The organism is Hungatella sp. (assembly GCF_046966825.1).
On sequence record NZ_JBKVCZ010000006.1, the window covers coordinates 1 to 57,671 of the forward strand.

Below are 57,671 nucleotides of genomic sequence, written 5' to 3' on the forward strand. Positions count from 1 at the left end.
GCACAAGACGGTGTCCTGAGGGTATGTCCGTATCATGGGATATTCTTTCAAATGAGTATAAAATAGTGAATAAGGAGCGTGTATTATGATCAGTAAAACATTAACAGTTATTAATCCATCCGGTTTACACTTAAGACCAGCAGGAGTCCTGTCCCAGACAGCCATGAAGTTCAAGAGCGATATTACGATTGAATGTGGGGAGAAGAAAATCATCGCTAAGAGCGTGCTGAATGTCATGGCGGCCGGCATTAAGAGCGGGACTGAGATTAATCTGATCTGCGACGGCGAGGACGAAGAAGAGGCTATGAAGACCCTGACCGAGGCCATTGAGAGCGGACTGGGTGAGATGTAATCTGCCTTTTGCAAAACATAATTAAATGAATTCACAAGAATGACCGCAGGCGGTACCTAGAGACAGGTGCCGCCTTTTTTGTTTTGAAATTAGTTTATCAAATCCCCATTTTTACAAAGAAAGGAAGAAAGACCTATGGAATCCAAACAGAAACAGCCAGGACTGTATGAACCACGTTTTGAGCATGATAACTGCGGCATCGGCGCAGTGGCCAATATAAAGGGGATAAGGAGCCACCGCACGTGGAGCAGGCCCTTCATATCGTCGAGAATCTGGAGCACCGCGCCGGTAAGGACGCGGAGGGAAAGACGGGCGACGGAGTAGGCATCATGCTCCAGATATCACATAAATTTTTTAAGAAGGTGACGAAATCTCTCGGTATCGAGATTGGAGGCGAGAGAGAATATGGAGTCGGCATGTTTTTCTTTCCCCAGGATGAGCTTGCCAGAAACCAGGCAAAGAAGATGTTTGAAATCATCGTAAAGAAGGAGGGCCTGGAATTTTTAGGCTGGAGAGATGTGGAGACGCACCCGGAGCTGATCGGCGAGAGGGCGGTGGACTGTATGCCCTGTATCGCCCAGGGCTTCGTGAAGAAGCCGGCCGACACGGAAAAGGGACTGGATTTTGACCGGAAGCTTTACGTGTCACGCCGCGTATTTGAGCAGAGCAACGACAATACATACGTGGTATCGCTGAGCAGCCGTACGATTGTATACAAGGGAATGTTTCTGGTGAAGGAGCTGCGCAGATTTTTTCCTGACTTACAGGATAAGGACTACGAGTCGGCAATCGCCGTGGTGCACTCCCGGTTCAGCACCAACACGAATCCAAGCTGGATGAGGGCGCATCCCAACCGCCTTATCGTCCACAACGGAGAGATCAACACCATCCGCGGCAATGTGGATAAGATGATGGCACGGGAAGAAACCATGGAATCGAAGTATTTTAAGTACGATATGCACAAGGTGCTCCCGATCATCAATCAGGAGGGCTCCGATTCGGCCATGCTGGACAATGCCCTGGAATTTATGGTGATGAGCGGTATGGAACTCCCTCTGGCCGTCATGGTAACGATCCCGGCTCCATGGGCCCATGATAAATCCATGCCTCAGGAGATCAAGGATTTTTACAGCTACTACGCGACTATGATGGAACCGTGGGACGGTCCGGCCTCTATCGTATTTTCCGACGGCGACCTCGTCGGCGCGGTTTTAGACAGAAATGGGCTGCGGCCTTCCAGATACTACATCACGGATGACGATCAGATGATCCTGGCTTCCGAGGTGGGAGCCATCGACACAGAGCAGAATCATGTGGTGAGAAAGGAGCGCCTCCGTCCCGGGAAAATGCTCCTGATCGACACGGTAAAGGGCTGCCTTGTGTCAGACAGTGAGCTAAAGGAAATGTATGCGTCGAGACAGCCCTACGGCGAATGGCTGGATTCCAACTTAATCGAACTGAAAGATTTACCGATTCCCAACAGGGGAGTCGCGTACATGAGTGCGGAGCAGCGTTCCAGGCTCCAGAAAGCCTACGGCTACACCTATGAGGAATACAAGACGATGATTCTTCCCATGGCCTTAAACGGGGCTGAGACGGTATCCGCTATGGGAGCCGACAGTCCGCTGGCGGTCTTAAGCAGAAAGCATCAGCCATTGTTTAATTACTTTAAGCAGATGTTTGCGCAGGTGACAAATCCGCCGATCGACGCCATCAGAGAGGAGATCGTGACTTCCACCGCCGTGTATGTCGGTGAAGAGGGAAATATTCTGGAGGAAACAGCGGAGAACTGCAAGATTTTAAAGGTCAACAATCCGATTTTAACGTGTACGGACTTGATGAAGATCAAATACATGAAGAGGCCCGGGTTCCAGGTGGAGGTCATTCCGATCACATATTATAAGAATACTTCTCTGGAAAAGGCAATCGACAGGCTGTTTCTGGAGGTGGACCGGGCGCACCGTGACGGGGCGAATATCATCATCCTTTCCGACCGTGACATCGACGAGAACCATGTGCCGATTCCTTCGCTTCTGGCGGTATCCGCCCTGCAGCAGCATCTGGTGAAGACGAAGAAGCGCACCTCAGTGGCTCTGATTCTGGAGAGCGGAGAACCAAGAGAGGTACACCACTTCGCTGCGCTGCTGGGATATGGAGCCTGCGCGGTCAACCCATATCTGGCGCAGGAATCCATCCGGGCGCTGATCGAAAGCGGGATGCTTGATAAGGACTATTACGCAGCGGTGGAAGACTATAACAGCGCGGTGCTCCATGGAATCGTTAAGATTGCCTCTAAGATGGGCATTTCCACGATCCAGTCGTACCAGGGAGCACAGATATTCGAGGCCATCGGCATTTCAAAGAGCGTGGTGGAAAAGTATTTTACCGATACGGTGAGCCGGATCGGAGGCATTACGCTGGACGATATTGCAAATGATGTGGATACGCTTCACTCCATGGCCTTCGATCCCCTCGGTCTCGATGTGGATTTAACCCTGGAGAGCGTCGGAAGCCATAAGGCCAGGGCTGGACAGGAAGAACATCTCTATAATCCGCTGACCATCCACCTGCTTCAGGAGGCGGCCAGAACGGGAAGCTATGAGACGTTTAAGCAGTATACACATGCGCTGAATGAAGAAGGCCAGATGGTGAATTTAAGGAGCCTGATTGACTTCGATTATACGAAGCGGAAGGCGGTTTCCATCGACGAGGTGGAAGGCGTGGAATCCATTGTGAAACGGTTTAAGACCGGGGCCATGTCCTACGGCTCCATCTCCGGGGAAGCTCATGAGACGCTGGCTGTCGCCATGAACCGGATCCATGGCAAATCCAACAGCGGTGAGGGCGGGGAGAGTCTGGAGCGTCTGACTCCCGGAGCCGACGGGCTGAACCGGTGCTCCGCAATCAAGCAGGTGGCCTCCGGGCGGTTCGGCGTTACCTCGCGCTATCTGGTGAGCGCCAAAGAGATACAGATCAAGATGGCCCAGGGAGCGAAGCCCGGAGAGGGCGGCCAGCTTCCCGGAGGCAAGGTATATCCGTGGGTGGCAAAGACGCGGCATTCCACAACGGGTGTTGGCCTGATATCGCCGCCGCCTCACCACGATATCTACTCCATCGAGGACCTGGCACAGCTGATCTACGACTTGAAAAATTCCAACACAGAGGCCAGAATCTCGGTGAAGCTGGTATCTGAGGCTGGAGTCGGCACCGTCGCGGCAGGCGTCGCCAAGGCGGGAGCACAGGTGATCCTGATCTCCTCCTTTGACGGCGGAACGGGGGCGGCACCGAGAAATTCCATTTACAATGCAGGGCTTCCATGGGAGCTGGGAGTGGCGGGCCAGACCCTGATTATGAATGGCCTCCGCGACAAGGTGATCCTGGAGACTGACGGCAAGCTGATGACAGGTCGTGATGTGGCGATTGCCTGTATGCTGGGGGCGGAGGAGTTCGGATTTGCGACGGCTCCCCTTGTAACCATGGGATGCGTGATGATGCGGGTCTGCAATCTGGATACGTGCCCGGTGGGGATTGCGACGCAGAATCCGGAGCTTCGGAAGCGTTTTAAGGGGAAACCGGAATACGTGGTCAATTTCATGTATTTCATTGCGCAGGAGCTGCGGGAGTATATGGCGAAGCTTGGAGTCCGTACGGTAGATGAACTGGTGGGACGTACCGATCTGCTGAAAAAGAAGGAGCATATTTCTTCGAAAAGGGCGGATAAGGTGGATCTCTCTGCCATTCTTGGCAATCCGTATGCCGATAAAAAGCTGGCCGGCTATAACCATAAATCGGTCTACGACTTCGAACTGGGAAAGACCATCGATGAAAAGATCCTGCTGAAGAAATTGAGACCGGCACTGGTGAATGGGCAGAAGAAGAGCATTCAGATCGATGTTTCCAACACGGACCGTGCGCTGGGAACCATATTCGGATCCGAGATCACGAGGCTGTACCCGGAGGGACTTCCGGAGGATACGTATACCGTAAACTGCACGGGAAGCGGCGGCCAGAGCTTTGGCGCATTTATCCCGAAAGGGCTTACGCTGGAGCTGGTGGGAGACAGCAATGATTACTTCGGCAAGGGCTTGTCCGGAGGAAAGCTGGTGGTCTATCCGCCGAAGGGCGTGACCTTTAAAGCCGAAGAAAACATCATTATCGGCAATGTGGCCCTTTACGGGGCGACCAGTGGAAAGGCGTTTATCTGCGGCGTGGCCGGTGAACGGTTCTGTGTGAGAAATTCCGGCGCTACCGCGGTGGTGGAAGGCGTGGGAGACCACGGATGTGAGTATATGACCGGAGGCCGTGTCGTCCTGCTGGGACCGACTGGAAAGAATTTTGCAGCGGGCATGAGCGGCGGAATCGCCTATGTTCTGGATGAGAAACGGGATTTGTATAAGAGACTGAATAAAGAGATGGTTTCCTTTGAGGAAGTGACGAATAAATACGATGTTCTGGAGCTGAAGGAAATGATAAAAGAACATGTGGCTTACACCAATTCGGAAAGAGGAAAAGAGATTCTCGACAACTTTGGTGAGTATCTGCCGAAATTCAAGAAGATCATGCCTCACGATTACCGCCGTATGATGAACACCATCGTCCAGATGGAGGAGAAAGGCTTGAGTAGCGAACAGGCACAGATTGAAGCATTTTATGCGAATACGAAGAAGTGAGCCGAGAGGAGGAAAAGAATGGGAAAGCCAACAGGATTTTTAGAATATGACAGAGAGACAGGAAGGGCGGCAGATCCCAAAAGCCGGATTAAGCATTATGACGAATTCCGCCTTCCGCTCTCGGAAAAGGAACAGAAATGCCAGGGGGCCCGCTGTATGGACTGCGGCGTGCCGTTCTGCCAGTCGGGAATGATGATCAAGGGAATGGTTTCCGGCTGCCCCTTAAACAATCTGATTCCGGAGTGGAACGATCTGGTCTATACGGGAACATGGGATCAGGCCTATAACCGCTTAAAAAAGACCAACAGTTTTCCAGAGTTCACCTCCCGGGTATGCCCCGCGCCATGTGAAGCGGCCTGTACCTGCGGATTAAACGGAACTCCGGTCGCCATCAAGGAAAATGAGGGAGCCATAATACGGCGGGCGTATGAGACGGGGATTGCCGGCCCGAACCCGCCGAAGATCAGAACCGGGAAACGGGTGGCAGTCATCGGCTCCGGCCCGGCCGGTTTAGCGGCCGCGGACCAGTTAAATAAGCGGGGCCACAGCGTGACGGTATTCGAGCGGGAAGACCGCGTCGGAGGCCTGCTGATGTACGGTATCCCCAATATGAAGCTGGAAAAATGGGTGATCGACCGCAAGGTGGATGTAATGAAAGAGGAAGGAATCTCTTTTGTCACGGGAGCCGATGTGGGGAAGAACCACAAGGCAAAGGACATCTTAAAGGATTTTGACCGCGTGATACTGGCCTGCGGCGCATCCAATCCCCGCGACATTCAGGTGCCGGGAAGAGATTCGGAGGGAATTTATTTTGCAGTGGATTTCCTTAAATCCACCACGAAGAGCCTGCTGAATTCCAACTTAAAGGATCAGTCGTACCTGTCGGCCAAAGGAAAGCACGTGATCGTCATCGGAGGCGGCGATACGGGAAATGACTGTGTGGGAACCGCCATCCGCCATGGCTGCGCATCGGTTCTTCAGCTGGAAATGATGCCGAAGCTTCCGGAAAAGAGGACGCCCGACAACAGCTGGCCGGAATGGCCCCGTGTCGCAAAGACGGATTACGGCCAGGAGGAGGCCATCGCCGTGTTTGGCGCCGATCCGAGAATGTATCAGGCGACGGTGAAGGAGTTCGTTAAGGATAAGAACGGCAGAGTGGCAAAAGCCGTGCTCCTGTCACTGGAGCCGAAAAAGGATGAAAAGTCGGGCCGGATCATAATGGAACCGGTAGCCGGAAGCGAGAAGGAGGTAGCTGCCGATCTGGTACTGATTGCCGCCGGATTTTTAGGAAGTCAGAGCTATGTGGCGGATGCCTTCGGCGTGAAGCTGAATGCAGGGACCAATGTGGAGACTGAGGCCGGAACGTATAAGACGAACGCCCGGCACGTGTTTACCGCGGGAGATATGCGGAGAGGCCAGTCGCTGGTGGTCTGGGCCATCCGGGAAGGGAGAGAGGCGGCGAAGGAGGTTGATGAGAGCTTGATGGGGTATACGCTGCTGGAGTAAATGGCGAGGGGGTACGCCGCCTTCCCCTTCCCACCCACAGCTTTTCGGCGGGGCGGTGGGGGAATGTGGGGTTACCAGGTGGCGCGGTGGAGTTTGGCTGGATCCCAGGGAGCGGCTTTTTCGGGTGAGGTGGCTGAGGGCGCAGGGTGACCAAGGGCTATGACAGTGATAGGGGATACCTTGGGTGGGAGGTTTAGGGTCTGTGTCAGCAGCTTTTGCCATGGGGAGTGGGGGAGAACTCCGCACCAGACTGCGCCAAGGGCCAGGCTGTGGGCGCAGAGAAGAATGTTCTGGGTGGCGGCGGCACAGGCTTCACAGAGGAAATCGTTTGTTCCTTCTATATTGCGGTCGCCGCAGACGACGATTCCACAGGCGGCTCCGGCCAGCATGCGGGCGTTGAGATTGGTGGCGGAGAGTTCGGTGAGGAGGTTCCGGTCTTCCAGGAGAAGGAAGTGCCAGGGCCTTTTGTTTTTTGCGCTGGGCGCGCACATTCCGGCGTACAGGAGTGTGTTAAGGGCATCAGGGGTTATGGGAGCATCCGTATAATGACGTACGCTTGTACGGGTTTTAACTGCGGTGATGGTGTCCATGGCGCATGGGGAAAGGGAAGGGCTGGGAGCGGCCGGGCTGCCGGACGGCTGGGCCGGGGCGTCGAGGGACATTGTGACAGAGACAGGCAGGGGAAGGCCGCAAAAACCGAGGGATTTTTGCAGGACTTTGTCGATAAGCATAATGTAACAGCCGCTGCCGCGGGAGAGGAGCCTGCTCCGGTAAGGGATTCCGTTTATGGTTCCCTGTACGTAAATGGTGCCTTTGGGCTGATGGAAAATCTCTCTGGCAGAGAATGGCAGGGGCAGATAAGTGAGTCTGCCGGCGGTGTCTTTGAGGATTTCTGCATGGAAGGTTTGCATAATGTTCTCCTTATTAAAAGTATCCGGCTTTTGCCTGGCAAAAACCGGATAGGTGAAATGGTTATTTTATTGGTTCAGGGCATGGCAGGCGCGGAGCAGGGCTTCAGGACTGCCGCCGCGGATAGCCGGGATGAGCTGCTTAAGCTGGTCGTGAGGTAAATCCCACCAGCGGACCGCCTCCAGCTGGGTGATGATGTCCTGGCTGTAACGCTTCCTGATTGGTTTTGCCGGGAGCCCGCCTACGATGGTATAGGGTTCCACGTCTTTTGTTACGACGGCTCTCGTTCCGATGATCGCTCCGTCACCGATTTTGACGCCGGACATGATGACAGCCTCATAACCAATCCAGACATCATTTCCAATGACGATATCGCCCTTGTTGTCCCATGAGTCTGTGACTTCCGAGATGGGAGTGCCCCATTCTTCAAAGAATAAGGGGAACGGATACGTGGAAAGGGACGTCATCGTGTGGTTTGCACTTGTAAATATAAATCTGGCTCCGCAGGCAATGGAACAGAAGCTGCCGATAACCAGGCGGTCTCTGTTGATCGGGTAGTGGTAGAGTACGTTGTTTTTTTCGAAATCGACCGGGGCGTTCACGAAATCGTTGTACATCGTATAGGCACCGACGGAAATATTGGGATCTTTGACGACCGCGTTTAAATAGACGGTCTGCCGGTCTCCTGTTCTTGGATATATGGTTTGTGCCGGAATAGACATTGTGATTCCTCCTTTATGGATCTGGTGTTTTGGTGTCCCTCTGCTATTCCGGCCGCTGCAATGCATCGTTTCATCTGTGTGGACAGCCTCCTTTTCTTTTGCAGCCTGCTTTGGTGTCAGGCAATGCTTTCCTTTATTTTAAGCGATGAGGGGGGATCTGTCAAATCCATGTTGGGGGAAAATAATAGCGGGAAATCTTTATTTTTAAAGATTTCCCGCTGCTATTTTCCGGCCTTTATGCCGGGAACCGCGGTCTGCGGTATGAAACGAGTGGAACTTATACGTTGAAACGGAACAGGACAACGTCCCCGTCTTTTACGACGTATTCTTTCCCCTCCATTCTGACAAGGCCTTTCTCTTTGGCGGCCGTATAGGTACCGCAATCGAGAAGATCCTGGTAGTTTACAACCTCGGCCTTGATGAAGCCGCGCTCGAAGTCGGAGTGAATCTTGCCGGCGGCCTGAGGCGCCTTGGTTCCTACTTTAATGGTCCAGGCTCTCGTCTCTGTGGGGCCAGCGGTTAAATAGCTGATGAGGCCCAGGAGGTGGTAGCTGGCGGCAATCAGTTTTTCGAGACCGGATTCCGTGAGGCCTAAGTCCTCTAAGAACATCTTGCGCTCGTCTTCCTCCAGTTCGGCGATCTCCTGCTCGATCTGGGCACAGATGACGAAGACTTCGCTGCCGTTTTCTGCGGCGAAGCGGCGGACTTCCTTTACGTATTCATTGGAAGCGCCGTCGTCGGCCAAGTCGTCTTCGCTTACATTGGCGGCGAAGATCACCGGCTTGTAGGTGAGAAGATTTAAGGAGGAAACGAATTCCTGAGCATCGTCATCTTCAAACTCCATGCTGCGGGCCAGCTTGCCATCCTCTAAGTGAGCCTTCACTGCTTTTAAGATCTCCAGCTCTTTGGCGAGAGATTTGTCGTTAAAGGCACTCTTTGCCGTCTTGGAGATTCGTCTCTCCAGAATCTCTAAATCGGAGAAGATAAGCTCTAAATCGATAGTTTCAATATCTCTTAAAGGATTCACGCTGCCATCCACATGGATGACATTGCCGTCCTCAAAGCAGCGGACAACGTGCACGATGGCGTCCACTTCTCTGATGTTGGAAAGGAACTGGTTACCAAGACCTTCACCCTTGGAAGCGCCTTTCACGAGTCCTGCGATGTCTACGAATTCAATGACTGCGGGCGTGATCTTTGCTGAGTCATAGAGCGCAGCCAGCTTTCCGAGACGTACATCCGGCACGGGAACCACGCCTACGTTTGGATCAATCGTACAGAACGGATAGTTGGCCGATTCTGCGCCGGCCTTTGTAAGAGAGTTGAATAATGTGCTTTTACCCACATTCGGCAGTCCGACAATACCTAATTTCATAATTCATTACCTTCCTCTATTTTATTAAACATTTTTAAGGTTGATTTTTTCCTGCAACTAATATAGAATAGCATATTATCCATAAAAATAAAAGAGTCAAACTGAACTCGCGCCTGTTTTTGTCGAATTATGGTCGAATATGTCGGGCGAATATGTTTGATTTTTGGCATATCACGGGGTAAAATAAAGAAAACATGAAAGGAGAAAACAATGGCAAATACGGCAGATATTAGTTTTGTGCATTTGGGTATTACGATTGACCATTTGCAGAACAGTATCTCGATATTTGGATTCCGCATAGCGTTTTACGGGATTATCATAGGAATTGGAATACTGGCTGGTCTCTGGGTTGCGACGAGCGACGCGAAAAGGAGGGGACAGGACCCGGATATTTATCTGGATTTTGCTCTGTATGGAATTATCTTTTCTATTATAGGAGCTCGTATCTATTATGTCATTTTTGACTGGGAGAATTACAGGGACAACCTGATTTCAATTTTAAACTTAAGGGCAGGCGGACTGGCCATATACGGCGGCGTGATTGCTGCGGTCATAACGCTGACTGTTTATACAAGAAAGAAAAAGCTTTCTTTCTTTTCAATGGCTGACAGCGGCTGCCTTGGACTGATAACCGGACAGATTATAGGAAGATGGGGAAACTTCTTTAACTGTGAGGCGTTTGGCGGATACACGGACAGCCTTTTTGCCATGAGAATCAGAAGAGCGCTGGTCAACGAGAGCATGATATCTCAGGACCTATTAAACCACCTGATTGTGAAGGACGGTGTCGAGTATATACAGGTGCATCCGACCTTTCTCTATGAATCAGTCTGGAATTTAGGCGTGTTAATATTCATGCTATGGTATCGCAAACGTAAGAAGTTTAATGGGGAAATGCTTCTTATTTACCTGCTGGGATATGGTCTGGGGAGAGTCTGGATCGAAGGGCTCAGGACGGACCAGCTTATATTCTTTAACACAGGAATTGCAGTATCTCAGGCATTGTCATTGGTATTAGTGGTGATATCAGCTTTGGTGCTCATCTGGAAACACAGACAGATACGATTAAAGAGCAAAGGAGAAGACTGATATGATTTCAAAAGAAGAGTTGATCTATAAGATTGAAGAGGCAAGAGATAAATTAAACAGAAGTATAGACACCGAGCAGGACAGCAGCACTGTTTATAAGAGAAGTGTAGAGCTGGATCAACTGATAGAACAATATATAGTAGCCGGGTATTAGAGACACGGCATATCTGGAGGCGGTAACGAAACCATTCGTTGCCGCCTTATTTTTTTATTCTTTTTTAGAAAAATTCCTTGCTATTTCCTTACAAATGTACTAAAATTAATCTACAAGTGGTGGAAAGTGGTATAAAGTGGTAGAGAATGGAGGAAGAGTGGTGTAAGCTCTCTCTCTGACGTACAAGCAGGTGATTAGTATGTTCATGGGCGAATACAATCATACAGTCGATGCAAAAGGGCGCTTGATCGTCCCATCGAAGTTCAGAGAACAGCTTGGTGAAGAGTTCGTCGTGACGAAGGGCTTGGATGGCTGTTTATTTGTGTATGATAACGAAGAATGGAAAGCCCTCGAAGAAAAATTGAAAAGCCTGCCGCTGACCAACACTAACGCCAGAAAGTTTAACAGATTCTTTCTGGCAGGTGCATCTTCCTGTGAAGTGGACAAACAGGGAAGAATTCTTCTTCCGGCTGTGCTCCGTGAATTTGCAGGCATCGAAAAAGATGCAGTGCTTGTGGGTGTAGGAAGCCGCATTGAAATCTGGAGCAAGGATGCGTGGACAGCAGCCAATACATACGATGATATGGAAGAAATCGCTGAGAATATGGAAGGACTTGGAATATGATGTTTGAACACAAGTCAGTGCTGCTTTACGAAACCATTGACAGCCTGAATGTAAAACCAGATGGAATTTATGTGGATGGAACGCTTGGGGGCGGCGGACATGCTCTGGAAGTATGCAGACGCCTCGGGGAATACGGAAGATTAATCGGAATTGACCAGGATGCAGACGCCATCGCGGCGGCATCGGAACGGCTTCGTGACTATGAAGACAGAGTTACGATCGTGAGAAGCAATTACGAAGAGATACAATCGGTACTAAAGGATTTAGGAATCGAAAAGGCAGACGGTATTTATCTGGACCTTGGAGTATCCTCCTATCAGCTGGACACACCGGAACGGGGATTCACCTACCGGGAGGACGACGCTCCGCTGGATATGAGGATGGATCAGAGAAACACACAGACGGCCGCCGATATTGTGAATACGTACAGCGAGTTTGATTTATACAGAATTATCCGTGACTACGGAGAGGACAAGTTCGCAAAGAATATCGCAAAGCATATCGTGAGGGCCAGAGAGACAAAACGGATTGAGACAACAGGAGAATTGACAGAGATTATTAAGGAAGCGGTTCCTGCGAAAGTTCGTGCAGTGGGCGGCCATCCTTCGAAGAAGACGTTCCAGGCAATTCGGATTGAACTGAATCAGGAGCTGGAGGTCCTAAATAATTCTATTGATACGATGATCGACTTATTGAAACCGGGTGGAAGGCTGGCTGTTATCACCTTTCATTCGCTGGAAGACCGGATCGTAAAGATTCGCTTCCGCAATAATGAGAATCCCTGTACCTGTCCGCCGGATTTTCCAGTCTGTGTCTGCGGCAAAGTCAGCAAAGGCCGGGTAATCACCAGAAAACCGGTTGTACCGTCAGAAGAAGAGATTGAAGGGAACAAGAGATCGAAGAGTTCGAAGCTTCGAGTATTTGAGCGGATTTAAAAAGGGAGGAAAAGAGCATGGCTGCTAGAAAGAATGTGCATTCTTACCGTAGTGCTGCCTACGTACAGGGGAATACTGTCCGTAAGCTGGAACCTGCACGCGTACCGGTAAGACGTTCACCAGATGAAGTACGCCGTCCGGCAGTGAACCATAAAGTCAGACGGAATCGTGAAAAAGCCTTACAGATGGATTTGCCTTATGTTATTATGCTGACCATCGCAGCAGTCTGTACGCTCTGTTTATGTGTAAATTATCTCCATCTTCAGTCTTCCATCACGACGAGAATTCATACGATCGAGAGCCTGGAGTCGGAGCTGGAAACGTTAAAGACTGAAAACGATGCCCTGCAGACGAATATTAATACTTCCGTTGATTTGGATCATGTGTACAAGGTTGCTACAGAGGAACTTGGCATGGTCTACGCTAATAAGAATCAGATTCTTCAGTATGATAAGACGGAAAGTGAGTATGTAAGGCAGAATGAAGACATCCCGAAACACTAACAGGCAGAAAAATAGAAAAACCAAGATATTTCCAAGATACATGCAGGAAAAGCTGGCGATTACCGTCCTGGTAGTTACGCTGGCTTTGTTTGCATTGGTTATGGTCCTGTACGATTTAATGACCAATAAAAAGGACGATTTTAATCAGATTGTGCTGTCACAGCAGGAGTACGACAGCCGTACCATACCATTTCGGCGGGGCGATATTCTGGACCGCAACGGAACGTATCTGGCGACAAGTGAGAAAGTGTATAATCTGATCCTGGATCCCAAGCAGATTATGTCGGATTCCAACGCCTACTTAGAGGCCTCTGTGAACGCTCTGGTAGACTGTTTCGGTTATGACCGGACGGAGATGATGAATCTGATCAACGAGAAAAAGGACAAGTACTATATCCGTTACGCCAAGCAGCTGACTTACGACCAGAAAGAAAACTTCGAGAAATATAAGGAAGAAAAACGGGAAGAGTTTAAGAGAGCTGGAGAGGGAAAGGGCATCCGCGGCATCTGGTTTGAGGATGAGTATAAGAGAATTTATCCGTATAACTCCGTGGGCTGCAATGTAATCGGCTTTGCCAGAGACGACGGCATGGATGGAAGCGGCGGCATTGAGCAGTACTATAACTCCACGCTGATGGGAACCAACGGCAGGGAGTACGGCTATTTAAATGACGACTCTAATCTGGAGCGGGTGATCAAGCCGGCATCCAACGGCAACACGGTCGTTTCCACCATTGATACAAACGTTCAGAAGATCGTTGAGAAATATATCACGGAGTGGGAGCAGGAGGTCGGAAGCAAGCGGGTGGGCGTCATCGTCATGGATCCCAACAACGGCGAGGTCCTGGCCATGGCCAATGATAAGACCTTTGATTTAAACAATCCGAGGCAGCTCCGTCCGGAGTACACCGATGATGTGGTGAAGCAGCTGGGCATTCAGGAAGCCATAGACGACTACCACAGAAAGAATAAGGACGCGGAGCCTCTGACGGAGGCCAACGTTTACGCCCACTATTCCAATGATGAGATCATGTCCTTCGGAAAACAGGTGGCGTGGAATCAGACATGGCGTAATTTCTGCATCAGCGACGGCTTCGAGCCTGGTTCTACCGCCAAGATATTCACTGTGGCGGCGGGCCTGGAGGAAGGCTCCATCACCGGTAATGAGACGTATACGTGTAACGGAAAGCTGGAGATCGGCGGATGGCCGATCAGCTGTGTAAACCGGTACGGTCACGGCGATCTGACGGTGGAGCAGGGCCTTATGAAATCGTGCAACGTCGTTATGATGCACATTGCCCAGAAAGTAGGGAAACAGAAATTCTATAAATACCAGCAGCAGTTTGGCTTCGGTTCCAAAACCGGAATCGATCTTCCTGGCGAGGCGGACAACAAGACGCTTATGTACAATGCGGAGACGGCCGATCCGGCTTCCCTCGCAACCAATGCCTTCGGTCAGAACTTTAACTGTTCCATGATCCAGATGGCAGCTGCGTACTGCTCCGTCATAAACGGCGGCTCCTACTACGAGCCCCATGTGGTAAAACAGATCTTAAACGAGCAGGGATCTATTGTGAAGAAGATGGATCCGGTTCTGGTCCGTGAGACTGTTTCGGAATCCACCACGAAGTTTATCAACGAAGCGCTCTATAAGACGGTAAACGCCCAGGGCGGTACCGGATCTGCCGCTAAGGTAGAGGGTTATAAAATCGCGGGTAAAACAGGAACGGCCGAGAAGGTCGGACGTGACAAGAAAAACTACGTCGTATCCTTCTGTGGCTATGCGCCCGCCGATAATCCACAGGTTCTCGTATATGTGGTAGTGGACGAGCCGCACGTAGAGGAACAGGCTCACAGTACGTATGCAAGCAAAATCTTCCAGAAGATTATGACTGAGATTCTTCCTTATTTAAATATATTCCCGGATACAGATATCACGCCGTCACTTCCGGAAGGCGGACAGGCAGAACTGCCTTCAGAGGAAGGGATCAGCAGCTCCACAGAGGGTTCCACGGAAGAAGGAACAGAAGAGAGCACGGAAGTGGGTACACTGGAAAATGGAGAGACAATTCCGCCGGAGGCTCTCGATCCTTCGGAAGAAGCGGTAATCGGTCCGAGCGAGGAGGAAGGCTACGGTCTGCCGGGCGCGCTGCCTGGACAGACGAATCCGGCGCGGATCCCGACGACCGCCTCCTCGTCCACAGAAGCTTCCGAAACGGAGACAAAGGAAGAATAAAAGCGCAGGAATTTCATATACTGTAACAATGATGACGGTGGAGCAGCGTATGAATTCTAATAAAACACATCACAGAGAGAAGATAGCCATCCTGTTTTTCCTGTTATTTCTTGCCATGACAGGACTAATGGGGCGGCTGTTTTTTCTTATGATTTTCCGATCCGCCCATTACAGTGCCATGGCGGAGGACTTGCATGAAAGAGAGAGAACAATCAAAGCGGCCAGAGGCAATATCGTTGATGCCAATGGAACCGTCATCGCCACCAACAGGACCGTCTGCACCATTTCGGTCATCCACAATCAGATAGAGGAACCGGATCAGGTGGTGGCAGTTTTAAGCAAAGAATTGGGAATCGAGGAAGATTCTGTCAGAAAAAAGGTAGAAAAATACAGTTCCAGGGAGATTATTAAGACCAATGTGGACAAAGCCCTGGGGGACCAGATCAGGACGTACCATCTGGCCGGGGTGAAGGTGGATGAGGACTACAAGCGGTACTATCCCTACGACAGCCTGGCATCCAAGGTGCTGGGATTTACAGGAGGGGATAACCAGGGAATCATAGGTCTGGAGGTCAAGTACGAGGATTACTTAAAGGGGATGAACGGGAAGATTCTGACCATGTCTGACGCGGCGGGTATTGAGATTGAAAATGCGGCGGAGGACCGGATCGAGCCCATCGCCGGGCAGGATCTGCATGTGAGTCTGGACGTAAATATCCAGAAGTACTGTGAGCAGGCTGCGTACCAGGTGATGGAGAAGAAAGGCGCGAAGCGGGTCTCCATCATTGTCATGAACCCGCAGAACGGAGAGATCATGGCTATGGTAAGCGCTCCGGAATTCAACCTAAACGACCCGTTCACGCTTCCGGAGGACCCGGGAGATGTGAGCGCCAAGGAGAAGCAGGAGCTGTTGAACCAGATGTGGCGTAATCCCTGCATCAACGATACTTACGAGCCAGGCTCCACGTTTAAGATCGTGACGGCCGCCGCGGGGCTGGAAGCGGGAGTGGTGAATCTGGAAGACCATTTCTCCTGTCCCGGCTTCCGCATCGTGGAGGACAGAAAGATCCGGTGTCACAAGGTGGGGGGCCATGGTTCCGAGACATTTCTGCAGGGAGTTATGAACTCCTGCAACCCGGTTCTGATCGATGTGGGCCAGCGCCTGGGAGTGGATAATTACTACAAGTATTTTGAACAGTTTGGCCTGAAGGGAAAGACGGGAATCGATCTGCCCGGCGAGGCCGCCACCATCATGCATAAGAAAGAGAATATGGGGCTGGTGGAGCTGGCCACGGTCTCCTTCGGCCAGTCCTTCCAGATTACCCCCATGCAGCTGATTACCACGGCTTCTGCCATCGTAAACGGCGGCAACCGGGTGACGCCCCACTTTGGCGTGGGAGCCGTCAGCGCCGACGGCGAGGTGATTCACAACTTTACCTACCCGGTGAAGGAAGGGATCGTCTCTGCGGAAACGAGCGAAACCATGCGCTATATTCTGGAAAAGGTCGTCTCCGAGGGCAGCGGAAAAAAGGCGTATCTGGAGGGGTACCGCATCGGCGGAAAAACGGCCACTTCGGAAAAACTTCCGAGAAGCTTAAAGAAGTACATTTCGTCTTTTATCGGCTTTGCACCGGCGGATAATCCGTCCGTAATCGCCCTGATTACCATCGATGAACCGCAGGGAATCTACTACGGCGGAACCATCGCGGCGCCTGTCATTGCCGACATTTTTAAGAATATTCTGCCTTATCTGGGAATTGAAGCAACAGAGGAAAAAACTGTTTCCTCGTTTCGATTCTATAGTTGATTATTCAGGAAAAAAGACGTATACTACTAACTGTGTTCCATTCCGCCGAACGAAGTGAGGGGGATTAACCGCTGCTCTGAAAGTACGAATACATAAAATATTGAGGTGTGACATGATTAACGAGACGATACTGGCGATTATCATAGCGTTTGCCATAAGCGCGATACTGTGCCCTATAGTAATACCATTTCTCCACAGATTAAAATTTGGTCAGCAGGTCCGGGAAGAGGGACCGGAAAGCCATTTGAAAAAGCAGGGCACTCCCACTATGGGCGGTCTGATCATATTGACCAGCATTATCATTACTTCTCTGTTCTACGTGAAGGATTATCCGAAGATCATACCGATTCTGTTCATGACCGTTGGTTTTGGTATCGTAGGTTTTCTGGATGATTACATTAAGATCGTCATGAAACGCTCCGAAGGCCTTAAGCCTTTACAGAAGATAATCGGACAGTTTATCATTACGGGCGTCTTTGCATACTACCTTCTCAACTCCAAGGCAGTGGGAACGAGCATGCTGATTCCATTTACCGGAGGCTTCGAAAATGGCCTCTATATCGACCTCGGGATATTCTTCGTGCCGTTTCTGTTCTTTGTTGTGCTGGGAACCGACAACGGTGTGAACTTCACCGACGGTCTCGATGGACTCTGCACCAGCGTGACGATCCTGGTGGCCACCTTCTTAACCGTGGTGGCCCTGGGGGAGAGAGCGGGGATCAGCCCGATCACAGGCGCGGTCGTAGGCAGTCTCCTGGGCTTCCTGCTGTTTAACGTCTATCCGGCCAGAGTGTTTATGGGAGACACCGGTTCCCTGGCGCTTGGCGGTTTCGTGGCGTCCAGCGCCTACATGATGCAGATGCCGATCTTTATCGCGATCATTGGATTTATTTATCTGGTGGAAGTTCTGTCAGATATTATACAAATTACGTATTTTAGAAAAACAGGCGGAAAGAGATTCTTTAAGATGGCGCCGATCCATCACCATTTTGAGATGTGCGGCTGGTCCGAGACCAGGGTTGTTGCCGTTTTCTCTATTGTGACGGCGATTCTCTGCCTGCTGGCATACCTTGGACTGTAAAGAAGGAGAGTAACCTATGAGTCAGAAAATATTAGTTGCAGGGAGCGGAAAGAGTGGAATTGCCGCTTCCAGAATGGCACTCGATACAGAACACGAAGTGATTCTCTACGACAGCAATGAGGCGCTTGACGCGGAGGCGGTCCGGGGACAGTTTAAAGAGGACGAGACAATTGAAGTGCTCCTTGGAGAGCTGACGAAGGAGGCGCTAAAGGACGTGGAGCTCTGCGTTATCAGTCCTGGTATCCCGCTTGATGCCCCGTTTGTCGAGGTGCTGAAGGCCTGCGAGGTCCCGATCTGGAGTGAGATCCAGCTTGCATACCATTATGCCAGGGGAAAGCTGGCAGCCATAACGGGGACAAACGGAAAGACGACGACGACCTCTCTGGTCGGGGAGATCATGAGCGCGTACTATAAAGAGGTGTTTGTAGTAGGAAATATCGGAACACCGTATACGTCCACCGCGCTCCGCACGACAGACCAGTCTTATACGGTCGCGGAGATCAGCAGCTTTCAGCTGGAGACCATTACGGATTTTAAACCCGACGTGAGCGCGATCCTGAATATTACGCCGGACCATTTAAACCGCCATAAGACGATGGACTGCTACATAGATGTTAAGAAAGGGATTGCAAAGAATCAGACGAAGGAGGATGCCTGCATCCTCAATTACGACGATCCGGTTCTGCGGCGATTCGGAGAGACTGTGACCCCGCGCGTCATCTATTTCAGCAGCAGGGAGCTTCTCTCTGAGGGCATCTGCCTGGATGGCGATATGATTGTAAGGAACCACGACGGCGTGCGCATGGAGATCATAAATATCCATGACATGAATCTGCTGGGCCGCCACAACCACGAAAACGTCATGGCGGCGGCTGCCATAACCATGGAGCTGAGAGTGCCGCTTGAGACGATACAGAGCGTGATCAGGGACTTTAAGGCGGTGGAACACCGGATCGAGTTCGTGGCAGAGAAGGCGGGGGTGAAGTACTATAACGATTCCAAGGGAACGAATCCCGACGCGGCGATCCAGGCGGTTAATGCCATGCCTGGCCCTACGATCTTAATCGCGGGAGGCTACGATAAGAATTCCGAGTATGACGAATGGATCAGATCCTTCGGCAAAAAGGTGAGATACATGGTCCTTTTAGGCCAGACGAGAGAGAAAATCGCCGAATGTGCCGCAAGACACGGCTTCACCAATGTCATGTATGCGGAAGACATGCAGGAGGCGGTCAGAGTTTGCGCATCCTATGCGAATGCCGGAGAATACGTGTTGTTGTCACCCGCCTGCGCCAGCTGGGGGATGTTTAACAATTACGAGGAACGGGGTGATGTTTTCAAGGAGTGCGTGCGCAGTCTGTAACAGGATGCGGCTATCGCTCACTAAAGTTTTGGCGAGGAGGAATGAGATGGCGGAAAACAGGCCTAACAAAAAGAAAAACAAACCGCGCCGTTTTTATGATTACAGCCTGCTGTTTACGGTGATATTTTTGACCGTGTTCGGTCTGGTTATGATATACAGTTCCAGCTCCTACGCTGCCCAGATAAAGTATGATGATGCGGCCTATTTTATGATGAGACAGGCGAAGATTGCACTGGCCGGCTTTGTCATTATGCTGATTATCTCCAAGATGGATTACCACTGGTACGCAAGATTTGCCGTTCTGGCCTACGTCCTTTCCTATGTGCTGATGATTGCCACAGCACTGTTCGGTATCGAGAGAAACGGTAAGAAGCGCTGGCTCGGAGTGGGCGGTGCCTCCATTCAGCCAACAGAGTTTGTAAAGATCGCCCTGATCGTCATGCTGGCATCCATGATCGTGCAGATGGGCAAGAATATCAACGAAAAGAGAGGCGTGCTGCTGGTGATTGTCACCACGCTGCCTATCGCCGGAATAGTAGCAGCCAACAACTTAAGTTCCGGTATTATCATTGCAGGAATCGCGTTTGTCATGCTGTTTGTGGCATGTAAGAAAAAATGGCCGTTTTTTGCCTGCGGATTCGCGGGCGTGGGGGTGCTGGCGTTTGCCGGTCCCATTGCAACCGCCCTGGAGAAGATTGGTCTGTTAAGAGTATCAGTTAAGCCGTATCTTCGTCTGGCTGGAGCCGGAGAAATACCCGTCCACCGGCGGCTATCAGGTGCTTCAGGGGTTATACGCCATCGGTTCCGGCGGACTGGTGGGAAGAGGCTTAGGGGAGAGTATCCAGAAGATGGGATTCGTACCCGAGGCGCAGAATGATATGATTTTCTCCATCATCTGTGAGGAACTGGGGCTCTTCGGAGCCGTGTCGGTGATCCTGATTTTTTTGTTCATGATCTACCGTTTTATGCTGATTGCAGACAACGCGCCGGATTTATTCGGTGCCCTGCTGGTCGTAGGTGTCATGGGGCACATTGCGATCCAGGTTATCTTAAATATCGCCGTAGTTACCAACACCATTCCCAACACCGGAATCACGCTTCCCTTTATCAGCTATGGAGGTACGTCGGTTTTGTTCCTGATGATGGAAATGGGCATGGTTTTGAGCGTTTCCAATCAGATACGTCTGGAAAGGTGAAAGTCCCCCTCATTTTATTCGGCGGAATGTGATAACCTTTTTCCCGCTTTTTACATAGGATAGTATATAAGAAGCCACGGGAGGTATCGGATTGTCGGTCATAGAAGTCCAGGGGCTTACGCCCTTAGAAGGTGAGATAAAGATCCAGGGTTCCAAGAATGCCGTTCTGCCTATGATGGCGGCGGCAATTCTTCATAAAGGCACGACAGTGATAGAAAATGTCCCCAGGATACAGGATGTGTTCTGTATGCTGGGGATACTTGACAGTATCGGCTGTAAATGCCGTTTGGAAGGAAACCGGCTGAAGATTGATGCATCCGTAGTTACAGAGACGGAAATACCGAAAGAGTTTGTGAAGAGTATGCGCTCCTCGATCATTGTTTCAGGGCCGCTGTTAGGACGGATGAAGAGAGCCGTTACCAGTTTTCCCGGCGGCTGCTCGATCGGGGAAAGGCCCATTGACCTGCATTTGACGGCGCTTGACGCGCTGGGGGCCCGGGTAGAAGAGGACGGAGAGGAGCTTTTAGTCACTGCCAATGAACTGACGGGAGCCGATATCTACTTCCCGTTTCCCAGCGTGGGAGCGACCGAGAATGCCCTCATGGCCGCCGTTCTGGCGGATGGCGTGACAGTGATTCACGGCGCTGCCAGGGAGCCCGAGATCGAAGAGCTGTGCCTGTTTTTAATCGGCATGGGAGCCAGGATCCACGGGGTGGGAAGTTCAACACTGTTCATTGAAGGGGTACTTAGCCTGCATGATTCCATATTTACCGTAACCGGCGACAGGATTGTGGCCGGCACTTATCTTTGTGCGGCCATGGCCGCGGAGGGCTGTGTGACCATGACGGGAATCCGGCCATCCCATATGGAGGCGGTGCTGCGCTGTGCGGAGGAGATGGGAGCCGCCATACAGAGGTATGACGACCGAATTTCCGTGACCATGACAGGGCGCCCGGCAGAGTATTCGGTTGTGACGGGTCCTTATCCGCAGTTTCCGACGGATTTACAGTCGCCAATGATGGCGGTGATGGCCGCCGCTGAGGGAACCGGCCGTATGGAAGAAACTGTATTTGAGGGAAGATTTGGCACTGTAAAAGAATTGCAGAAACTTGGCGCAGATATTATAATAGAGGATAACAGGGCAGAGATCCGCGGGCTGTACCCTTTAACGGGCGCAGTCGTGAGGGCCAGGGATTTACGCGGCGGCGCCGCACTGGTGGTCGCGGGTCTGGCCTCCCGTGGTGTGACACAGATTACAGACTGCAGCCACATCGAGCGGGGGTATGAAGATATCTGCCGGGACTTAAAGAGCCTTGGCGCTGTGATTAGAGGAATGGAATGATAAGACCAGAAAAAAGCAAACGAAGAATCGTAATCGGAATTGTGGCGGCGGTTATCGTCTTACTGGCGGTAATCTTAATGTCCATCCGGATTACAGAGATTACAGTAACGGGGAATAAACAGTATACCGCCGATGAACTGCGCGGTCTGCTGTTTCAGGATAAGTGGGACCGGAATACGATTTACTGCTTTTACAAGGATCATTTTAAGGAACATGAACAGATTCCGTTTGTAGAAGACTATAAAATCGTATTCCAGAGCCCGACGAGGGTAGAAATCATCGTTTACGAGAAGAGCGTGGTCGGATACGTCTCCTATATGGGAAGTTATATGTATTTCGACAAGGATGGTATCATCGTGGAGAGCTCCAGCAATAAGCTGGAGGGAATTCCATGGGTAACAGGACTGAAGTTCGGCCATATCGCCCTGCATCAGCCCCTTCCCGTGGAAAACACCAGGATCTTCGATGAGATCCTGAATCTGACGCAGCTGCTGTCGACGCATGAGATTACGGTGGACAGGATCCAGTACGATACTCACGGCAACGCCAGTTTAATCCTGGGGGACATCACCGTTTATCTCGGAAGCAACGACCAGATGAGCGGCAAGATTTCCGAGCTGAAGGATCAGCTTCCCGTGCTGACCGGCCTTGCTGGGACTCTGTATCTCGATACATATGACGAGGCTGAGACGGCCACATCGTACCGGTTTGTAAAAAATAAATAAAATTTCCATTCAGAACTTATAATTTTGTTGAAAAAGTGGTTGATATTTTCGGTAAAATCAAATATTATATTAGATAGGTCTATAGAGTAAGCTGTTTATGGTTAAAGGAGGATATAATCTTGTTAGAGATTAAGATAAATGAGGCGGATAATGCTGCAAGAATTCTGGTAATCGGTGTGGGCGGTGCCGGAAACAACGCAGTAAACCGTATGATTGATGAGAGTATCGCCGGTGTAGAATTCATCGGAATTAATACAGACAAGCAGGCACTTCAATTTTGCAAAGCCCCTACGGCTATGCAGATCGGAGAGAAACTGACAAAGGGACTCGGAGCAGGCGCTAAGCCTGAGATCGGTGAGAAGGCTGCCGAGGAGAGCTCTGAGGAACTGGCTCAGGCCATGAAGGGCGCGGACATGGTGTTCGTTACCTGTGGTATGGGCGGCGGAACAGGAACCGGTGCGGCTCCCGTTGTTGCCAAGATTGCAAAAGATATGGGGATTCTGACAGTCGGTGTTGTCACAAAGCCGTTCCGCTTTGAGGCAAAGACACGTATAGCAATGTCTTTGGTATCGAGCGCGAAAACAGTGTCGATACCTTAATTGTGATTCCCAATGACAGGCTGCTTGAGATTGTGGACAGGCGTACCACCATGCCGGATGCGTTAAAGAAGGCGGATGAAGTCCTTCAGCAGGCAGTACAGGGCATTACAGACTTAATCAACGTTCCAGGCCTGATTAACCTGGATTTCGCCGATGTTCAGACCGTTATGACGGACAAGGGCATCGCACATATCGGTATCGGCAAGGCGAAGGGCGACGAGAAGGCTCTCGATGCCGTGAAGCAGGCCGTATCCAGCCCGCTGCTGGAGACCACCATCGAGGGTGCCTCCCACGTTATCATCAATATTTCCGGCGATATCAGCCTGATCGAGGCCAACGAAGCGGCCAGCTACGTTCAGGAGATGGCAGGAGACGAAGCCAACATCATCTTTGGCGCCATGTATGACGAGACGGCTCAGGATGAAGCCAGCATTACCGTTATTGCCACCGGCCTCGATATGGGGAATGAGACTCCTGTCGGCAAGGTCATGACAAGCTTCGGCGGCAGCGCAACCGGCTATACGAGACCGCAGAAACCGGCGGCACAGCAGGCGCAGAACCAGAATCCTAACCCGAATCAGGAAGCTGCGGCAACCGCACCTGCTTACAATCCGAATTATAACCCGAACTACGGCAATCCAAACTATGGAAACCAGGGATACAATCCAAACTACAACAAGCCAAATTATGGCGGACAGGCCGGTGCACCAGGTGCTTCCCAGGGTGCCGGACAGCCTTACAGACCAACCGTAAACAGAGAAGTTCAGATCAATATTCCGGATTTCTTAAAGAACAAGAGATAAGATGCTGTGCTGCGCCGCGTCGTAACACAGGATTGAATAATGGGGGGGGGCTGCAGATGGCCTTAGCAAAGCGCTAGGACTACCTGCAGCACCCCTTGTTTTAAACGGAGGAGATACTTTATGTCGGAAGAAAAGAAAAACCAGGGTGAAGACTGGGAGATGTCGGAAGAGTATTATAAGAGCGGGGAAGGGGAGAAAGAGCTGTCCCTGGAAGATTTTATTACCGAAGAGGATTTACAGACGGATGGGATGAAGCTTCAGTCCAATCACGACGAGCTCTTAAAGAAGACGGCGGAGGATGTGCACCGTGTGATGGAGCTGACTTTGCAGGGAAACAACATCGAGAAGATTTCGGAAATGACAGGGCTGGATAGTCAGTATGTATACAATATCCTGGTCTGCGCGCAGGGCTTCCGCGAGGACGATGAGATCGCGGTGGCTCATCTCGTACTTGGATAAGGTGCTGTGAGCTTTATAATACGACGGAGAAAGAGGGGGAAAGTGCGATGATAAAGAAGATGTGCCCGGTCTGTGACCTTCCTGTAGATGCGGGGAATTACTGTCCGCGCTGCAGAAGGGTGATCAGGAATCCCTATACGCAGAACGTAGATTACTATCTCAATGAGAGACATCCGGAGCATGAGACGGAGTGCGGCTTCCATAATCCATATCTGGAGGCGGATCACCACGGAGAAAGCGGTAATCCTGCCAGCCCGGCTTATGGCAGTTCGGCTGGCCGTCCGGTTCAAGGTGGTCCTGTTCAAGGCGGTACAGCTCCAAATAAGCCTGTTCAGAGTCCTTTTTCGGGCGCAGCTGCTTCCGGTGGAGGACGGACGCCAGGAGCGGCGTCGAAGCAGGGACAGACAAGAGCATCAGAGCAGGCAGGAACGGGCAGTATAAACGGATCATACAGGAATCCTGCAGAAGGTTCCGGGGCGTACCGTACAGCCGCAGGCGGTTATGGAGCGGGAAGCCGTCCGACAGGAAGCGGAAGTATGAAGCCGGAGGGGAAGAAAAGCAACGCAGGAAAAACCGTTCTGATTATGGCTGCTGTCGGCCTTGTCACCATTGCCATGGTTGCCTTTACAAACTTGGAAGGCTACTTAAGCGATTACCTCAAAGGAGCTGCGGAGACGACGGAGGCATATAATTATGATTATGAATCCGACTTTACGATGCTGAATGATGAGGACGTGATAGAAGCGGGCGAACCATGTATGGCTTACTACCATTTTCCGGCGGATGGCGTTTATGTGAGTGAGCAGTTGCTGGCTGCTGTCGAGAGTTCTGACTTTGGCTATAAGCTTGATTCCGACGAACTCTATACGGATAATTACTTATACGACGATACGTCTTATTTTGAAAGCATCAGAAGCCTCTATCTGGAGGATAACCTGAGTGAGACGCGGGACGACGAGTACACAGACCAGTATATCGATGTGAACTATGACACTGCGACCAATGAACTTCATGATTATGCGACCAGACTTTACAGCAGCGAAGCCTCACTGGCCTTTCTGGAGCGTTTCCTGACTGCGACAGAGGAGGGCAGCGGAATTGCGGCGGAAGACCGGAAGGCAGATGAGATTATGGAGGAAGCCAGAGATATTGTGCAGCAGGAGCAGAGCAGCTATATCTATGAAGGGCTGTTTATCATTGAAATTTACAGATATGAGGGGGAAGATGCCCTTTATGTCTATGCATCGTATAATGATCCTGAGTTGGGCTCAGAGTTGTAGGTAAGGGGGCTTGGAGTTGGGAAGATATGGTGTCAGGAATGATATGATATTTTCTGTAAAGCAAAAATGAAAATGTCCTGAAAAAAGTGCATTATTAGCACCGGCGCCGCCGGTGCTTTTTTCTGTTTTAATAGCGATTGGCAGAGAGCTCCATTTCGATCCGATGTGGCTGTTTTTGAGCAAACCTTATAAACGTGCTGCGTCTCCATGGATGGCTCATAGGGGGAATATAGCGTTTCTTTGGTTTTTCCCTGGGGATTTCAGGTGCAAATGCCCGGGAGGTTTTCTCGTACTCGGGGACTTCTTCCAGCACCAGCACGGTATTCTCGTTGACAATGCAGAACAGCTGCCCATCAAATGCCTGGATTACCATAACCTTTGTCCCTTTCAGGTAATGTACCTGCCTTCCACTTTTATCTAACATACGATAATGGGTTTTATCCTTTTGAATGCAATGGCCGGCATCCACCACCCGTTCGGTGAGAATGGCAAGGGTCAGGTTGATTTTTTCCTGATCGGGTTGCTTTTCAAAGACAGATTTGATACCATTAAGGGGAAGAGCAAACTCAGCGTTATATTTGGCGATATAGGAACGAAGAAATTCGTTAGCTGCGTTGATCTCTGTAATGCCTGCCAGTCGTAACTCGACTGGCAGTCTTGATTGTAAGGTCTTAAACATACGCTCCACACGCGATTTTGCCTGTGGAATACTGCTGCATTCCAGCTCTACACCGAATTGCTTACAGGAATAAGCAAACTGCGTGTAGGTATCCTCTGCCAGTTCGGTACGGTTCTTCTGCCTGTATTCAAAAACGGTTCTGCGGTCTGTGAAAAAGCCATAAGGAATGCCATACGCAGTGAGTATCTGATGAAACAGGTGGTAGTAGGCATTCAGGGTTTCCTGTGTATCAAAATACGCAGCTGTAATCCGGCCGGTGCAGTCATCTACAGCGATGTGGAGATGTGTGACAGAACCACCGAACCATTCATGAGGAGAAGCATCCATCTGTTCCTGTTCGCCAAAGAAAGCCTTCCGTGGTTTTCGTGTATGTGCATCTTCCACAGCAACGAGATTTTTTTGGATTTCGACGGCTTCTTTGTGGGAAGCCGTCTTTTGTACCGCCTTTAAATGAGCAGAAATACGTTTCTGCTTTGCTTTTGTAACCATAGGGGATAAGATGTAATGTTCTTCCAATATCGATTGAATTGTGGTTGTAGAAACAAGAATGCCTTCCCGCTCCGCAAGCAGCTGCGTAAAATGAGTAAAATTGGCATCAAAGTATTGTTCCTGATAAAGAGAGACGATACGTTTTCTGATATCCTCAGAGAGAGCTGTGGCTGGTTTGCGCCCCCTGTTGCCATGAACAAAGAAAGCTTTTCCCTGTTCTTTATATCCTTTCATCATACGGTTAATCTGCCGTCTGGAAACAGACAGTTTCAGAGCGGCGTTATCCTTATTCCCGCTGGTTTCCACAAGTTTCTTAATAATCTCGTATTTTTCCTGTTCCTTCATCCGAAGTTTAATCTCCTTAATTGTCCTGAACCTCCTGCGTTATAAGCTGTGAGGTTATTATAATACAATTTGAGGACATTTTCATTTGTGGTTACTTAGGACATTATCATATTTGGTTTATAGGTGTCAGGAATGATATGATATTCTTGAGTTTCCGCAAATTGTAATTGAAAAATGAATATAGTAATCAAAGGTGCCAATCTGCCGTTTTTTGAAATGCTGGCGAGTGGCAGAATAATGAGTAGAGGCACTTTAACAAGCCCCGCCGGAACCGGACTTTGGGAGATTTATTCTTTTATCTATTTAAGCGGTCAGCTTAAGGCTGAGTTGACGGTATGCAGGACGTTTTGTCCTGAACCAGAGTCTGACGCCCTCTTTTGCATACGACAGTATGCCGGAGATCCCTTTTGCCAGCCGATAATAGCAGAAATGCACTTTTTCTTTCACCGGATCTGCTGTCTTTATAATGGAAACCTTAAGGGCATTCGTCTCTGATTTCATGGTGATCTGTGCAAGGAATGCCATGCATAAGGTAATATAAAAATTTAATGCGTTTATGGCTTTGAGTTTTCTTACCCTGAAATTTTCAAACTGGAACATCTGTTTTTTACACCGGAAATATTCTTCGATCCGCCACCTGGAAAAGTATTGCTTTGCTACAGCGATCACATCCTCTTTTGAACGGATTGGTTTATTTGTGGCAAGCATCATAGGATGCTCTGTGATACCATAAACCAGCACCAGATAAATGTCCTTTCTGGAGGCGGTGATCTGTACCTTCACATGGGAAAGATAAGCTTCGTGTTCTTTTCCTTTATAAAATAGAGGGAGTTTTACTTTTCCTTTCCTACGGTTACGCAGCTCCGTTGCAAAAGTCCATTTATTATGGTAGAGCAGCTTACGTTTGGCAGTAAGGCGTATGACATAGTCCTGTCCCATGGAATCCAGCTTGAGAAACATCTTGTTATCATCATAGCCACGGTCCATGACAAAAGTCGCTTTTCCAAACAGGGAATTGGCCCGCTCCATAGCGGAGAATGTGACATCGTTAATGGAGGTAAAGTTTTTTTCACTGGAAGAATGGATCTCGGAAAAGAGACTAAGCGGATGATTGTTGTTGGTAAGGACCGTGGCTTCGGTAACATGATAGCCCTTTTTATAGAGATTTTTTGTGGCAGTGCTTTCGGAACCATCACGTACCCATCCAAGCGATTCAAATTTGTAACCATCAGGCTTGACAACATCACTGTCGTCGATATGGATAACGGGCTGAGCAGGACACCATTTTTTAACCTGTGTGAGGTAAGCTTTCAGAGCTTCCCGGGGAGTCCCCTTGGCAAGATGGTGTGAAAGGCGGTCAACAATGTTGATTTTTTTGGAAGTTTCATGGAGCTGGTCAACAATATCCGTAAGTAGGCAGCTTTTGGAAGCGAGGATACCATAATTCATTTCAGCAATAAATTTGCGTTCCGGTTTAGGAAGCTTTCTTGAAAAATTATTTGAAAAAGTTAAAATTTCCCGTTTCATTTGGTAAGTATTTGATGTAAAATAAGCCATAAGGAATCCCCTTTCTTTTTGTTTAGTAAGATTTTTGTTTGGTAGCTTAATTTTACATCAAAAAGGGATAGGATTCCTTATATTTTGGGCATTTTTTTAAAGTTGTATATAAGTATAAACAGTAATGGTGCTTCTGTGGACAGAACTGCGGAAACTCGAGTATGATATTTTCTTGACAATGTAACCGGATTGTGATATAGTATCATCAATCGTAAGAGGGAGTAGCTTCCAGCCCCGGGGCTGGATAAGATTGCGTCAGAACGATAAAGGAACCTTTATCCGCATACTTATGAAATGTGCAAGACTTTTATTGATAACCAGATGGCTGTCAGTAAAGGTCTTTTTTTATTACATAGGAAAGCTTGCTTTATGGGACTTCATAGTCTGCATAAAGGAAACGCGGCCGCGTTTTCCATGCCCTTTACGAGAGAAACCAGAAAAACGACAGAAAGAAAGGCGGAGAAAATATGGAAACATTTGATCACAGTAAGAAACCAAAGTTGAATAAGATAACAGGTCTGCTCAAGAAATTAGGAGTGATAGCGGTCTTGGTGATAGCGATTCCTGTCATAGGGATTGGCTCTGTTTATAACATTCAGGAACAGGAGCAGGCGGTGCTGACAACCCTCGGATCGGCGAAGACGGTTGCGGAGCCCGGGCTGCATTTTAAGATTCCGTTTATCCAGCGGGTACAGAAGGTGAATACCACCATACAGGGGGTGGCGATCGGTTACGATCCTTCGGATAACCAGTCGGAGGAAGCGGACTCTCTGATGATTACCAGTGATTACAATTTTGTAAATGTGGACTTCTTCGTGGAGTATAAGGTGGTGGATCCGGTGAAGGCTGTGTATGCGTCTCAGGACCCCTTCACCATTTTGCAGAATATCAGCAGAAGCTGTATCCGTACCGTCATCGGAAGCTACGATGTGGATTCGGTGCTGACGACCGGGAAAAATGAGATACAGTCCAGGGTGAAAGAGATGGTTATGAATAAGCTGGAACAGCATGACGTGGGACTTTCCGTGGTGAACGTCACGATCCAGGATTCCGAACCGCCGACAGCGGAGGTGATGGAGGCGTTTAAGGCCGTGGAGACCGCCAAACAGGACAAGGAAACGGCGATCAACAATGCAAACAAGTACCGTAATGAAAAGCTTCCGGAGGCTACGGCACAGACGGATAAGATTCTGCAGGAGGCAGAGTCTTCAAAGGTGCAGCGAGTCAACGAGGCTAACGCGGAGGTGGCGAAGTTCAATGCCATGTACGAGGAATACAGCAAAAATCCGGAAGTGACAAGAAAGCGTATGTTCTATGAGGCTATGGAGGACGTGCTGCCGGGAATGAAGGTGATCATCGACGGTACCGGCAAGACGGATACGATCCTGCCCTTAGACAGCTTTACGGGCGCAGCGGGAGCTGCAGCGTCCCAGGATGCAGGAAATAACGCGACGGGACAGAATTCGCTGGGAAATAGTACAGGAGAGCGTACAGGAAATGATGGAAAAAGCGGCATGAAGCAGGGCGGATCGGGAACTCAGAGCACAGGAAGCCAGACAGATCATGGGGCAGAGGAGGCAGCAGAATGAAAAAAACATTGAAAAAAGTGACTGGAACTATTGCAGGACTGGCCGTCATTATAGTATTATTAGGTTCAGTTGTAGTAACGAATGAAAATGAGTATAAGCTGATCCGGCAGTTCGGCCGGGTGGAGCGGATCATCGATACCGCGGGAGTTACACTGAAGCTTCCATTTATTCAGACAGCGGACACGCTGCCGAAGCAGATCCTCTTGTACGATCTGGCGGCGTCTGACGTGATTACCATGGATAAGAAGACCATGTTAAGTGACAGCTATGTGCTGTGGCGCATTACGGATCCGCTCAAGTTTGCGCAGACGCTGAATTCTTCCGTAGCGAACACGGAGGGGAGAATCGATACCGTGGTTTATAATTCCGTTAAAAATGTGATCAGCAGCATGAGCCAGAATGAGGTAATCAGCGGCCGGGATGGAGAACTGTCCCAGGCCATTATGACAAACGTCGGCGACAGCATGGCTGAATACGGAATCCAGCTTCTGGCCGTAGAGACAAAGCGGCTGGACCTGCCTGCCGATAATAAGGCGGCGGTTTATGAGCGTATGATTTCAGAGCGCGACAAGATCGCAGCGACCTATACCGCAGAAGGCCAGGCTGAGGCTCAGAAGATCAGAAATACAACAGACCGCGAAATCGCCATCAGCATTTCCGATGCGAAAGCACAGGCGGCGGCCATTACGGCGGATGGTGAGGCCGAGTACATGAGAATTATGGCGGAGGCGTACCGCGATCCGCAGAGGCTGATTTTATTCCTACACCAGGTCGCTGGAAGCGGCGCGGGCCTCTCTAAAGGGAGACAGCAATACGCTGATTCTGCCCGCAGATTCGCCGATCGCCCGGATTTTTATGGGGCAGTAAGGGCGGATATTACGAAAGACAGGAGATTTACGATATGAAGATCAAAGACATACTGGGGCAGGGAAAGCCCACGTTATCCTTCGAGGTGTTTCCTCCGAAGACGGAAGATAAGTACGAGTCCGTAGAAAAGGCGGCGGCTGAGATTGCAAAGCTGAATCCGGCCTTTATGAGTGTGACGTACGGAGCAGGAGGCGGTACGAGCCAGTATACGGTGGACATCGCCTCCACCCTGCATCATGAGTACCAGGTGACGGCGCTGGCCCACCTTACGTGTGTCTCCTCCACAAGAGAAAAGGTGCACCAGGTGTTGGAAGAGTTAAAGACCGCGGGAATTGAGAATGTCCTTGCTCTGCGCGGTGATATCCCGAAGGAAGGGCCTGTGGCATCGGATTACCGTTTTGCCTCGGAGCTGATCCGGGAGATCAAGGCCTGCGGCGATTTCTGCATCGGAGCGGCCTGTTATCCGGAGGGCCATGTGGAATCGGTGAGCAAAACCATCGACATGGACTATCTGAAGCAGAAGGTGGAAGCCGGATGTGACTTTGTGACTACCCAGATGTTCTTTGACAATAATATCTTATATAATTATCTGTACCGGATCCGGGAGAAAGGGATTACGGTGCCTGTCGTGGCTGGAATTATGCCGGTGACGAATGTAAAGCAGATCACCCGCAGCTGCCAGCTCTCAGGAACGTATTTGCCGTCACGGTTTAAAGCGATTGTGGACCGGTTCGGAGATAATCCGGCGGCCATGAAACAGGCGGGGATCGCCTATGCCACGGAGCAGATTATCGATCTCATTGCCAATGGAGTGGACGCGATTCACGTGTATTCCATGAATAAGCCGGATGTGGCGGCAAAAATAAAGGAGAACCTGTCGGAAATTCTGTAATGGATTTAAAGCGGGTCCCGGTGAGAAGTGGAGTGATATGCATGGAAATTAACCGGAGAGAGATTCGAAGGTATCTGGGATATGGCAGACAGGAAGCGGATGAAAAGGTTTCGAAGCTGATTGAAGAATGTGTGGAGGAGCTGGAGGCCGCGGCGTCGCCGAAAAGCATATACAGAGTATACCCTTTCGTGCCTTTGCCGGAGGAAGAGCTGGATTTTACGGTGTTTCGGACGAAGAGCCGGAGCCTCAGCCGTAATCTGAAGGACTGCGAACAGGTCATTTTATTTGCCGCTACCCTTGGAACAGAGGCAGATTCCCTGATCCGTAAGTATACAAAGCTCCAGATGAGCAAGGCAGTGACCATGCAGGCCGCAGCCACCGCAATGATTGAATCGTACTGTGACGAGGTGAATACGGCACTGAAAGAGTCCTTTGAGAAAAAAGGGCTCTATCTGCGGCCCAGGTTCAGCCCCGGATACGGAGATTTTCCCCTGGAATGCCAGAGGGATATCACCTCCGTTTTAGAGACGGCCAAGAGGATCGGAATTATGCTTACAGATAGCCTTTTGATGACTCCTTCCAAATCCGTGACCGCGGTGATGGGAGTGAGCCCGAAGCCTCACCGCTGTGAGGTGAGGGGATGTGAATTATGTTCGAAAACAGACTGCGCGTACAGGAGAGGATAAGGGATATGACAGAGTTAATGGAAGAAATCAGGAAGAGAATCGTATTTTTCGACGGCGGCACGGGAAGCCTTCTGCAGGCCAATGGACTGAAGCCGGGAGAGCTGCCGGAGACGTGGAATATCCTTCATCCGGAGATTGTGACAAAGCTGCATTACGATTATCTGGAGGCGGGAGCCGACATTATCAAGACGAATACCTTTGGAGCCAACGGGCTGAAATTTAACGATTCCAGTGAATATGGGCTGGACGGGATTGTGACAGCAGCCATGGAAAATGCGAAGAATGCTGTCGGGAAAGCCGGAAAAAAGTGCTTTATCGCTCTTGATATCGGACCTACGGGAAAGCTTTTGAAGCCGCTTGGTGATTTGGGGTTCGAGGAGGCGTACGGGCTGTTCTCTGATGTCGTTAAAATCGGTGCGCGCGAGGGCGCTGATCTTGTTTTGATAGAAACTATGAGCGACAGCTATGAGGTAAAGGCGGCCGTTCTGGCTGCTAAGGAAAACTGTGATCTTCCTGTCTTCGCTACGATGATTTTTGACAGCAGGGGCAAGCTTCTAACGGGAGGAACCGTGGAATCCACAGTGGCGCTGCTGGAGGGCCTGGGCGTGGACGCTCTGGGAATCAATTGTGGTCTGGGGCCGGTTCAGATGAAGGGGATCCTGGCGGACATCATGAAGGCTGCCTCAGTTCCGGTCATTGTAAATCCAAACGCCGGACTTCCGAGGAGCGAAGGCGGAAAGACGGTCTATGATATCGATGCGGATGAGTTTGCCAGGACCATGAGAGAGATCGTGGAGATGGGAGCCTGTGTCGTGGGCGGCTGCTGCGGAACAACTCCGGAGCATATAAAAAAGACCATTGAACTCTGTAAGGACCACCCGGCCCGCATGCCGGAGAAAAAGGACTATACCGTAATTTCTTCCTATGCGCAGGCGGTCGTTATCGATCAGAATCCCGTGCTGATCGGCGAACGCATCAATCCGACGGGAAAATCGAAGTTTAAACAGGCGCTCCGGGACCACAATCTGGAGTATATTCTGCGCGAGGGTGTCACTCAGCAGGATAACGGAGCACATGTGCTGGATGTGAATGTGGGCCTGCCAGAGATCGATGAGGCGGCGATGATGGAGGAAGTGGTGAGGGAGCTGCAGAGCATTATCGATCTTCCTCTCCAGATCGATACCTCCAATATCCAGGCCATGGAGCGGGCGCTGCGTGCCTACAACGGCAAGCCGTTACTTAACTCCGTCAATGGAAAGCAGGAAGTGATGGAGGCGGTATTTCCTCTGGTGAAGCGGTATGGCGGCGTTGTGGTTGCATTGGCGCTTGACGAAGACGGAATTCCAGAGACAGCCGACGGGCGTCTGAGAGTGGCGGAAAAGATCTATGCGAAGGCGGCAGAATATGGGATTGAGAAAAAAGATATCATCATCGATGCACTCTGTATGACGGTCAGCTCAGACAGCAAAGGGGCGATTACTACACTGGAAACAGTCAGGAGGGTGCGGGATGAACTGGGAGGAAAGACGATCCTGGGTGTCTCCAACATTTCCTTCGGCCTTCCCCAGCGTGAGATTGTCAATGCGGCATTTTTCACCATGGCGCTGCAGAATGGGCTGAATGCAGCGATTATCAACCCGAATTCCGAGGCCATGATGCGTTCCTATTACAGCTTCCGGGTGCTTGCTGATTTAGACCCCCAGTGCAGCGAATATATCAGCGTCTACAGCGGTCAGGTGGCCACACTGGGCCAGACCGTGCGTCAGGGCGGCGGTTCCGGCAAATCGGATGGAAGTGGAACGGCGATGTCTGCCTCTCTTGCAGAGAGCATTGAGAGAGGATTGAAGGAGAGTGCACATCAGGCGGTTACGGAGCTCTTAAAGACGTTAGAGCCTCTTGTTATCATAAATGAGGAGATGATTCCGGCTTTAGACCGTGTCGGGAAAGGATTTGAGAAGGGCACGGTTTTCCTCCCCCAGCTTTTGATGAGTGCGGAAGCGGCTAAAGCAGCTTTTGAAGTCATTAAGGAGCAGCTGGCGAAGTCGGGCAGGGAAGAGGAAAAGAAGGGGAAGATCATTCTGGCGACAGTCAAGGGCGATATTCATGACATTGGAAAGAACATTGTCAAGGTGCTTCTGGAGAACTATGGCTATGATGTCATTGATTTAGGTAAGGACGTGCCTCCGGAGCTGGTGGTGGAGACCGCCGTAGAGCAGGAAGTGAAGCTGGTAGGACTCAGCGCACTGATGACGACTACGGTTCCGAGTATGGAAGAGACCATAAGGCAGCTGCAGAAAGCGGCTCCTGAAACAAAGGTGATGGTGGGAGGCGCCGTACTGACGGAGGATTATGCAAAGACGATCGGGGCAGACCGGTATTGCAGGGATGCGATGGCTTCGGTGAATTATGCGGAGAGTTTGTTTTCGGTTGAATGAATGGTTGACGGTAGTGGAGTGTGTTTTTAACAGCAAAAAAGAACAATTGTTTTTTTATAACAGTTGTTCTTTTTTGTTACTGCTAATATTATAATTTCAATCCTCGATTCTCTATTTTAATAGAAAAATCGCCATATATTAGTTTATCATAAAAGTCGGAAGAAAACAAAATCTCTATAAAATTAGTAGTAAATATATAAAAACATGTACTTGTAAAATATTACTATTAGTATTATAATTAAATTATGAAAAATATACAAATGATGAAGGGAGAATATCATGAATGAAAAAGAAAGTGACAATAGAAAGTTAAAAGTTGTAGAAAATATTAGAGAAAATTATCAGTCACTTGAAGGGATGATTTCAAAACAACTTTTTATGGGAAATGAATTGCACGGCCCTACGACAGGATCTTTTCGAGAAGAAATTTGGGCAGGGTTATTTGGACAGATTTTGCCTAAGAAGTTTGTAATTGAGCAATCCGCTTTTATTATTGATTCTGAAGAGGGAATATCCAAAGAAATAGATTTGGTAATTATGGATGAAATGTATACACCGTACATATTTCGATACGGAAAATTGAAGTTTATACCAATTGAAGCGGTTGCGGCAGTAGTTGAATGTAAAAGCCAAAGCATAGATGAACGTTCAGTCAAAGAGTGGGGAGCTGAAATAAAAAAATTGCGCACTGCAAAAGAATCCGTTGCCCGTTTAGCTAATATGATTACAAAGGGTCCTACAGGTACCCAGTTGTCAACGAGACCGATTAGAATATTGTGTGCTTTGGATCAGAATATTTCGGCTGAGATAAAAGAAATTTTTGATTTTGTTTTGCTGGCTGCAAATAAAAATTTAGAAAAAACATACATAAAGGTGCTTTCCAATACAGCGTTTACCAATTTGTATGAATGGTTTAAAGCATTGAATTTTTATGAAGTTAATGAAGCGGATATGGAGGAACATATAGATAAAAGCAGAAGTAGAATTGACAAAGCTGAGCTGGAAAAAATAAAGATGGATGAGTATCAGGTACTGGATAAAGAAAGCAGGCCAATATCACTTATGACTTTCAATTTTCAGTTGAATCAGCTTTTAATGTTGATTAATAACCCTATGCTTTTTCCCCATCGCGCATATGTAAAATTATTTAGTAAAGATTAGGGAGGAAAACAATGGCAGTTCGAATTGTTACACTATCCATAGACAAGGTTCAAACATTTTTGTTTGATACAATTAGCGAACATACGCAAAAGAGTCAAATGAACAGCGGCACGTTGCAAAATATTATATCTTCTTCGAGAATCATATCTGAAGATTTATTTCGGATGATTGGAGTAGAAGGAAATGATGGATTCTTTTCAGGTATGGTGAAGGAGATACTATTAAAGTGTTCCGGTGTCTGTATTTTTTCGACGGATCTAGAGGAAAGACAAATAAAAGAATCTTTGAGAAAAATCTTTGAGTTCTATTATAGGGAATATGACGGTAAACTTTTTATAAAATATTTGTGCTTTGAAACTGAAGTGGCATCTGATACTGATAAATTGCAGGTGATTAGAAAGTGTAAGAAACGGTTAAAAAGTAAGAGTTGTCTGAATGAAGTAATAAGAGAAAATCGGCAAATAATCTTTGAACCTCAATACAGTGCAGATAAGAGAGTATGGACTGATGAAAAAAAATATCCGATGTTTGAAGAAACTATCAACAAACTTTATTCCAAAGTACTGACAGATAATGAACGTTATTTTCGTATTGCTGTTATCAAAGCGGACCTGGACGGAATGGGGCAATTATTTGAAGGAATAAACAGTTTTGAGCAGTATAAAAGAATCAGCGAAATCCTTTCCAAGTATATATGTTTGGATTCTTTAGCAGCGACAACAGAAGCATTTAAGAAAACAGATGATGATTTTAAATTATATCCGCTTTATATTGCTGGAGATGATATTTTATTTGCGGTGCCAGCCTCTTATATCGTTACCGGTGTTAATTTGTGTAAAGTCATCTTGAGAGAAATAAATGATGAATTAGAAATAGAGGCAGATTATGAGGAAAAATTTACAATATCAATGAGCATTGGAATTGAGTTCACTATCAATAGAGAACCGATTCGATATTATTATGAACGTGTACAGAGGCAGTTGGAGTGTGCGAAAATAACAGATTCTGAAGGCTTGAAAAGCATGCAGCCGCATATTCGGATCTGTATGAATCAATACGTGTTTTTTGATTGTATTGACAAAGATGCTAAACCACAGTCGTGGTCTCACTTTATTCATGATCTTAAAATTCTAAAAAGTGCGGAGTCAGAAGGATTTAAAGTTCATCACTTTATGTATGGATTATTAAGTAAAATCACAGATCCAGCTGTAAGAGAACATAAACTGAAATACAGCAATGCAGTTTTTTATCATTTGATACCGTCTTACTTTGAAAGTAAGTCAAAATTGGGGGAGGGTGAGTTATTACTCATTGATCTGTTGCTTAAGCAGGTGGTAGAAAAAAAAGGGAGAAGTTCGGTTATAAAATTTTATGATAAAGATGGCAGAGTAAAAGAAAAATTCGAACAGTATATAAGATTACTGCTACTTTTTTCTGACGAACGTTTTCATCTGACGGATCATATCCCTGATTACGATGTGAGCAACTTTGACATTCAAAAAAAGAATATTAGAACTAATGTATTTAACAGGGTATTACGATATCTGTATCAGGAGAGTCTTTTCAATTCTGTAACAAGTGGGGCGGTTGATTCTGATCAAATCAAAAAAATGCGGGATTTATTTGTGATTGATACGAAATATAAGAATCAATCAGGAAAAGATGTACAAGTATATCAGACATTGCGTTTATCGAAATCATTGCTTCATCAGATGAAAAGTTTAGGAGCAGATCCAGATTTGGATGCAAAATTGATTCAGTTAAATGTTTTAAAAACTAAGGAAAAATATGAGGTGTCAGTGGAAACACGTAAGGCTGGCTGCAAGCCGCCTCCATCGTTATATTTTGATGAAAAGCGTTTTTTAGATATAGCAAAATCAACAAATTTGTGGAAAGAAGATTATATTGATACGCTGTTGATTTTTAATGCTCTTAATGATCAATTAATAAAGTACAAGATTCTATATCCTACAACAAAAAATAAAAAGGACGGAGGAGTAACAAAGCATGGAAAGAATAGATATAAGAATAACGACAAAAACAAACCTGTTTATCGGTGATACACCATCGACGTTTGAGATTGGAGGTATCGATGCGGCAACAAAGATAAATTATCAGGGGTTACCGGTAATTCCAGCATCTTCTTTTAAAGGAGTTTTAAAAAGAATTATACGTGATATGGCAGCGGCTGATAATCAGCAGGCTAAAAAAATAGAAGATGCATATAGAGCGTATTTGAATAAGCTATGGCAGGAAAATGATAAGCGTATTAAAAAAATGAGTGAGAATGTGGAAGAAGAACGATTGAACAGAATGGCTGAACGTTTTAGGGTGGTGATAGAAAATGCTTCTGTCGAATATATTTTTGGTATTATGGGATTTAATGATACACCAAAATTAATTTTCGGTGATTTTCTTCCAGCAGAAAAGGAGGCACAGGAAAACTATTTTTCTATAGATTCTAAAAATGCTATTATGGATTCTGCAGTAGATAATGGCTTAAGATCTCTTCCGCGTGTTTATAAAACCGTCAGACCAGAGATTGCTTTCTGCGGAAATATTTTGCTGTATCGCATGGAACTCCTGGAAATGGATGGCATTGAAGAATTTATTAAAAGTGCGGTATTAGAATTTAACGATGGGATATATCGGTTGGGCAATTCAGGAAGTCGTGGTTATGGAAGGATAGAGACGGTGATCGTTTAGGGGGAATATAAAGTATGGCAGATATAGAAGTATATAGAGTGAAGATGGATTTATCAGGGGAACTTACTCAGATTCCAGATTCGCAGAAGCTTTTTGGTGCTTTGATTTATATGTATGCGGAATATACAAATGATGATACAGCTTCTGGCTTCGTTTCAAAAATAAAGGAAAAAAAGATTTATTTTGCGCTGTCTGATTTGCTTCCAGACAATTATTTGCCAATTCCTCAGACATTTTTGTTGGATGAACTGGCGATAAGCAGGGGAAGATTAGATAAAAAAGTATACAAAGCAATGAAAAAACGGCGTTATATCGAAAAAGAACATTTGATGAATCTGGTCCAGAAAAGAGAAGAGGTAGAAAATGCATATCCATATATAGCGATCCAGGATTCCCAGCAGATACATGCGTCTATAGACAGTCTGAACTATGGATTAGCAGGTTTAGACCCCAATGTATATTCGGTTCCGCAGATCAGAGCTGTGAAGATTGAGAAAGCTGGGGAGGAATCAGGGAGTCTGGTAAAGAATTATGAATTTTATCTGGCTATAGAAAAATGTAAAGAGGCATCAGATTTTCTTCGGATTTTACAATTAGCACGACAAAATAAGAGACCTTTTTTTCTGGGGCCACGCGCGTCACAGGGGATGAATATATTTTATATGGGAGAAGTGTTTTTTCAGTCCCAATTCTACCAGCATAATGTTAAACGTTATTTGAATTTAGGGATGTTATTGCCAGACAAAATTGATTATGGAGAATCCAGTTTACATCTGTTTACATCGGAACGGCGTCCTTATAACAAAAAAGAAGGCTGGGATAATTCTTATAAAGGAAAATTCATCAGCTTCATTCAGGCTGGCAGTGTTATTTGTGTAAGAGAAACCATTCGTGAGGTGGGACGGTCCATTTGTAATTCTGAAGACGAGAAAACAATAATTTTTGGAAATTCATTTTTGTATCCGATGGAAGGAGATGCAAGTGATGCATACGAAAAATATTGAGAAATACTGCTGTCGAATAACAACATATTCAACAGTTGCCCTTTCCCCAAGAGGTCAGGCTGGGTATTACGAAGGGATCCATTTTAATCAGGCTGATATTAATAAAGAGGGGGAAGAAAGAAAAATCAGTATCATCTATCCGTTCTACCAGTATGGATGCTATAAGGAGTATAGCCCCGAGCATACACAGTATTATATACCAGGCTCTTCCATAAAAGGTGCTATTGGCTCAAGTGATCTGGGAATAGATGATATGCCAGTGAAGTATAAGGATATCAAATTGAGAAAGCTTTATAAAGTGCAATATGCTTCGGAGACGGGAGAAGCTGCAGAAAATAAGAAGAAGGTTAAATTCGATGAGTTTTTTAAGCAACTGGAAATCGAAATGTTGAATCGGGATGTATCTTTATCTGGTGACGCTTTTTGCAAGGGGGATCCTGAGCCTGTTTTATTGAATGCTAAGTCGAATACAGAACAAAAATTATTGCAGCTTGATAAGAGGCTGAAAGAAATTATTGAAAATGACATTATAGGTACGGAGGGCGACGATACAACTAATACAAAAGGTGTATTATTAGAGGTGAGGGGAAAGATAAAAGAAATGATGTACCAATCTCAAAACTTAGGAAAAAACTCTGCTTTTATATTTTTGGGCGGTTATAAAGGGCTTTTATTATCAAAGGTTTACGGGGATGCGGATCCATTAAATGGAGGTATCTATATTGATCGAGAAAATAATTTACCGCATGGGCTTGTAAAAATTTCATTAGAACGGAGAAGCGATGACTGATCGTCATAAGACTCATTTTTCGCTTAACTATCTGCCTCTTTTGATCCAGCTAAAATGCCATGAAACAGCTTCGCTGCCAGATTATATGGGGTCAACACTTCATGGAATTATGGGGTGGGCGTTACTGCCTCATAAAGATGTATATCAGTATTTATTTGAGAATCGTAGTTTTGGAGGCGCGAAGCAGGATATTATAAATCCTTATATTATTGAACCGCCGGGCTTCCATGGAGTATATAAGGCTGGAGAAGAACTGCGTTTCCAATTTATATTGTTGGGAGATGCCGTGCAGTATTGTGAACCGGTGATAAAAATTCTGGCAGAAACCCGATGGTTTAAGATGGGGGCAGAGAGAAAACTTTTTGAATTGACAGAGATACGACAGGGACAGACCCTTCAACTGATCTGGAAGAACGGTGGGGTGGAATGGAAAAATGCAGTAAGCCAATTAGTGCCAGATACAGCTCAGAAAAATAGTACGTATGGTTCAATCCATTTCCTGACACCATTGAGAATACGACGTAAAGGCAGCTTATTATTAACCGTTGATTTTCCAACAATTATTAGAAACATAACGAGAAGGATGAGCGATTTAACAGAGCGATATGGGGGGTATGTGGATTTTGCGGAAATCGAAGCATTGCAGTACCTCTCCGAAATGGTGCAGGAAGTATCGTCTGGAGTATATTTAAATAATATAGACAGATATTCAACCAGAAGAAATATGAAAATGGATTTAAGCGGATTAATGGGAGCTATGACGTTCCAAGGAGAGTTATCAGTATTCACTCCATGGCTGAATGCGGCCTCTGTCTTACATATAGGCAGAAATGTTACATTTGGATGCGGAAAAATTGATGTGGTGTTTGGAAATATAGAATAATCTAAAAAAACTAATAAATTATCGGGTGCGAACGTCAAGTGATCGTGAAAATGCCTGGAGGTTCGCACCTGAAAATGAAGAAATCGGAGATGAAATTTAATTGTTTTATTAGAAATAAAGTGTTAAAATAGAAATATAGACAATTTTTGGTTAGTTTGTGATAGATTGTGTTGCTGAAATTGTGCAGATTTGCCGTCACCACTGATGCAGTGGTGTGGATTGAAATTCCCGGCCTGATCCCGGACCGGGGTGGGACTTTTGTCACCACTGATGCAGTGGTGTGGATTGAAATGAAAAACTCATATGTCTTTTCAGTCTCTCCCTCATGTCACCACTGATGCAGTGGTGTGGATTGAAATGCCACAATCTGGCTGATCTCCAAAAGATTTTTCGTCACCACTGATGCAGTGGTGTGGATTGAAATTTACAACCATCTGGCGAGATAACGGTAATACGTTGTCACCACTGATGCAGTGGTGTGGATTGAAATGGCGGATATTTTATCATCTGATATAGGATAATCCGTCACCACTGATGCAGTGGTGTGGATTGAAATTCTGGAACCAGTATATGAACTGTTGTTTCCACTGTCACCACTGATGCAGTGGTGTGGATTGAAATTCTCATTGTTGACAATTTGAATCACCTTCCCTCGAGGCCACCACTGATTCAATAGCACAAATATATATACTCTTAAATAAGACAGTAGATATAGTCATATATTCTGGCTGTCGTATCAGTGTAAAAAAGGAGATGTTTCATGTTCCTTGCCCACATAAGCCAAGATCAAACTCGAGAGCAAACGATCGCTGCCCACTGTCATGGTACAGCACATCTTGCCGGTGATTTTGCATCTTCTTTCAAGTGTAAGGAATGGGGGTACGGCTGTGGCCTGATCCATGATATCGGAAAATATTCGGAAAAGTTTCAAGAACGTCTTCATGGAGGAAGCATCACGGACCATGCGACGGCAGGCGCCCAGGAATTATATAAAAGAAAAAATATCTATGCAGCCTACTGCATTTCCGGCCATCATTCGGGATTGCTGAATGGCGGGACTCGTGCCGATTGCGCAGGAGAAGCCACTTTTATGGGAAGGATGAAAAAGGGGCTGGAAGATTATCATGCTTACGAAGAAGAAATAGAAATTCCTGATTTTCCGGTCCCGCCCCTGCAGCCTTTGGGGGAATTCGGTTTTACTGCCTCGTTTTTCATTCGTATGCTGTTTTCATGTCTGGTAGATGCTGATTATCTGGATACGGAAGGTTTTATGTCTGAAAATCCGGTGCCTCGCGGAACGTATGATACAATGAGCAGTCTGTTTCAGCGTGTACAGGACTACATAATGCCCTGGCTTACGAATACCGACAGGAATACGGTTAACGGGAGACGAACGGAAATTTTAAAAGCGTGTTTGGAAAAGGGAAAGGAGCCGTCCGGACTCTTTCAATTGACGGTGCCTACTGGCGGAGGCAAGACAGTTTCTTCTCTGGCATTCGCGCTCCATCATGCCATCCGGCATGACAAGCAGCATGTCATTTATGTAATTCCTTATACGAGTATTATTGAGCAGAATGCGGCTATATTTAAGGATATTCTGGGGTGTGAAAATGTTTTGGAGGATCATTGTAATGTGGTATTCGAGAGCGAGGAGGAACTGGTGCGGTCCCAACTGGCTGCTGAAAATTGGGACAAACCGGTGATCGTAACGACCAATGTTCAATTTTTTGAATCCCTGTTTTCAAATAAAACATCAAAATGCAGAAAACTCCATAATATTGCCAACAGCGTTATTATTTTTGATGAGGCGCAGATGCTTCCGGTGAGATACTTGCAGCCATGTATACGGGCAATTACCGAGCTGATTGTCAATTATCGCTGTAGCGCCGTGCTGTGCACCGCAACTCAGCCTTCTTTGCAGCCGTTTTTCCCGGGTACAATGAAATGCGAAGAAATATGCCCGGATGTAAAGGGACAGTATGAGTTTTTTAGAAGGACCGACATTCAGGAAATAGGGAAAATATCGGAAGAACAGTTAGTCGCTTTATTAAAGCAGGAAACCCAGGTGCTGTGTATTTTAAACAGTAGACGGCAGGTACAGAAAATTTACGAGGCGGTAAAGGAAGAGGGGACGTATCATTTGTCTACTCTGATGTATCCGGAGCATCGAAAGAGGCTGCTTCGGGAGATAAGGGATCGCCTGAAAGAGGGAAAAACGTGCAGGCTGATTGCGACCAGCCTTGTTGAAGCAGGAGTTGATTTTGATTTTCAAATGGTGTACAGGGAGCTGGCAGGAATTGATTCTGTTATACAAGCAGCCGGAAGATGTAATCGTGAAGGAAAAAGGAGGAAGGATGACTGCCATACTTTAGTATTTACCCTGGAGAAATCAGCGGATATCCATCTTCCGCCGGAATTAAAACAGCCCATTGTGGCTGCTGAACAGACTGCAGAAAAATATGTGGACATTGCGTCACTGGAGGCAATTCAAGAATATTTCAAACGCCTCTATTATTATAAAGGGGAAAAGGGGTTAGACGTAAAAGGGATTGTGGAGCAACTGGAAAAGGGCGGCCGTTCCCTTTTATTTCCATTTGTAGATATTGCAGTTGAGTTTTCATTAATTGAAGAGGGCAACACAAAGACGATTCTGATCGATCAGGAATTTAAGGCCCAGGAGATTGTACAGCGAATACGCTGGGGGGAACACTCCCGTCAGCTTGTCCGGGAAGCGGGACATTACAGCATTCATATATTTGAAAAAGATTTTGAAAATTTAAATGGCGCAGGTAAACTGGAGGCACTGGATTTGAAATTCTATCGTTTGAGAAATCCGGAGCAGTATACCGATGAAATGGGATTGATTTTGAATGCAGAAAGAGGGGAGGCGGTCTTTTTATAATTATTATAGAAAGATGATGATTGGAAGGAGGAAAAACATGAGCCGTGGTGTACGGGTGCGGGTATGGGGGGATTTGGCCCTCTTTTCCCGGCCGGAGATGAAAGTAGAACGATGCAGTTACGATGTGATCACGCCCTCGGCGGCGAGGGGAATGCTGGAGGCGGTCTACTGGCATCCCGGTATGAAATGGGTGATTGATAAAATTTATGTGAGAAAGCCAATCCAGTTTACCAGCATACGCCGAAATGAGGTGAAAAGCAAGGCCTTAGCCAGCAGTGTTTTAAATGTTATGAATGGAGGAAATAAACCGCTGTTTATCAGCTGCCGTCAGGAAATTGTACAGAGGGCGGCAATTCTTCTTAAGGATGTGGATTATGTAATCGAAGCACATTTTGACATGACGGATCATGCGAGCGACTGCGATAACCCGGGGAAGTTTAAAGACATTATTATGCGAAGGCTGAGACGGGGAGAGTGTTACCATACGCCATACTTCGGCTGCCGGGAATTTCCTGCCAAATTTGAACTCTACGAGGACGACGATGTAACGACGGAATATAAAGGTATGGAAAGGGAACTGGGCTATATGTTCTACGATTTTGATTATTCCAATCCGGAAGATATACAGCCTTTATTTTTCCGCGCTGTCTTAAAGGATGGAGTTTTAGATGTCCGGGATCAGGAGGTGGTACGATGATCCTGCAGTCTTTGGTAACATACTATGAGAGTTTGGAACGAAAGGGGAAAATAACCAGTCCGGGCTGGTGTTCGGCAAAGATCTCTTTCGCTTTGGAACTTTCAGAAGCTGGGGAACTGCTCCGCATCATTCCTTTGAAAGAGTCAGTCTTAAGGGGGAAGAAGACCGCTTTAGTGCCAACGATCAGGAAGGTTCCGCAGATGGTGGCTCGTTCCTCCGGCGTATCGGCCAATTTTCTTTGTGATAATTCCAGTTATCTGCTCGGTATCGATAATAAAGGAAAGCCGGAGCGCTCTGTGGAGTGTTTTGAGGCGGCAAAGGAGAAACATCTGGAAATCCTGAAAGAAACGGGCGGCAAAGCAGCCAGAGCGGTGGTTCTGTATTTTAAAACCTGAAGCCTGAAAAGCCATGGAACATACTGCCCTGTCGGAGGGGTTGGAAGAGATTACGGCAGGTGGAAATTTAATTTTCTTTATCGGGGACGAGTTCGCCCAGGATGACCCCGCTGTTAAAGCAGCCTGGGAAACCTACAGTCAAAAGCCAGGAGACGGCGTGGAAGGGACATGCCTCGTGACCGGGAAACGGGCAGAAATTGCGAGAATTCATGGAACGATTAAAGGCGTACCGGGTGCTCAGTCCAGCGGGGCTGCATTGGTATCGTTTAATGCGCCGGCCTTTGAATCGTATGGAAAAGAGCAGAGCTATAATGCGCCGGTCAGCACTTATGCCGCCTATGCATACACGACTGCACTAAACTATCTTTTGGCGGACAGAGACCATATGACCATGATTGGTGATACGGCGATTGTTTATTGGTCGGAAGATGGGGAAGAGGTGTATAACCGGACATTTTCCTTTATGATGGAGCCAACGGCAGATAATCAGGAGATAGTGGACGGTGTTTTTAAAAATTTGGCGGCAGGTAAGGCAGTAGATGAAAACGGTACTCAGGAAAGTCTTTCATTGGATCAGAAATTCTATATTTTGGGCCTGTCTCCCAATGCAGCAAGACTGTCTGTGCGGTTTTTCTATCAGGATAGCTTTGGAAATATTCTGCGCCATGTGAAAGAACATTACGATCGTCTGCGCATTGTGAGACCATCAGGTGATCATATGGAGTATCTGGGGGTATGGAGATTATTGTCTGAGACGGTGAACAAGAAGTCTAAGGATAAGAAACCGGCTCCCAATATGGCGGGAAGTCTGTATCGGGCGATTATTTCGGGGAGCAATTATCCGGAAAGCATGCACCAGGCGGTCCTTGGAAGAATACGGTCAGAGCAGGATGACAGTGACAGCCGCATTTACAAAATTACGCGAGGCAGAGCTGCCATAATTAAGGCGTATCTGTTAAAAAACAGAGGCTGCAGCGAGGAGGAAATTACTATGGAAATGAATGAAAACAGCAATGATGTTGCGTACATACTGGGGCAGGAATTTGCTGTGCTGGAAGCCATACAGGAGGATGCAAATCCGGGGATTAATGCGACCATAAAAGACCGCTATTTCAATTCAGCATGTGCAACACCCTCATCAATCTTTCCAATTCTGTTTAAACTGAAAAACAGCCACTTGCGGAAGATGAACAATAAAGGCAGGGAAATTTATTATGAAAAAATGCTTGGGGCCCTTCAAAGCAAGATAACGGAAGTGCCAAAACGGCTGAATTTAGATGCTCAGGACAGATTTATTCTGGGGTATTATCATCAGACTCAGAAGAGATATGAGAAAAAATCAAAGGAGGAAGCGTAAGATGGCAGATGTTATCAAAAACAGGTATGAGTTTGTAATCTTGTTTGATGTGGAAAATGGAAACCCCAATGGTGACCCTGATGCAGGAAATCTTCCCAGAATTGATCCGGAAAGTGGTTATGGAATCGTGACGGATGTCTGTATAAAACGTAAGATACGCAATTACGTGGAAACGGTGAAGGAGGACAGCGAGGGGTATAAAATATACATCAAAGAAGATGTACCGTTAAACAGAAGCGATAGCACCGCTTATGATTACCTGGGGACTGATGATAAGGGCATAAAAGATTTAAAGAAAAAAGATCCGGAGGTAGACCGTAAGATTCGTGATTTCATGTGTCGTAATTTTTTCGATATTCGTACGTTTGGTGCAGTGATGACGACCTTTGTAAAGGCTGCATTAAACTGTGGACAGGTTCGGGGACCAGTCCAGCTTGGATTTTCCAGAAGTATTGATCCGATTGTGAGTCAGGAAGTGACAATTACCAGAGTTGCAATCACTACGGAAAAAGATGCGGAAAGTAAGAGCACGGAAATGGGACGAAAGAATATTGTACCATACGCATTGTACCGGACGGAGGGATACATATCGGCGAATCTGGCGAGGAAGGTTACCGGTTTTTCGGAAGAAGATCTGGAACTTTTGTGGGAAGCAATCATCAATATGTTTGAGATCGATCATTCTGCCGCCAGAGGTAAGATGGCAGTGCGGGAGTTGATCGTATTTAAACACAGCAAAGAATTGGGCGACTGTCCGGCATATAAGCTGTTTGATGCTGTAGAAGTGAGGAAGCACGACGATGTGGATTATCCCAGAAAATACGGCGATTATACGATTTCCATACATGAGGAACAGATTCCGGAAACTGTAGAAGTTATAAGGAAAATATGATGGATTACAAGGAAGAGGATTATCTGATGCTTTCAGGAATCCAGCATTTCGCATTTTGCAGGAGACAATGGGCACTCATTCACATTGAGCAGCAGTGGCAGGAGAATGAGAGAACTGCAGAGGGGGAACTGCTTCATGAGCGCGCTCATGATATTTGGGCCACCGAGAAGAGATCTGATGTGATTATCAGCCGGGGATTAGTGGTGCAGTCCAGAACGATGGGGATTTCCGGGGCCTGTGATATTGTGGAGTTTCGAAGAAAGGAAGATGGCGTTCCTCTCTATGGTCACAGAGGGCTGTTTGAAGTCTATCCGATTGAGTATAAGAGAGGAAAGCCGAAAGATATTCCCGTAGATGTCTTACAACTTACCGCACAGGCCATGTGTTTGGAGGAAATGCTTTCTGCGGAAATTACAGAAGGCGCCATTTATTATGGCGAAATCCGGCATAGAGAGAAGGTGCTGTTTACAGAGGAGATGAGGTCTCAAGTAAGGCAGTATTTTCAGGAAATGCATCAGCTTTTCGATAAGCAGTACACTCCTAAGGTAAAGTGGTCAAAGAGCTGTAATGCCTGTTCTTTGAAAGAGATCTGTATGCCGAAGCTGGGAAAAACGCCCTCAGTTAAGGAATATGTGCATGACAAAATTACGGAGGAGGAAGCGCTTTGAAAAAATTATTAAATACATTATATGTGACTTCCCCGGACAGTTATCTCTCTTTGGATGGCGAAAATGTGGTGATTCTGGAAAAAGAGGAGGAACTGGGGCGTATTCCCCTGCATAATCTCGAGGCAATTGTTTGTTTTGGATACAGAGGGATCAGTCCTGCACTGATGGGCGGCTGCGCGATGCGCGATATTTCATTGTGTTTTATGACGCCTCAGGGAAAATTTCTGGCAAGAGTGACTGGCGGTGTCAGAGGAAATGTCATTTTAAGAAAGAAACAGTATGAAGCGTCCGAAAATGCGGAGTTCAGCCTGGGCGTAGCAAAGAATTGTATCCTGGGAAAGATATATAATGGAAAATGGGTTCTGGAGCGTGCGACCAGGGATCATGGTTTACAGGTGGATGTTGATGCGTTGAAGCGTGCGTCTGCATTTATGCAGCAATCATTAAATTATGTTTGGGAATGTACGGACATGGCTCAGCTTAGGGGGTATGAAGGCGAAGCCGCCAGTGTTTACTTTCGTGTATTTGATCAGTTGATTTTACAGCAGAAAAAAGATTTTAAGTTCTCGGGGAGAAATAAACGGCCGCCGTTAGATAATGTAAATGCGATGCTGTCGTTTGTATATACTCTCTTAACTAATATGGTGGCTTCTGCGCTGGAAACGGTGGGGCTTGACCCTTATGTGGGATTTATGCATACGGACCGGCCGGGAAGGGTGTCACTCGCACTTGATCTGATAGAGGAACTCCGACCGGTGCTCGCAGATCGTTTCGTACTGGGTCTGATCAACCGTAAAATGGTTAGTGGAAAAGATTTCTCAAAGAAGGAAGACGGCGCTGTATTAATGACAGACCGGGCCAGGAAGCTGTTGTTGACAGAGTGGCAAAACAGAAAAAAGGAAGTCATAACGCATCCTTATTTAGGGGAAAAGGTGGAGTGGGGGATGATTCCTTTTGTACAGGCAATGTTGTTGGCACGATATTTAAGAGGAGATTTGGACGAGTATCCGCCATTTTTCTGGAAGTAGGAGGCGTTTCTCTATGCTGGTGCTGATCACCTATGATGTAAATACCGAGACCGCTGCGGGAAAGACGAGATTGCGTAAGGTCGCAAAGCAATGCGTAAACTATGGTACCAGGGTACAAAATTCGGTATTCGAATGTATTGTGGATAACGCCCAGTGTGTGATGTTAAAAGCGGCGTTGAAGGACCTGATTGATGTTCGTGTTGACAGCTTGAGGTTTTATTATCTGGGCAACAAACATGACACGAAGGTGGAACATTTTGGTGTCGAAAAAGGTGTAAATGTAGAAAAACCTCTCATTTTCTAGCATGTGAATTACGGTGCGAACCAGAAGTGATCATAAAATCCCTGGGAGGTTCGCACCGAGAATTTTGCGGCTATGGAGGGGAAATGGGAGGATTGGATGAGTTGATTCGATGAAATGTGTGCAAATTGCATATGATTATTGCTGATTGTATGGTGTAATATGTGCGAGTTTGCTGTCTCCGCTAGCGATGGCGGAGTGGATTGAAATTGAATGTAAGCCGCTGCGCTGTCATTGCTTCCCTGTCTCCGCTAGCGATGGCGGAGTGGATTGAAATTCGCTGGTACTTAATCATGGCATCGTAGTATTCAGGTCTTCGCCAGCGATATCAGAGTGGATTGAAATACACCCGCAGCCATGAACATCTCAGTTTTGTAGATGTTTCCGCCAGCGCTGGCAGTGTGCATTTAAAATCGTAAGATTATTGCAAATATGAACCGTTGAGGGGACTACATCAGTAATGTCAGAGTGTATTAGATTTACGTAAAAAATCAGTTCTCAGACGATAAAAGTAAATAAATAGATTGAGGAGAGCAAAGAGTGAAGTATATTTTTATACATGGACTTGGACAGGGGCCAGATAGTTGGAATAAAACAGTTTCCTGCATGAGAGAACAGGAAGAGATTCAATGTCTGAACGTATTTGCATTTAAAGAGGGATCAGAGATTTCATATAGAAGAGTATATAAGGCTTTTTCGGCGTACTGTGAGTCTATAAAAACGGAGTTTGGGCTTTGTGGTCTTTCTTTGGGTGCTGTGATTGCGTTAAATTATGTGGTGGAGCATCCGGGAAAGGTAAAGTCACTGGTCTTGATAGGGGGACAGTGCGTGATGCCGAAGGGGCTTTTAAGATTGCAGAATATGATATTTCAGTTGATGCCGAATGGGATTTTTAAGAAAATGGGGATAGGTAAGAGAGATCTGATTCAGTTGACAAAATCTATGATGGCATTGGATTTCAAAGAAGATTTGGATAAAGTGGATTGCAGGACGCTGATCGTTTGCGGGGAGAAGGACCGGGCAAATAGAGGGGCGTCTGAAATGATGGCAGAGAAGATTCATGGGGCGGGAATAAAGATATTGGAAGGCTGCGGGCACGAAGTGAATGTAGAGGCGCCGGAAAAGCTGGCTGAAATTCTTGAGGCGTTTTACGAAGAAAAGTAGGATGGGAACCTGACAGGAACCGTGGTGTATGAACAACAACGAGCAGGTGGTGTATGACCGTGGTATACTGACATCCGGGAGCATAAAAAGTCAGGATGAATCTGCGATGACAGGATAGAATAGGGCTATACGGAAGGAGATGAGGGGATGAACTGGATCAGCGGCTTGCAGAAGGCGATCGACTATATTGAGAGTCATCTGACAGAAGAACTGGAGGCGGCGGATATTGCGGCACAGGCAAATTATTCACCGTATCATTTTCAGCGGGTATTTGGGATTTTGTGCGGATACTCTCTGGGGGAATATATCAGGATGAGGCGGCTCACACTTGCCGGCAGTGAACTTGCGTCTACTGATATAAAGGTGATTGATGTGGCTCTTAAGTATGGCTATGATTCGCCGGAGAGTTTTGGAAGAGCGTTTTCGCGTTTTCATGGGATAACGCCAGTACAGGCGAAGTCGGGCAGAGCAAAGTTAAAATCCTTTTCACGCCTTTCCGTAAAACTTATTTTGGACGGAGGCAGTACCATGAAGTACAGAATTGAAAAGATGGGTGAGTTAGAGGTTATTGTAAAAAAGAAAAATTTCTCCTGTGATTTGGAGACCAGCAACAGGCAGCTGCCAGAGTTTTGGGGAGAGTGCTGGAGAGATAAGACTATGCTTGAGCTGTTTGAACGGAATTCGAAGGAAGGGATCTTTGGAGATGCACTGCTTGGGCTTTGCCTGAGTGAAAATCCACAAGCGAACGAATTTGTCTATGCGATCGGCATGATGTATGATGGAGGACCGGTTGCGGAAGAATTAAGTGTGGAGAAGATTCCAGCTTACACCTGGGCGGTCTTTGAATGTGTCGGTCCTATTCCCGGGGCTTTTCAGGAAATGCAGCATACGGTCTATTCTGAATTCTTCCCCAGCAGCGAATACCAGCCCAGCAGCGGACTTGATATTCAGGTTTATCCGACGGGAGATATGCAGTCGGATAAGTATGTGTGCCAGCTATGGATTCCAATTGAGAAGAATTTATAGAACGGCTGTAATGTTGGTAAACAGTGGAAGCCTACGGAAATCAGGAGAAAAACAGGATGATTCATCTCAGCAAAGAGGAATTGACAGAGACGCTTTTTGTGATCGCCTCGATTGTGGGGAGGTGCGAGAATGCACAGACTAAATTCAGAGAAGGCACCTCTCAGCATACGCTTTTGAAAAACAGAATAAGGGCGCTTTATCTCTCAAAGGAACTGGTTGAAACAGAACTTTTGCGAATGGGGGAGCAACTGTCTGCGGTGAGGTGTGAAGAGATGGGGAAATGCGAAGAGACGGGGAAATACGAAGCACTGGACAATTGCGAAATATTGGGAGAAAGCTCTTTAATGGAGGAACTGAAATCAACGGTTCCTCCAATTGTTTCCATCATCAGTAAATGTGAGAAGGCGCAGTCGAAATACGAGAAGGGGACGGCACAGTTCAGGCGGTACGAAAAGATAATCCATGCCATGAAGGTCTCAAAGACTTTATTGGAGGACCGGCTGGAGACTTCAGCCGTGCTGGAGACTTCAGCCGTGCCGGAGACTTTAGCCGAGCGAAAGTAAAAAAATTACAGGTTTTATAAAATTATCTCCGTTGAAGATTGTCCCTCCTCTTACTTATAATAGACTTATCAGGCAGTAAGAAGTTTTGACATAAGGAAGCTATGAATGCTGGAGCGTGTTTGAAAATTCATATCCGCCATCTGCGAGCCACTGCGCGGCATATTTGGCCCCAACTTAGACAGCGTAGCCCACTACGCTTCCTTCATGGGGACAAAATCTCCCACAAAGTGTGACGCACAGCTGACGATAAGAAATTTTCAAACACACTCCAGGGTAAGGAGACAAGCAACAGATCAAGAGGACAAATGAGAGGGAGGTTTTACAATGAAGAAGAGATGGATTACTCTGACGCTGACGGCGGCCGTCATGGCGGGACTCTGCGGCTGTGCGGGGAACAGCGGCACTTCCGGAGCAGGAGACACGGCCGGAGCGAAAACGGAGGCGGAGACGACTACCGCAAAAGCAGAGACCGTGGCACAGACAGCCAAAGAGGAGCAGAAGGACGAGATAACGCTGCAGTTCTGGGAGATGAACTATGGTAGTGATGACGCCTACTTAGAGACCTGCGAAAAATTGATTGCACAGTATGAGAGCGAGAATCCGGGCGTGAATATCGAGGTTACGGTACAGCCGTGGGATAATTATTACCAGCTGTTTTTAACCGCGGTCAGCTCTAATGCGGCGCCGGACGTGGCCAGTGTGGCTCTGGATCTTCCGGATATGTACGCCAGAATGGGCGAGGCTCTGGAACTTAATGACGTAGTGGCGGAGTGGAAACAGGATGGAACCATTGATGACTATGGGGAAGCCACAATGAAATCATTTACTTACGACGGCGATCAGATCGCAGTTCCTTATATGGTGGGATACAGAGGAATCTTTTACCGCAGCGATTATTTAAAGGAGTGCGGAATCGAAAAGGTTCCGGAGACCTGGGATGATCTGTTGGCGGCGTGTGAGAAGATCAAAGAGGTTCGCCCGGATCTGACTCCTCTGGATTTCGCGGGAGCCGACATGGGACTGTGGCACTATTTCATGTGCTTCGCCATGAGCAATGACGCTGGAATCGTGAAGGAGGATGGTACGCCGGGAAGTACGGATGACAGATATAAGGCGGCCATCGATCTGTTTAAAACATTCAAGGAAAAAGGCTATGTGGCTGATGGTGTCCTGGGGCATAAATCGGCGGATGCGGAGAAACTGTATTACAGCGGCAAGTCCGTGTTCTGGTTTACCAGCTTCCCGGCTTCCATCTTTGATTATCCGGAGATTCTGGAAAATACCGAGGTTTTCAGCGCATTTAAGGGACCGGACGGAACCGCGGTCAGAACCTCCAGCTTTAGTGACGCTCTGATGGCATTCTCACAGACAAAGCACCCGGAGGAAGCGAAGAAGTTTGTAAAATGGTGGGCAGAGAACTGCAGCGCTTTATATACCGAAGGCGGTTGCTGGGCGTATCCGGCGAAGAAATCCTTCTTCAGCGGTGAGACCTTTAACAACAAGGTTGCCCAGGGCGTTTTAAATAAGATCGTGCCAACCGCAGTACCGTGTACCTGGCCGATCGAGAACATTTTCCCGGGGTTCTCTCAGGTAAATGGAGAGCAGACGATGAATTACAGCGCACAGGAGGCGCTTAACGGTAAAGTGGATACCGATGAGATCGCCAGAATTCAGGCAGAAAGGATCCAGGAAGCAATCGACATCGCAACAGAAGAGTAGTGACCAGAGAGGTCCGGCTTTTATAAAAGGCCGGACCTTCATTAAAAAAGGAGGGACTGCTGATGGAGAAAAACCGGAGTAGGTTTGGCCTTAAAATGCTGGTCATGCCGACGATCATTCTGTTGCTGGTCAGCTTTTATCCGCTGTTTAACAGCATTTATTTAAGTGTTACCAATACGAATATTTTAAAGAAAGGACAGACTGTCCGGTTTACGGGCGCGGCCAATTTTATTAAGCTGTTTTCGGACAGAACCATGGGGCCGTCCCTGGCGTATTCCCTGGAGTATGCGTTTATCTGTGTGGCCGCCAGCTACGTGCTGGGACTCTTTCTGGCCGTTCTGCTGAATCAGAAGATTAAGGGAAGAGCGCTGTTTCGCGGTCTGATTCTGATTCCATGGGCGATACCGACCGTAGTGGCTACGGCGAACTGGCTGTGGATCTTAAATGACCAGTCGGGAATCGTGAACGTGATTCTGCAGAGACTGCATCTGACGGATGGGCCGATTCTGTTCTTTGCGGATCAGAGAATGGCGCGGATCACATGCATCGTGGTGGGAACGTGGAAATCGTATCCGTTTATGTGTATGTCGTTGCTGGCCGGGCTTCAGGGCGTTCCGGAGGATGTCTACGAATCGGCCAGGATGGACGGGGCCACGGGAATCAAGACATTTTTCTATATTACACTGCCGATGATCCGGAACGTGAGCATGGTGGTCGTGACTCTGATGTTCATCTGGGGCTTTAACAATTTTGATATTATCTATCTTCTGACGCAGGGCGGGCCGTTGGAGGCGACCTTTACGCTTCCGATCTATACATATAATACCGCGTTCTACCGGGGACAGATGGGATATGCATCCGCCATTTCCATGATGACTCTTGTGATTCTTCTGTTCTTCTGCGCAGTTTACATGAAAATGCAGAAGGGAAAGGATGACGTATGAAAAATAAAAAGGGGATCATCTATGCGCTTCTGATCTTTTTCTGCGCGGCCGCCAATTTACCGGTTCTGTCCATGATTGGAACCGCGCTAAAACCGAGGTCCGAGACGCTGTCAACCGTCTCGCTGTTCACGCTGCATCCCACGCTGGATAATTTTATCCATGTGCTTACCAGGACCTCTTTTGCACAGTCTCTCGTCAACACGATTTTTGTGGCGCTGATCGTGACGGCGCTGTGTGTGGTATTTTCCACGATGGCCGGTTTCGGACTGTCACGGTGCCGCGGCGTGCTTTTTGACGGGTATACAATGTTTCTCATTATCCTTCAGATGCTGCCGGCCATGCTGATTATGATTCCGCTGTATGTGACTCTCAGCCGGTTTCATCTGGTGGATACCCATTTCAGCCTTATCCTTATCTATACGGCCATCAATCTGCCGTTCGGTATCTGGACCCTGAAAGGGTTTTTCGATGATATTCCGACGGAGCTGGATGAGGCTGCCATGATCGACGGATGCAGCCGATTTCAGGCGTATTGGAGGATCATCCTCCCGTTTTCCCTGCCTGGAGTGGCGTCGGTGGGAGTGTTTACTCTGATGAATGTGTGGAATGAGTATACGATCGCCAGTATTTTTATCCAGGATAAGAATCTGCGGACGCTGTCAGTGGGAATTCGGCAGTTTATGATGCAGAATACGACAGACTGGGCTTCCATGAGCGCGGCGGCAACCATCGCGGTTCTTCCGGCGTTCGTCATGATTATATTTGCACAGAAGTATTTGGTGGGCGGATTGACTTCCGGTTCCGTGAAAGGATGAGCAGATGAGAGAAAGTGTACTGATTTTGTGCCGCAATGAACGGGAAACGATCCTCTACGCGGCGGAGGAACTAAAACGTTACTTAAGCCTGGCCGGCGTGTCTGCCTGGACCTCGGTGCAGGAGACGCACAGCCCGTATATGAAGATATTGGAACTGGCGGTGACACCGGAGGAGTTTTGGGGAAAGGAAGGGCAGTGTATGGAGAGTTTCCCTCACTCCGTTCGGCGGAATGTAGACGCCTACGCTATTACAGTAACGGATCTCGGGGGATCCATAAAGGGGTCCAATAACCGCAGCGTGCTGCTGGGGGCCTACCGGTATTTAAAAGAGCTGGGCTTTGCATTTCTGAGGCCGGACCGGGAGGGGGAACGGATTCCTGCATCGGTGGGGCCTCACACGGTAAATATCAGGGAGGAGGCTTCCAGCCGGTACCGCGGAATCTGTATAGAAGGCGCCGTGTCATTTGAAAATATTATGCGCTTTGTGACCTGGCTCCCGAAGGCGGGCTTTAACACGTATTTCACACAGTTTAAGATTCCCTATGAGTTTTTCAAGACGTGGTACCTCCATACCAATAATCCATATTACGAGAAGGAACCGGTTCCCTCGGAAGAAGAGGTGGACGCATTTGTGAAAGAAATTCTCGTGCCCCATATAAAGAAGCTGGGGCTCATCTGGCAGGCGGGAGGCCACGGCTTTACGACGGGAGCGGCGGGGCTGCCCGGTACGGGATGGGATCCTATGGCGGAGGAGAAGGTGCCGGAGGAGCGCAGGGAGTATCTGGCGATGATAGACGGGAAGAGGGGACTGTTTCATGGCGTTCCCCTGAACACCAGCCTATGCTGCTCCAACCCGCTGGTGAGAGAATTGCTGGTGCGGGAGATCCTTCATTATATTCACGGGAATCCTCAGCTGGACATGGTCCATGTGTGGCTTGCCGATGACGGAAACAACAGCTGTGAATGCGGGGCGTGCGCCGCGAAACGGCCTTCCGACTGGTATATTGAGATTTTAAATCAGGTGGATGAGGTGCTTTCAAAGGAGGGCAGTCCGGTAAAGGTAGTATTTCTGGCATATTATGATCTGTTGTGGCCGCCTGTCAGCGCGAAGCTTCTAAATCCGGAGCGATTTGTGTTCATGTTTGCGCCGATTACCCGGTCCTACCGGACGCCGCTTCCGGTGGAAGAGACGCCGTTCATTCCGCCTTACAAACGGAATCAGTGCAGATTTCCGGTAAATGCGGGGGAAAATATGCATTACTGCAGCGCCTGGAAGCAGTTTTTTCGGGGGGACAGCTTTCTGTATGATTATCATTATATGTGGAATCAGTTCCGGGACTGGGGAGATTACGGATCGGCGGAAATTCTGTGGAAGGACCTGGTGAA

The 57,671-nt window shown here is 47.7% G+C and carries 43 protein-coding genes, 7 pseudogenes and 1 CRISPR repeat array (1 of these 51 running past the window's edge); of the genes and pseudogenes, 44 read left to right on the forward strand and 6 right to left on the reverse strand.

Translation table 11 applies throughout. The features are described 5' to 3' along the window. Positions 1 to 85: 85 nt before the first annotated feature. From ACLTD4_RS03220 to ACLTD4_RS03230, 3 genes and pseudogenes are all read left to right on the forward strand, one after another. A complete protein-coding gene (locus tag ACLTD4_RS03220) occupies positions 86 to 352 on the forward strand; it encodes an HPr family phosphocarrier protein (RefSeq protein ID WP_008722810.1) in 267 nt (88 codons plus the stop codon). 135 nt (positions 353 to 487) lie between these two features. Next, positions 488 to 5,022 (forward strand): annotated as a pseudogene (gene gltB, locus ACLTD4_RS03225) (glutamate synthase large subunit). A gap of 18 nt (positions 5,023 to 5,040) precedes the next feature. Then, a complete protein-coding gene (locus tag ACLTD4_RS03230; protein ID WP_117623919.1) occupies positions 5,041 to 6,528 on the forward strand; it encodes a glutamate synthase subunit beta in 1,488 nt (495 codons plus the stop codon). Between the two features lie 71 nt (positions 6,529 to 6,599). Here the strand turns inward: ACLTD4_RS03230 and ACLTD4_RS03235 are convergent, their stop codons facing one another. From ACLTD4_RS03235 to ychF, 3 genes are all read right to left on the reverse strand, one after another. Further along, complete coding sequence (locus ACLTD4_RS03235) at positions 6,600 to 7,439, reverse strand: nitroreductase family protein (RefSeq protein ID WP_412331128.1); 840 nt, start codon at positions 7,437 to 7,439, stop codon at positions 6,600 to 6,602. Between the two features lie 66 nt (positions 7,440 to 7,505). Further along, positions 7,506 to 8,159, reverse strand: coding sequence for a CatB-related O-acetyltransferase (locus ACLTD4_RS03240; protein ID WP_117623921.1), 654 nt, complete (start codon positions 8,157 to 8,159; stop codon positions 7,506 to 7,508). A 277-nt stretch (positions 8,160 to 8,436) separates the two neighbouring features. Then, on the reverse strand, positions 8,437 to 9,534 hold the full coding sequence (gene ychF, locus ACLTD4_RS03245) for a redox-regulated ATPase YchF (protein ID WP_117623922.1): 1,098 nt from the start codon (positions 9,532 to 9,534) through the stop codon (positions 8,437 to 8,439). 210 nt (positions 9,535 to 9,744) lie between these two features. Between ychF and lgt the strand changes: the two genes are divergently transcribed. From lgt to ACLTD4_RS03320, 15 genes and pseudogenes are all read left to right on the forward strand, one after another. Continuing rightward, on the forward strand, positions 9,745 to 10,623 hold the full coding sequence (gene lgt, locus ACLTD4_RS03250; protein WP_117623923.1) for a prolipoprotein diacylglyceryl transferase: 879 nt from the start codon (positions 9,745 to 9,747) through the stop codon (positions 10,621 to 10,623). A 1-nt stretch (position 10,624) separates the two neighbouring features. Beyond that, entirely contained in the window at positions 10,625 to 10,777 is a 153-nt protein-coding gene (locus ACLTD4_RS03255) for an aspartyl-phosphate phosphatase Spo0E family protein (RefSeq protein WP_080665519.1), read from the forward strand. A gap of 199 nt (positions 10,778 to 10,976) precedes the next feature. Beyond that, on the forward strand, positions 10,977 to 11,402 hold the full coding sequence (gene mraZ / locus ACLTD4_RS03260; RefSeq protein WP_002603390.1) for a division/cell wall cluster transcriptional repressor MraZ: 426 nt from the start codon (positions 10,977 to 10,979) through the stop codon (positions 11,400 to 11,402). Beyond that, a complete protein-coding gene (rsmH, locus tag ACLTD4_RS03265) occupies positions 11,399 to 12,337 on the forward strand; it encodes a 16S rRNA (cytosine(1402)-N(4))-methyltransferase RsmH (RefSeq protein WP_002603391.1) in 939 nt (312 codons plus the stop codon). The genes mraZ and rsmH overlap by 4 nt, the downstream gene beginning before the upstream one ends. Before the next feature lie 17 nt (positions 12,338 to 12,354). Further along, positions 12,355 to 12,840 (forward strand): cell division protein FtsL, encoded by a 486-nt coding sequence (locus tag ACLTD4_RS03270; protein ID WP_029466549.1) that lies wholly within the window; start codon positions 12,355 to 12,357, stop codon positions 12,838 to 12,840. Further along, positions 12,818 to 15,076 (forward strand): peptidoglycan D,D-transpeptidase FtsI family protein, encoded by a 2,259-nt coding sequence (locus ACLTD4_RS03275; RefSeq protein WP_117623924.1) that lies wholly within the window; start codon positions 12,818 to 12,820, stop codon positions 15,074 to 15,076. The genes ACLTD4_RS03270 and ACLTD4_RS03275 overlap by 23 nt, the downstream gene beginning before the upstream one ends. Positions 15,077 to 15,125: 49 nt before the next feature. After that, positions 15,126 to 16,883: a peptidoglycan D,D-transpeptidase FtsI family protein gene (locus ACLTD4_RS03280; protein WP_412331129.1), complete on the forward strand. Its 1,758-nt coding sequence runs from the start codon at positions 15,126 to 15,128 to the stop codon at positions 16,881 to 16,883. A 112-nt stretch (positions 16,884 to 16,995) separates the two neighbouring features. After that, positions 16,996 to 17,964, forward strand: a complete 969-nt coding sequence (mraY, locus tag ACLTD4_RS03285) for a phospho-N-acetylmuramoyl-pentapeptide-transferase (RefSeq protein ID WP_002603395.1) — start codon at positions 16,996 to 16,998, stop codon at positions 17,962 to 17,964. A 16-nt stretch (positions 17,965 to 17,980) separates the two neighbouring features. Further along, a complete protein-coding gene (gene murD / locus ACLTD4_RS03290) occupies positions 17,981 to 19,327 on the forward strand; it encodes a UDP-N-acetylmuramoyl-L-alanine--D-glutamate ligase (protein ID WP_117623925.1) in 1,347 nt (448 codons plus the stop codon). A gap of 46 nt (positions 19,328 to 19,373) precedes the next feature. Further along, positions 19,374 to 20,523, forward strand: a pseudogene (locus tag ACLTD4_RS03295) (FtsW/RodA/SpoVE family cell cycle protein). Between the two features lie 91 nt (positions 20,524 to 20,614). Further along, positions 20,615 to 21,865, forward strand: a complete 1,251-nt coding sequence (gene murA / locus ACLTD4_RS03300; RefSeq protein ID WP_117623926.1) for a UDP-N-acetylglucosamine 1-carboxyvinyltransferase — start codon at positions 20,615 to 20,617, stop codon at positions 21,863 to 21,865. Further along, the gene (locus tag ACLTD4_RS03305) at positions 21,862 to 22,590 is read left to right on the forward strand and encodes a cell division protein FtsQ/DivIB (protein ID WP_055656971.1); all 729 of its coding nucleotides are present in this window, start codon (positions 21,862 to 21,864) and stop codon (positions 22,588 to 22,590) included. Before murA ends, ACLTD4_RS03305 begins: the two co-directional genes overlap by 4 nt. A 119-nt stretch (positions 22,591 to 22,709) precedes the next feature. After that, positions 22,710 to 23,992: pseudogene (gene ftsZ / locus ACLTD4_RS03310) on the forward strand (cell division protein FtsZ). A gap of 120 nt (positions 23,993 to 24,112) precedes the next feature. Next, positions 24,113 to 24,451, forward strand: coding sequence for a hypothetical protein (locus tag ACLTD4_RS03315; RefSeq protein ID WP_055656973.1), 339 nt, complete (start codon positions 24,113 to 24,115; stop codon positions 24,449 to 24,451). A gap of 47 nt (positions 24,452 to 24,498) precedes the next feature. Next, positions 24,499 to 25,731 carry a hypothetical protein gene (locus tag ACLTD4_RS03320; protein ID WP_412331130.1) on the forward strand — a complete coding sequence of 411 codons (1,233 nt, stop codon included), beginning with the start codon at positions 24,499 to 24,501 and terminating at the stop codon, positions 25,729 to 25,731. Positions 25,732 to 25,858: 127 nt separating this feature from the next. Here the strand turns inward: ACLTD4_RS03320 and ACLTD4_RS03325 are convergent, their stop codons facing one another. Continuing rightward, the gene (locus tag ACLTD4_RS03325; RefSeq protein ID WP_055657671.1) at positions 25,859 to 27,244 is read right to left on the reverse strand and encodes an ISNCY family transposase; all 1,386 of its coding nucleotides are present in this window, start codon (positions 27,242 to 27,244) and stop codon (positions 25,859 to 25,861) included. A 303-nt stretch (positions 27,245 to 27,547) separates the two neighbouring features. Further along, positions 27,548 to 28,801 (reverse strand): transposase, encoded by a 1,254-nt coding sequence (locus ACLTD4_RS03330; RefSeq protein WP_412331131.1) that lies wholly within the window; start codon positions 28,799 to 28,801, stop codon positions 27,548 to 27,550. Between the two features lie 467 nt (positions 28,802 to 29,268). Here ACLTD4_RS03330 and hflK point away from each other — a divergent pair, with 467 nt between their 5' ends. From hflK to ACLTD4_RS03440, 22 genes and pseudogenes are all read left to right on the forward strand, one after another. After that, positions 29,269 to 30,390, forward strand: a complete 1,122-nt coding sequence (hflK, locus tag ACLTD4_RS03335) for an FtsH protease activity modulator HflK (protein ID WP_412331132.1) — start codon at positions 29,269 to 29,271, stop codon at positions 30,388 to 30,390. Then, positions 30,387 to 31,257: pseudogene (hflC, locus tag ACLTD4_RS03340) on the forward strand (protease modulator HflC). The gene hflK and the pseudogene hflC overlap by 4 nt, the downstream one beginning before the upstream one ends. Positions 31,258 to 31,291: 34 nt before the next feature. Continuing rightward, positions 31,292 to 32,149: a methylenetetrahydrofolate reductase [NAD(P)H] gene (gene metF / locus ACLTD4_RS03345; protein WP_117621558.1), complete on the forward strand. Its 858-nt coding sequence runs from the start codon at positions 31,292 to 31,294 to the stop codon at positions 32,147 to 32,149. A 41-nt stretch (positions 32,150 to 32,190) separates the two neighbouring features. Beyond that, positions 32,191 to 32,835: a vitamin B12 dependent-methionine synthase activation domain-containing protein gene (locus ACLTD4_RS03350; protein ID WP_029466544.1), complete on the forward strand. Its 645-nt coding sequence runs from the start codon at positions 32,191 to 32,193 to the stop codon at positions 32,833 to 32,835. A 5-nt stretch (positions 32,836 to 32,840) separates the two neighbouring features. Further along, the gene (locus ACLTD4_RS03355) at positions 32,841 to 35,270 is read left to right on the forward strand and encodes a homocysteine S-methyltransferase family protein (RefSeq protein ID WP_117621715.1); all 2,430 of its coding nucleotides are present in this window, start codon (positions 32,841 to 32,843) and stop codon (positions 35,268 to 35,270) included. 279 nt (positions 35,271 to 35,549) lie between these two features. After that, complete coding sequence (locus tag ACLTD4_RS03360; protein WP_117621559.1) at positions 35,550 to 36,431, forward strand: DUF6602 domain-containing protein; 882 nt, start codon at positions 35,550 to 35,552, stop codon at positions 36,429 to 36,431. Positions 36,432 to 36,442: 11 nt separating this feature from the next. Further along, positions 36,443 to 38,491, forward strand: coding sequence for a Cas10/Cmr2 second palm domain-containing protein (locus ACLTD4_RS03365; protein ID WP_117621560.1), 2,049 nt, complete (start codon positions 36,443 to 36,445; stop codon positions 38,489 to 38,491). Beyond that, a complete protein-coding gene (locus ACLTD4_RS03370) occupies positions 38,439 to 39,137 on the forward strand; it encodes an RAMP superfamily CRISPR-associated protein (protein ID WP_117621561.1) in 699 nt (232 codons plus the stop codon). The genes ACLTD4_RS03365 and ACLTD4_RS03370 overlap by 53 nt, the downstream gene beginning before the upstream one ends. 14 nt (positions 39,138 to 39,151) lie before the next feature. Continuing rightward, positions 39,152 to 40,141: a hypothetical protein gene (locus ACLTD4_RS03375; RefSeq protein WP_117621562.1), complete on the forward strand. Its 990-nt coding sequence runs from the start codon at positions 39,152 to 39,154 to the stop codon at positions 40,139 to 40,141. After that, positions 40,122 to 40,931 carry a hypothetical protein gene (locus tag ACLTD4_RS03380; RefSeq protein WP_117621563.1) on the forward strand — a complete coding sequence of 270 codons (810 nt, stop codon included), beginning with the start codon at positions 40,122 to 40,124 and terminating at the stop codon, positions 40,929 to 40,931. Before ACLTD4_RS03375 ends, ACLTD4_RS03380 begins: the two co-directional genes overlap by 20 nt. Further along, positions 40,924 to 41,814, forward strand: a complete 891-nt coding sequence (gene cas6 / locus ACLTD4_RS03385; protein ID WP_117621564.1) for a CRISPR system precrRNA processing endoribonuclease RAMP protein Cas6 — start codon at positions 40,924 to 40,926, stop codon at positions 41,812 to 41,814. Before ACLTD4_RS03380 ends, cas6 begins: the two co-directional genes overlap by 8 nt. Before the next feature lie 194 nt (positions 41,815 to 42,008). Continuing rightward, positions 42,009 to 42,435: direct repeats of the CRISPR family, unit length 32 nt; unit sequence GTCACCACTGATGCAGTGGTGTGGATTGAAAT. Between the two features lie 139 nt (positions 42,436 to 42,574). Beyond that, positions 42,575 to 44,716: a CRISPR-associated helicase Cas3' gene (gene cas3 / locus ACLTD4_RS03390; protein ID WP_117621565.1), complete on the forward strand. Its 2,142-nt coding sequence runs from the start codon at positions 42,575 to 42,577 to the stop codon at positions 44,714 to 44,716. Between the two features lie 37 nt (positions 44,717 to 44,753). Then, positions 44,754 to 45,413: a type I-C CRISPR-associated protein Cas5c gene (gene cas5c, locus ACLTD4_RS03395; protein WP_117621566.1), complete on the forward strand. Its 660-nt coding sequence runs from the start codon at positions 44,754 to 44,756 to the stop codon at positions 45,411 to 45,413. After that, a pseudogene (cas8c, locus tag ACLTD4_RS03400) lies at positions 45,410 to 47,165 on the forward strand (type I-C CRISPR-associated protein Cas8c/Csd1). The gene cas5c and the pseudogene cas8c overlap by 4 nt, the downstream one beginning before the upstream one ends. A gap of 1 nt (position 47,166) precedes the next feature. Then, positions 47,167 to 48,057, forward strand: coding sequence for a type I-C CRISPR-associated protein Cas7/Csd2 (gene cas7c / locus ACLTD4_RS03405; RefSeq protein WP_054356947.1), 891 nt, complete (start codon positions 47,167 to 47,169; stop codon positions 48,055 to 48,057). Next, a complete protein-coding gene (gene cas4 / locus ACLTD4_RS03410) occupies positions 48,057 to 48,725 on the forward strand; it encodes a CRISPR-associated protein Cas4 (RefSeq protein WP_055656989.1) in 669 nt (222 codons plus the stop codon). The genes cas7c and cas4 overlap by 1 nt, the downstream gene beginning before the upstream one ends. After that, the gene (gene cas1c, locus ACLTD4_RS03415) at positions 48,722 to 49,753 is read left to right on the forward strand and encodes a type I-C CRISPR-associated endonuclease Cas1c (protein WP_029466535.1); all 1,032 of its coding nucleotides are present in this window, start codon (positions 48,722 to 48,724) and stop codon (positions 49,751 to 49,753) included. The genes cas4 and cas1c overlap by 4 nt, the downstream gene beginning before the upstream one ends. A 13-nt stretch (positions 49,754 to 49,766) precedes the next feature. Further along, positions 49,767 to 50,057 (forward strand): CRISPR-associated endonuclease Cas2, encoded by a 291-nt coding sequence (gene cas2, locus ACLTD4_RS03420; protein WP_025532416.1) that lies wholly within the window; start codon positions 49,767 to 49,769, stop codon positions 50,055 to 50,057. Between the two features lie 537 nt (positions 50,058 to 50,594). Next, positions 50,595 to 51,218, forward strand: a complete 624-nt coding sequence (locus ACLTD4_RS03425) for an alpha/beta fold hydrolase (protein WP_117621568.1) — start codon at positions 50,595 to 50,597, stop codon at positions 51,216 to 51,218. 147 nt (positions 51,219 to 51,365) lie between these two features. Further along, positions 51,366 to 52,244 carry an AraC family transcriptional regulator gene (locus tag ACLTD4_RS03430; protein ID WP_117621569.1) on the forward strand — a complete coding sequence of 293 codons (879 nt, stop codon included), beginning with the start codon at positions 51,366 to 51,368 and terminating at the stop codon, positions 52,242 to 52,244. 56 nt (positions 52,245 to 52,300) lie between these two features. Continuing rightward, positions 52,301 to 52,807 (forward strand): hypothetical protein, encoded by a 507-nt coding sequence (locus ACLTD4_RS03435; protein WP_117621570.1) that lies wholly within the window; start codon positions 52,301 to 52,303, stop codon positions 52,805 to 52,807. A gap of 159 nt (positions 52,808 to 52,966) precedes the next feature. Then, a pseudogene (locus ACLTD4_RS03440) lies at positions 52,967 to 53,032 on the forward strand (hypothetical protein); the annotation flags it as partial. Here the strand turns inward: ACLTD4_RS03440 and ACLTD4_RS03445 are convergent. Beyond that, positions 53,027 to 53,074, reverse strand: a pseudogene (locus tag ACLTD4_RS03445) (hypothetical protein); the annotation flags it as partial. The pseudogenes ACLTD4_RS03440 and ACLTD4_RS03445 overlap by 6 nt on opposite strands. Positions 53,075 to 53,131: 57 nt before the next feature. Here ACLTD4_RS03445 and ACLTD4_RS03450 point away from each other — a divergent pair. The 4 genes from ACLTD4_RS03450 to ACLTD4_RS03465 all read left to right on the forward strand — a co-directional run. After that, the gene (locus ACLTD4_RS03450) at positions 53,132 to 54,526 is read left to right on the forward strand and encodes an ABC transporter substrate-binding protein (RefSeq protein WP_117621571.1); all 1,395 of its coding nucleotides are present in this window, start codon (positions 53,132 to 53,134) and stop codon (positions 54,524 to 54,526) included. Positions 54,527 to 54,588: 62 nt separating this feature from the next. Next, the gene (locus tag ACLTD4_RS03455; protein ID WP_117621572.1) at positions 54,589 to 55,470 is read left to right on the forward strand and encodes a carbohydrate ABC transporter permease; all 882 of its coding nucleotides are present in this window, start codon (positions 54,589 to 54,591) and stop codon (positions 55,468 to 55,470) included. Continuing rightward, positions 55,467 to 56,285, forward strand: coding sequence for a carbohydrate ABC transporter permease (locus ACLTD4_RS03460; RefSeq protein ID WP_055657003.1), 819 nt, complete (start codon positions 55,467 to 55,469; stop codon positions 56,283 to 56,285). The genes ACLTD4_RS03455 and ACLTD4_RS03460 overlap by 4 nt, the downstream gene beginning before the upstream one ends. Positions 56,286 to 56,289: 4 nt before the next feature. Next, a protein-coding gene (locus ACLTD4_RS03465) for a DUF4838 domain-containing protein (protein WP_117621574.1) crosses the window boundary here: on the forward strand, positions 56,290 to 57,671 show its 5' portion. The gene runs 562 nt beyond the window's last position; only the first 1,382 of its 1,944 coding nucleotides appear in the window; the start codon lies at positions 56,290 to 56,292; its stop codon lies beyond the right edge, outside the window.

Coding starts and splice junctions, on each gene's coding strand:
- ACLTD4_RS03275 (WP_117623924.1), top strand. CDS start 12,818: ATGAAGACATCCCGAAACACTAACAGGCAGAAAAATAGAAAAACCAAG.
- cas7c (WP_054356947.1), top strand. CDS start 47,167: ATGGCAGATGTTATCAAAAACAGGTATGAGTTTGTAATCTTGTTTGAT.
- mraY (WP_002603395.1), top strand. CDS start 16,996: ATGATTAACGAGACGATACTGGCGATTATCATAGCGTTTGCCATAAGC.
- ACLTD4_RS03355 (WP_117621715.1), top strand. CDS start 32,841: ATGACAGAGTTAATGGAAGAAATCAGGAAGAGAATCGTATTTTTCGAC.
- ACLTD4_RS03375 (WP_117621562.1), top strand. CDS start 39,152: ATGGCAGATATAGAAGTATATAGAGTGAAGATGGATTTATCAGGGGAA.
- ACLTD4_RS03370 (WP_117621561.1), top strand. CDS start 38,439: ATGGAAAGAATAGATATAAGAATAACGACAAAAACAAACCTGTTTATC.
- mraZ (WP_002603390.1), top strand. CDS start 10,977: ATGTTCATGGGCGAATACAATCATACAGTCGATGCAAAAGGGCGCTTG.
- ACLTD4_RS03220 (WP_008722810.1), top strand. CDS start 86: ATGATCAGTAAAACATTAACAGTTATTAATCCATCCGGTTTACACTTA.
- ACLTD4_RS03450 (WP_117621571.1), top strand. CDS start 53,132: ATGAAGAAGAGATGGATTACTCTGACGCTGACGGCGGCCGTCATGGCG.
- cas3 (WP_117621565.1), top strand. CDS start 42,575: ATGTTCCTTGCCCACATAAGCCAAGATCAAACTCGAGAGCAAACGATC.
- ACLTD4_RS03255 (WP_080665519.1), top strand. CDS start 10,625: ATGATTTCAAAAGAAGAGTTGATCTATAAGATTGAAGAGGCAAGAGAT.
- ACLTD4_RS03435 (WP_117621570.1), top strand. CDS start 52,301: ATGATTCATCTCAGCAAAGAGGAATTGACAGAGACGCTTTTTGTGATC.
- ACLTD4_RS03240 (WP_117623921.1), bottom strand. CDS start 8,159: ATGTCTATTCCGGCACAAACCATATATCCAAGAACAGGAGACCGGCAG.
- cas6 (WP_117621564.1), top strand. CDS start 40,924: ATGACTGATCGTCATAAGACTCATTTTTCGCTTAACTATCTGCCTCTT.
- ACLTD4_RS03380 (WP_117621563.1), top strand. CDS start 40,122: ATGCATACGAAAAATATTGAGAAATACTGCTGTCGAATAACAACATAT.
- metF (WP_117621558.1), top strand. CDS start 31,292: ATGAAGATCAAAGACATACTGGGGCAGGGAAAGCCCACGTTATCCTTC.
- ACLTD4_RS03350 (WP_029466544.1), top strand. CDS start 32,191: ATGGAAATTAACCGGAGAGAGATTCGAAGGTATCTGGGATATGGCAGA.
- ACLTD4_RS03455 (WP_117621572.1), top strand. CDS start 54,589: ATGGAGAAAAACCGGAGTAGGTTTGGCCTTAAAATGCTGGTCATGCCG.
- ACLTD4_RS03460 (WP_055657003.1), top strand. CDS start 55,467: ATGAAAAATAAAAAGGGGATCATCTATGCGCTTCTGATCTTTTTCTGC.
- ACLTD4_RS03330 (WP_412331131.1), bottom strand. CDS start 28,801: ATGGCTTATTTTACATCAAATACTTACCAAATGAAACGGGAAATTTTA.
- ACLTD4_RS03320 (WP_412331130.1), top strand. CDS start 24,499: ATGATAAAGAAGATGTGCCCGGTCTGTGACCTTCCTGTAGATGCGGGG.
- hflK (WP_412331132.1), top strand. CDS start 29,269: ATGGAAACATTTGATCACAGTAAGAAACCAAAGTTGAATAAGATAACA.
- rsmH (WP_002603391.1), top strand. CDS start 11,399: ATGATGTTTGAACACAAGTCAGTGCTGCTTTACGAAACCATTGACAGC.
- ACLTD4_RS03270 (WP_029466549.1), top strand. CDS start 12,355: ATGGCTGCTAGAAAGAATGTGCATTCTTACCGTAGTGCTGCCTACGTA.
- ACLTD4_RS03235 (WP_412331128.1), bottom strand. CDS start 7,439: ATGCAAACCTTCCATGCAGAAATCCTCAAAGACACCGCCGGCAGACTC.
- ACLTD4_RS03315 (WP_055656973.1), top strand. CDS start 24,113: ATGTCGGAAGAAAAGAAAAACCAGGGTGAAGACTGGGAGATGTCGGAA.
- cas2 (WP_025532416.1), top strand. CDS start 49,767: ATGCTGGTGCTGATCACCTATGATGTAAATACCGAGACCGCTGCGGGA.
- ACLTD4_RS03360 (WP_117621559.1), top strand. CDS start 35,550: ATGAATGAAAAAGAAAGTGACAATAGAAAGTTAAAAGTTGTAGAAAAT.
- ACLTD4_RS03325 (WP_055657671.1), bottom strand. CDS start 27,244: ATGAAGGAACAGGAAAAATACGAGATTATTAAGAAACTTGTGGAAACC.
- ACLTD4_RS03305 (WP_055656971.1), top strand. CDS start 21,862: ATGATAAGACCAGAAAAAAGCAAACGAAGAATCGTAATCGGAATTGTG.
- ACLTD4_RS03230 (WP_117623919.1), top strand. CDS start 5,041: ATGGGAAAGCCAACAGGATTTTTAGAATATGACAGAGAGACAGGAAGG.
- lgt (WP_117623923.1), top strand. CDS start 9,745: ATGGCAAATACGGCAGATATTAGTTTTGTGCATTTGGGTATTACGATT.
- murD (WP_117623925.1), top strand. CDS start 17,981: ATGAGTCAGAAAATATTAGTTGCAGGGAGCGGAAAGAGTGGAATTGCC.
- ACLTD4_RS03365 (WP_117621560.1), top strand. CDS start 36,443: ATGGCAGTTCGAATTGTTACACTATCCATAGACAAGGTTCAAACATTT.
- ACLTD4_RS03280 (WP_412331129.1), top strand. CDS start 15,126: ATGAATTCTAATAAAACACATCACAGAGAGAAGATAGCCATCCTGTTT.
- cas5c (WP_117621566.1), top strand. CDS start 44,754: ATGAGCCGTGGTGTACGGGTGCGGGTATGGGGGGATTTGGCCCTCTTT.
- ACLTD4_RS03430 (WP_117621569.1), top strand. CDS start 51,366: ATGAACTGGATCAGCGGCTTGCAGAAGGCGATCGACTATATTGAGAGT.
- cas4 (WP_055656989.1), top strand. CDS start 48,057: ATGGATTACAAGGAAGAGGATTATCTGATGCTTTCAGGAATCCAGCAT.
- ychF (WP_117623922.1), bottom strand. CDS start 9,534: ATGAAATTAGGTATTGTCGGACTGCCGAATGTGGGTAAAAGCACATTA.